The 57,671-nt window shown below is 64.5% G+C and carries 46 protein-coding genes, 1 tRNA gene and 1 pseudogene (1 of these 48 running past the window's edge); 32 read left to right on the top strand and 16 right to left on the bottom strand.

What is annotated here, in order from left to right; translation table 11 throughout:
• A protein-coding gene (locus ACE103_RS25405; RefSeq protein WP_375775320.1) for a purine-cytosine permease family protein crosses the window boundary here: on the top strand, positions 1 to 1,032 show its 3' portion. The gene continues 426 nt to the left of window position 1, outside the view; only the last 1,032 of its 1,458 coding nucleotides appear in the window; its start codon lies beyond the left edge, outside the window; the stop codon is at positions 1,030 to 1,032.
• A 22-nt stretch (positions 1,033 to 1,054) separates the two neighbouring features.
• Here ACE103_RS25405 and ACE103_RS25400 read toward each other — a convergent pair whose 3' ends face one another.
• Positions 1,055 to 1,981: a LysR family transcriptional regulator gene (locus ACE103_RS25400; protein ID WP_375775319.1), complete on the bottom strand. Its 927-nt coding sequence runs from the start codon at positions 1,979 to 1,981 to the stop codon at positions 1,055 to 1,057.
• Between the two features lie 124 nt (positions 1,982 to 2,105).
• Between ACE103_RS25400 and ACE103_RS25395 the strand changes: the two genes are divergently transcribed.
• Complete coding sequence (locus ACE103_RS25395; protein ID WP_375775318.1) at positions 2,106 to 3,461, top strand: MFS transporter; 1,356 nt, start codon at positions 2,106 to 2,108, stop codon at positions 3,459 to 3,461.
• A gap of 32 nt (positions 3,462 to 3,493) precedes the next feature.
• Positions 3,494 to 4,738, top strand: coding sequence for an amidohydrolase family protein (locus tag ACE103_RS25390; protein ID WP_375775317.1), 1,245 nt, complete (start codon positions 3,494 to 3,496; stop codon positions 4,736 to 4,738).
• Positions 4,739 to 4,911: 173 nt separating this feature from the next.
• On the opposite strand, the gene ACE103_RS25385 is transcribed toward ACE103_RS25390, so the two are convergent.
• Complete coding sequence (locus ACE103_RS25385; protein WP_223976625.1) at positions 4,912 to 5,076, bottom strand: hypothetical protein; 165 nt, start codon at positions 5,074 to 5,076, stop codon at positions 4,912 to 4,914.
• On the opposite strand from ACE103_RS25385, the gene ACE103_RS25380 reads away from it, so the two are divergent.
• A complete protein-coding gene (locus ACE103_RS25380) occupies positions 5,075 to 6,271 on the top strand; it encodes an adenylate/guanylate cyclase domain-containing protein (RefSeq protein WP_375775316.1) in 1,197 nt (398 codons plus the stop codon). The two genes, ACE103_RS25385 and ACE103_RS25380, sit on opposite strands and share 2 nt — an antisense overlap.
• Positions 6,272 to 6,277: 6 nt before the next feature.
• On the opposite strand, the gene ACE103_RS25375 is transcribed toward ACE103_RS25380, so the two are convergent.
• Together ACE103_RS25375 and ACE103_RS25370 are read right to left on the bottom strand one after the other, a co-directional pair.
• Positions 6,278 to 7,591, bottom strand: coding sequence for a chloride channel protein (locus tag ACE103_RS25375; RefSeq protein ID WP_375775315.1), 1,314 nt, complete (start codon positions 7,589 to 7,591; stop codon positions 6,278 to 6,280).
• Positions 7,592 to 7,757: 166 nt separating this feature from the next.
• Positions 7,758 to 8,153 (bottom strand): NUDIX hydrolase, encoded by a 396-nt coding sequence (locus tag ACE103_RS25370; protein ID WP_163159328.1) that lies wholly within the window; start codon positions 8,151 to 8,153, stop codon positions 7,758 to 7,760.
• A gap of 451 nt (positions 8,154 to 8,604) precedes the next feature.
• Here ACE103_RS25370 and ACE103_RS25365 point away from each other — a divergent pair, with 451 nt between their 5' ends.
• Complete coding sequence (locus ACE103_RS25365; RefSeq protein ID WP_375775314.1) at positions 8,605 to 8,901, top strand: hypothetical protein; 297 nt, start codon at positions 8,605 to 8,607, stop codon at positions 8,899 to 8,901.
• A 155-nt stretch (positions 8,902 to 9,056) separates the two neighbouring features.
• The gene (locus ACE103_RS25360) at positions 9,057 to 9,284 is read left to right on the top strand and encodes a hypothetical protein (RefSeq protein ID WP_021081740.1); all 228 of its coding nucleotides are present in this window, start codon (positions 9,057 to 9,059) and stop codon (positions 9,282 to 9,284) included.
• 68 nt (positions 9,285 to 9,352) lie between these two features.
• Here ACE103_RS25360 and ACE103_RS25355 read toward each other — a convergent pair whose 3' ends face one another.
• Complete coding sequence (locus ACE103_RS25355; RefSeq protein ID WP_375775313.1) at positions 9,353 to 9,679, bottom strand: VOC family protein; 327 nt, start codon at positions 9,677 to 9,679, stop codon at positions 9,353 to 9,355.
• Positions 9,615 to 10,115: a MerR family transcriptional regulator gene (locus ACE103_RS25350; RefSeq protein ID WP_375775312.1), complete on the bottom strand. Its 501-nt coding sequence runs from the start codon at positions 10,113 to 10,115 to the stop codon at positions 9,615 to 9,617. The genes ACE103_RS25355 and ACE103_RS25350 overlap by 65 nt, the downstream gene beginning before the upstream one ends.
• A 299-nt stretch (positions 10,116 to 10,414) precedes the next feature.
• Here ACE103_RS25350 and ACE103_RS25345 point away from each other — a divergent pair, with 299 nt between their 5' ends.
• The gene (locus ACE103_RS25345; protein WP_375775311.1) at positions 10,415 to 11,215 is read left to right on the top strand and encodes a lytic transglycosylase domain-containing protein; all 801 of its coding nucleotides are present in this window, start codon (positions 10,415 to 10,417) and stop codon (positions 11,213 to 11,215) included.
• 100 nt (positions 11,216 to 11,315) lie between these two features.
• Positions 11,316 to 11,723: a hypothetical protein gene (locus ACE103_RS25340; protein WP_375775310.1), complete on the top strand. Its 408-nt coding sequence runs from the start codon at positions 11,316 to 11,318 to the stop codon at positions 11,721 to 11,723.
• Between the two features lie 21 nt (positions 11,724 to 11,744).
• Here the strand turns inward: ACE103_RS25340 and ACE103_RS25335 are convergent, their stop codons facing one another.
• Positions 11,745 to 12,131 (bottom strand): YciI family protein, encoded by a 387-nt coding sequence (locus ACE103_RS25335; protein WP_375775309.1) that lies wholly within the window; start codon positions 12,129 to 12,131, stop codon positions 11,745 to 11,747.
• Positions 12,132 to 12,635: 504 nt separating this feature from the next.
• Here ACE103_RS25335 and ACE103_RS25330 point away from each other — a divergent pair.
• The 5 genes from ACE103_RS25330 (at position 12,636) to ACE103_RS25310 (ending at position 23,281) form a co-directional block, all read left to right on the top strand.
• A tRNA-Gly gene (locus ACE103_RS25330) sits at positions 12,636 to 12,709 on the top strand.
• Positions 12,710 to 13,032: 323 nt separating this feature from the next.
• Positions 13,033 to 13,638: a hypothetical protein gene (locus ACE103_RS25325; protein WP_375775308.1), complete on the top strand. Its 606-nt coding sequence runs from the start codon at positions 13,033 to 13,035 to the stop codon at positions 13,636 to 13,638.
• An 87-nt stretch (positions 13,639 to 13,725) separates the two neighbouring features.
• A complete protein-coding gene (locus ACE103_RS25320; RefSeq protein WP_375775307.1) occupies positions 13,726 to 14,508 on the top strand; it encodes an alpha/beta fold hydrolase in 783 nt (260 codons plus the stop codon).
• Positions 14,509 to 15,230: 722 nt separating this feature from the next.
• The gene (locus ACE103_RS25315) at positions 15,231 to 16,553 is read left to right on the top strand and encodes an autotransporter strand-loop-strand O-heptosyltransferase (RefSeq protein ID WP_375775306.1); all 1,323 of its coding nucleotides are present in this window, start codon (positions 15,231 to 15,233) and stop codon (positions 16,551 to 16,553) included.
• Positions 16,554 to 16,633: 80 nt separating this feature from the next.
• A complete protein-coding gene (locus ACE103_RS25310; RefSeq protein WP_375775305.1) occupies positions 16,634 to 23,281 on the top strand; it encodes a hypothetical protein in 6,648 nt (2,215 codons plus the stop codon).
• Between the two features lie 433 nt (positions 23,282 to 23,714).
• On the opposite strand, the pseudogene pyk reads toward ACE103_RS25310, so the two are convergent.
• From pyk to ACE103_RS25280, 6 genes and pseudogenes are all read right to left on the bottom strand, one after another.
• Positions 23,715 to 25,131, bottom strand: a pseudogene (pyk, locus tag ACE103_RS25305) (pyruvate kinase).
• Between the two features lie 3 nt (positions 25,132 to 25,134).
• Entirely contained in the window at positions 25,135 to 26,430 is a 1,296-nt protein-coding gene (locus ACE103_RS25300; protein ID WP_375775304.1) for a glycerate kinase, read from the bottom strand.
• Positions 26,420 to 27,739 (bottom strand): oxalate/formate MFS antiporter, encoded by a 1,320-nt coding sequence (gene oxlT / locus ACE103_RS25295; protein ID WP_375775303.1) that lies wholly within the window; start codon positions 27,737 to 27,739, stop codon positions 26,420 to 26,422. Before oxlT ends, ACE103_RS25300 begins: the two co-directional genes overlap by 11 nt.
• 63 nt (positions 27,740 to 27,802) lie before the next feature.
• Entirely contained in the window at positions 27,803 to 28,585 is a 783-nt protein-coding gene (locus ACE103_RS25290) for a fumarylacetoacetate hydrolase family protein (RefSeq protein WP_375775302.1), read from the bottom strand.
• Between the two features lie 5 nt (positions 28,586 to 28,590).
• Entirely contained in the window at positions 28,591 to 29,607 is a 1,017-nt protein-coding gene (locus tag ACE103_RS25285; protein ID WP_375775301.1) for a 2-dehydropantoate 2-reductase, read from the bottom strand.
• Between the two features lie 85 nt (positions 29,608 to 29,692).
• Positions 29,693 to 30,106 carry a CBS domain-containing protein gene (locus ACE103_RS25280; RefSeq protein WP_375775300.1) on the bottom strand — a complete coding sequence of 138 codons (414 nt, stop codon included), beginning with the start codon at positions 30,104 to 30,106 and terminating at the stop codon, positions 29,693 to 29,695.
• 248 nt (positions 30,107 to 30,354) lie between these two features.
• Here ACE103_RS25280 and ACE103_RS25275 point away from each other — a divergent pair, with 248 nt between their 5' ends.
• From ACE103_RS25275 to ACE103_RS25255, 5 genes are all read left to right on the top strand, one after another.
• Positions 30,355 to 31,197 carry an IclR family transcriptional regulator gene (locus ACE103_RS25275; RefSeq protein WP_375775299.1) on the top strand — a complete coding sequence of 281 codons (843 nt, stop codon included), beginning with the start codon at positions 30,355 to 30,357 and terminating at the stop codon, positions 31,195 to 31,197.
• A gap of 191 nt (positions 31,198 to 31,388) precedes the next feature.
• On the top strand, positions 31,389 to 33,176 hold the full coding sequence (gene gcl, locus ACE103_RS25270) for a glyoxylate carboligase (RefSeq protein WP_375775298.1): 1,788 nt from the start codon (positions 31,389 to 31,391) through the stop codon (positions 33,174 to 33,176).
• Positions 33,177 to 33,214: 38 nt separating this feature from the next.
• Positions 33,215 to 34,000: a hydroxypyruvate isomerase gene (gene hyi, locus ACE103_RS25265; protein ID WP_375775297.1), complete on the top strand. Its 786-nt coding sequence runs from the start codon at positions 33,215 to 33,217 to the stop codon at positions 33,998 to 34,000.
• Positions 34,001 to 34,126: 126 nt separating this feature from the next.
• On the top strand, positions 34,127 to 35,014 hold the full coding sequence (locus tag ACE103_RS25260) for a 2-hydroxy-3-oxopropionate reductase (RefSeq protein ID WP_375775296.1): 888 nt from the start codon (positions 34,127 to 34,129) through the stop codon (positions 35,012 to 35,014).
• A 151-nt stretch (positions 35,015 to 35,165) separates the two neighbouring features.
• The gene (locus tag ACE103_RS25255; RefSeq protein WP_375775295.1) at positions 35,166 to 36,758 is read left to right on the top strand and encodes a gamma-glutamyltransferase family protein; all 1,593 of its coding nucleotides are present in this window, start codon (positions 35,166 to 35,168) and stop codon (positions 36,756 to 36,758) included.
• Positions 36,759 to 36,810: 52 nt separating this feature from the next.
• On the opposite strand, the gene ACE103_RS25250 is transcribed toward ACE103_RS25255, so the two are convergent.
• From ACE103_RS25250 to ACE103_RS25240, 3 genes are all read right to left on the bottom strand, one after another.
• Positions 36,811 to 37,548, bottom strand: coding sequence for a TetR/AcrR family transcriptional regulator (locus ACE103_RS25250; RefSeq protein WP_375775294.1), 738 nt, complete (start codon positions 37,546 to 37,548; stop codon positions 36,811 to 36,813).
• Positions 37,549 to 37,690: 142 nt separating this feature from the next.
• Complete coding sequence (locus ACE103_RS25245; RefSeq protein ID WP_375775293.1) at positions 37,691 to 38,911, bottom strand: amidohydrolase family protein; 1,221 nt, start codon at positions 38,909 to 38,911, stop codon at positions 37,691 to 37,693.
• A gap of 17 nt (positions 38,912 to 38,928) precedes the next feature.
• Positions 38,929 to 39,912, bottom strand: coding sequence for a polysaccharide deacetylase family protein (locus ACE103_RS25240; protein WP_375775292.1), 984 nt, complete (start codon positions 39,910 to 39,912; stop codon positions 38,929 to 38,931).
• 142 nt (positions 39,913 to 40,054) lie between these two features.
• Here ACE103_RS25240 and ACE103_RS25235 point away from each other — a divergent pair, with 142 nt between their 5' ends.
• The 14 genes from ACE103_RS25235 (at position 40,055) to ACE103_RS25170 (ending at position 57,660) form a co-directional block, all read left to right on the top strand.
• Positions 40,055 to 41,257: an ABC transporter substrate-binding protein gene (locus ACE103_RS25235; protein ID WP_375775291.1), complete on the top strand. Its 1,203-nt coding sequence runs from the start codon at positions 40,055 to 40,057 to the stop codon at positions 41,255 to 41,257.
• A gap of 40 nt (positions 41,258 to 41,297) precedes the next feature.
• Positions 41,298 to 42,173, top strand: coding sequence for a branched-chain amino acid ABC transporter permease (locus ACE103_RS25230; RefSeq protein WP_375775290.1), 876 nt, complete (start codon positions 41,298 to 41,300; stop codon positions 42,171 to 42,173).
• A complete protein-coding gene (locus ACE103_RS25225) occupies positions 42,170 to 44,704 on the top strand; it encodes an ATP-binding cassette domain-containing protein (RefSeq protein WP_375775289.1) in 2,535 nt (844 codons plus the stop codon). The genes ACE103_RS25230 and ACE103_RS25225 overlap by 4 nt, the downstream gene beginning before the upstream one ends.
• A 120-nt stretch (positions 44,705 to 44,824) precedes the next feature.
• Positions 44,825 to 45,661: a DUF2877 domain-containing protein gene (locus tag ACE103_RS25220; protein ID WP_375775288.1), complete on the top strand. Its 837-nt coding sequence runs from the start codon at positions 44,825 to 44,827 to the stop codon at positions 45,659 to 45,661.
• Between the two features lie 204 nt (positions 45,662 to 45,865).
• Entirely contained in the window at positions 45,866 to 46,054 is a 189-nt protein-coding gene (locus tag ACE103_RS25215) for a hypothetical protein (protein ID WP_050404632.1), read from the top strand.
• Between the two features lie 10 nt (positions 46,055 to 46,064).
• Positions 46,065 to 47,315, top strand: a complete 1,251-nt coding sequence (locus tag ACE103_RS25210; RefSeq protein ID WP_375775287.1) for a DUF1116 domain-containing protein — start codon at positions 46,065 to 46,067, stop codon at positions 47,313 to 47,315.
• A complete protein-coding gene (gene fdrA / locus ACE103_RS25205) occupies positions 47,312 to 48,820 on the top strand; it encodes an acyl-CoA synthetase FdrA (protein ID WP_375775286.1) in 1,509 nt (502 codons plus the stop codon). The genes ACE103_RS25210 and fdrA (ACE103_RS25205) overlap by 4 nt, the downstream gene beginning before the upstream one ends.
• A 4-nt stretch (positions 48,821 to 48,824) precedes the next feature.
• Positions 48,825 to 49,784, top strand: a complete 960-nt coding sequence (arcC, locus tag ACE103_RS25200; RefSeq protein ID WP_223966235.1) for a carbamate kinase — start codon at positions 48,825 to 48,827, stop codon at positions 49,782 to 49,784.
• 162 nt (positions 49,785 to 49,946) lie between these two features.
• The gene (gene fdrA, locus ACE103_RS25195; protein ID WP_375775285.1) at positions 49,947 to 51,545 is read left to right on the top strand and encodes an acyl-CoA synthetase FdrA; all 1,599 of its coding nucleotides are present in this window, start codon (positions 49,947 to 49,949) and stop codon (positions 51,543 to 51,545) included.
• Entirely contained in the window at positions 51,545 to 52,990 is a 1,446-nt protein-coding gene (locus ACE103_RS25190; protein WP_223966233.1) for a DUF1116 domain-containing protein, read from the top strand. Before fdrA (ACE103_RS25195) ends, ACE103_RS25190 begins: the two co-directional genes overlap by 1 nt.
• A gap of 102 nt (positions 52,991 to 53,092) precedes the next feature.
• Positions 53,093 to 54,079 (top strand): BMP family protein, encoded by a 987-nt coding sequence (locus ACE103_RS25185; RefSeq protein WP_375775284.1) that lies wholly within the window; start codon positions 53,093 to 53,095, stop codon positions 54,077 to 54,079.
• A gap of 2 nt (positions 54,080 to 54,081) precedes the next feature.
• On the top strand, positions 54,082 to 55,638 hold the full coding sequence (locus ACE103_RS25180) for an ABC transporter ATP-binding protein (RefSeq protein ID WP_375775283.1): 1,557 nt from the start codon (positions 54,082 to 54,084) through the stop codon (positions 55,636 to 55,638).
• A gap of 13 nt (positions 55,639 to 55,651) precedes the next feature.
• On the top strand, positions 55,652 to 56,740 hold the full coding sequence (locus ACE103_RS25175; RefSeq protein WP_375775282.1) for an ABC transporter permease: 1,089 nt from the start codon (positions 55,652 to 55,654) through the stop codon (positions 56,738 to 56,740).
• Positions 56,737 to 57,660: an ABC transporter permease gene (locus ACE103_RS25170; RefSeq protein ID WP_223966226.1), complete on the top strand. Its 924-nt coding sequence runs from the start codon at positions 56,737 to 56,739 to the stop codon at positions 57,658 to 57,660. Before ACE103_RS25175 ends, ACE103_RS25170 begins: the two co-directional genes overlap by 4 nt.
• Positions 57,661 to 57,671 lie beyond the last annotated feature (11 nt).

Below are 57,671 nucleotides of genomic sequence, written 5' to 3'. Positions count from 1 at the left end.
ATTGGCGGCGGCATCGAACTCAAATACGCGATCGCGGTGCTGGTGATGCTGCTCCAGATCGGCATCGCGGCCTGGGGCTTCAACGCCATCAAGGTGTTCGAGCGCTACACCATGCCGTTCATTCTGCTGATCATGGCGGTCATGACCGCGCTCGCTTTCCTGCGCGTCGACATCAAGTGGCAGTCCGCTGCTGTCACCGGCATGCCGGCATTCGCCGCGGCGACGCAACTGATGACGGCGATCGGCATCGGCTGGGGCATTTCGTGGCTCACCTATGCCTCCGACTATACGCGCTTCACCAGGCCCTCGCTCGGTGCCGCCAAGGTGTTCCGGGCGACCTTCCTCGGCATGTTCCTGCCGACGGTCTGGCTCGCTTTTCTCGGTGCGGCCATTGCATCGGCCGGCGCCGGTTCCGATCCGTCGAAGCTGATCATCGCAGCGTTCGGTGCGATGGCGCTGCCGGTGCTGCTGGTGCTGGTGCATGGCCCGATCGCGACCAACATCGTCGTGATCTATTCGGCGGCGCTGTCGTCGCTGGCGCTCGACCTGCGGCGGCCGCGCTGGGTGATCTCGGTGCTGTCCGGCCTGATCGCCTCCGCGATCCTGTACGCCTTCCTGCAGTCGGGCGATTTTGCCCATGCTTTCGACAATTTCATGGTCGCTCTGATCGTCTGGATCAGCCCGTGGGCCGGCGTCACGCTCGCGGACTTCTATTTGGTACGACGCGGCCGGATCGATGTCGCCTCGCTCTACGAGACGCCGGGGCGGGATCGTGACTTCAACTGGGCCGGGCTTATCGCCTTTGCGGCCGGCTTCGTGGCGGCGTGGGCGTTCCAGATGGGCACGATCAAGGCGATGCAGGGCCCGCTTGCGCTCGCGACCGACGGGGTAGACCTGTCGTGGCTCACCGGCATCGGCGTTGCGATGGCGAGCTATCTTGCGCTGCATCGTCTGTTTGGACGTCCGCTGGCGCGGAGCGCGCCGTCGCCCGCGGACGCCGCGTCGATCGAACCCGCGCCGACATCGAGCTGACAGGGGCACGCTTTGCGCCGGTTCACTCCATCCTCGCGAACATCTCGACCAGTGTCTCGCGCAGCCAGCGCTGCGCGGGGACGGTGTCGTTGCGCTGATGCCAGAACAGGCTGACGATGCGCGGCGGCGCGGGCAGCGGCACCGGCACCGCATGCAGATGGGGCGCGTGGCGGGACTGTGCGCTGAGGTCGCGCGGCAGCACCGCGATCAGGTCGGACTGGCGGACGATCTCGTAGGCGGCGTTGTAATGATTGACGGTCGTGACCAGATTGCGTGACAGCCCGCGCGAGGCGAGGAACTGGTCGTAGGTCGGCAGCGTCTTGCCGGCGAGGCTGACATCGACATGCTTGGCGTTGAGGAAGCTGCGGGCGTTGAGCCGCTTCCTGTTCGCCAGCGGATGATCCCGACGCATCATGCAGGCATATTCGACGGTCCACAGCGAGCGTGAGCGGATCGCCGCCGGCGGCTGCTGCGCCTCGTTGACATAGACGCTCAGCACGCAATCGACCCGGTTGTCCTCGAGCCGGTCGCCGATCTCCAGGATGGTGTTGGGCAAGGTGTGGATGCGCGCGGAAGGCGCGATCTCGCTGAAGCGGTTGATGAGCCGCGGCATCACCAGCGAGGACACGTAGTCCGACATCGACAGGCTGAACTCGGCCTCGGTGCGCCGCGGATCGAAGGCGTCCTCGTCGAGTGCGTGGCGGACGTGCTCCAGCGCATCGCCGATCGGCTGCCACAGCGCCACCGCGCGCTGCGTCGGGCGGATGCCGCTGGCCGTGCGCACGAACAGGGGATCGCCGAGCGCGTCGCGTAACCTCGCCAGCGCGTTGCTGACGGCAGGCTGGGTCATCGTCAGCGCGCTCGCGGCGCGGGTGACGCTGCCCTCGGTCATCAGCGCCTCGAAGACTTTCAGCAGGTTGAGGTCGAGCGTTCGGAAGGACACGAGCAATATTCACAATGGTGATGTGCCAGATAACAATTATAAATTATTCCCATAATATTGATTTGTCTATCATTCCCCCGGACTGACCTCGCGGCGCGTGCCGACCGCGGGGCGGAGGGGGGGCTATTTCATGTCGATGATTTCGGCGCGCATCGAGCGCCTGCCGTTCGCGCGTTTCCATGTGCACCTGCTGCTGATGGGCGGCCTGGGCTATCTGTTCGACGCGATGGATGCCGCCGTATTGGCGTTCATCCTGCCGGTGCTGCGCACCGCCTGGGGGCTCAGCAATGTCGAAACCGGCGTGCTCGGCAGCAGCACTTTCGTCGGCTATCTGTTCGGCGCGCTGCTCGCGGGGACGCTGGGTGACCTGATCGGCCGCCGTGCGGTGATGATGTCGGCGCTGGCGCTCTACAGCGTGGCCTCGCTGGTGAGTGCGACAGTGGATAGCTGGCCCGCGTTCTTCGCCGCGCGCGTCGTCGCCGGCATGGGCACCGGTGCGGAAAGCGCGATCATCGCGCCATATCTCGCGGAATTCGTGGCGCGGCGTTACCGCGGCGCCTTCACCGGCGCGCTCGCCGGCTTCTTCTCGTTCGGCTTCGTCGCCGCCGCCTTGCTCGGCTATTTCATCGTGCCTGCCTACGAGAACGGCTGGCGCATCGTGCTCGTCATCACCGCCATCCCTGTCGTGATGCTGCTGTGGTGGCGGAGGTCGCTGCCGGAATCGCCACGCTGGCTGGAAAGCCGCGGCAGGGTGCAGGAAGCCGAAGCGGTGCTCGACAAGGTCGAGGCGAGCTTCGCGCGCGAGGGCCGCGTGCTGCCGGCTCCGGTCGCCGAGCCCGCTGCGCCTGCCGTATCGTCGGGAACGCTGCTGAGCAATTTTGCGGCGCTGCTGGCCGGCCGCCAGGCGCGGATCACCACCATGACCTGGATCATGTGGCTGTCGATCACGTTCAGCTATTATTCGTTCTTCGTCTGGATTCCCGGCCTGCTGGTCCAGAACGGCATGAGCATCACCAAAAGCTTCGGCTATTCGCTCGCGATGTATTGCGCGCAGGTGCCCGGCTATTTCACCGCCGCGTTTTTCAACGAGCGGATCGGCCGGCAGTCCACGATCGCGACCTACATGATCCTCGGCGGCGCCAGCGCGCTCGGGCTCGCCTTTGCCGCGAGCGACGGGCAGATCATGACGGCGGGCCTGCTGCTGTCGTTCTTCATGAACGGCACCTATGCCGGCGTCTATGCCTACACGGCCGAAGTGTTTCCGACGGCGATCAGGACCACGGGGGCGGGGCTCGCGTCCGCCATCGGCCGCATCGGCGCGATCATTGCGCCCATCCTGGTCGGCTACCTCTATCCGAATTTTGGTTTCGCCGGCGTGTTCGGCGTCACCACGTCCGTGCTGTTGATCGGCGCCGTCACCGTCCTCTTGATGGGCGTGCCGACACGCGGCCGATCGCTGGAAGACATCGCAAGCGAAGCCGCATGATCGCGTCCGCTGTATCTCGACAGGAGACCCTTATGTCCAGAACTCTCTTCAAGAATGCCGCGCTGCTCGATCCGCTGCGGTCCGATCTGCTCGAAGGTCACCACGTGCTGGTCGAGGATCGCCTGATCAAGGAGGTGTCCGACCGGCCGATCGAGGCCTCGGCCGATCGCGTCATCGACCTCAAGGGCAAGACCCTGATGCCCGGCCTGATCGACCTGCATGTGCACGCGGTCGCGGTCGAGCTCGACCTGTCGCAGCAGGCGCGGATGGCCAACGTGCTCGTGACGCTGCGCTCGACCATGCTGCTGCGGGGCATGCTGAAGCGCGGCTTCACCACCGTCCGCGATGCCGGCGGCGCCGGCTATGCGCTCAAGCAGGCGATCGACACCGGCCTGACCGACGGTCCGAGGCTGTTTGTGTCCGGCCGCGCGCTGAGCCAGACCGGCGGGCATGGCGACGGACGCGCACGCTCGGACTATCTGGCCGACCCGACCTGCTCCTGCTGCGTGCGGGTCGGCGCGATCGCGCGCGTCGTCGACGGCGTCGATGCGGTGCGCAAGGCGGTGCGCGAGGAGCTGCAGATGGGCGCCGACCAGATCAAGATCATGGCGTCGGGCGGCGTCGCATCACCCACCGATCCGATCGGTGCATTCGGCTATTCCGAGGACGAGATCCGCGCCATCGTCGCGGAGGCACGGGCGCGCCACACCTATGTGCTGGCTCATGCCTATACCGCCGAGGCGATCGAGCGCGCGGTGCGCTGCGGCGTGCGCACCATCGAGCACGGCAATCTGGTCGATCTTCCGACCGCGCGCCTGATGGCGGAGCAGGGCGCCTATGTGGTGCCGACGCTCGTCACCTATGAGGCGCTGGCCACCGAAGGCGCCAAATACGGCCTGCCGGCGGCGAGTGTCGCCAAGGTCGCCGACGTGCGCGACGCCGGCTTGCGCTCGCTCGCGATCTACCGCGAGGCCGGCGTCAAGATGGGGTACGGCAGCGATCTGCTCGGACCGTCGCAGCGCTTGCAGAGCGACGAGTTCCGGATCCGCACCGAATTGTTGGGCCCGCAGGCGGTGATTGCGAGCGCGACCATTATCGGCGCCGAGGTGCTCGGCATGGAAGGCAAGCTCGGCCGCATCGCGCCGGAGGCTTTCGCCGACCTGCTGGTAGTAGAGGGCAATCCGCTGCGCGATGTCACCTGCCTGCTTGGGCAGGGCGAGCACATCCCGCTGGTCATGAAGGCCGGCAAGGCTGAGGTCGACCGGCTGGGCGGATAGGCTCCACTTGACCTCGCCCCGCGTGCGGGGAGGGTGAGCGTGCGTCTGAATGATTTCGGAATTTTGGAAATCTATTCGTGAGTTGCCCGACGTGTCAAGTAGCCTGGTCGAGCGCTGGCCACCGCCGGCTACTTTGCATGGGGTTGTTTTCGATATTTTGGCAACCCGTTCCTTTACGCTCTCGCCGTCACCACACCACGCGGAGGCCCGCGGTGCCCTTCGAGCGGCTCGGGCAGCCCGACTAGCTCGATCACGATACCGCTGGCGGCGTTGACGTGGCCGGGCGGAAGCACGACATACCGGTTGCCGACCCCACCCGCCGCTCCGGAGCCAGCCATGAACGCGCCCAACATCGATTCCGTCCCGTCGCAGTCCGACGGCGACGTTGTGAGCTGGTTGACCAACCAGACGCGCGACCAGCGCTTCATCGACAACATCTTCGCCGAGCTCTGCATCCGGCTGCAGGGCGCGGGCATTCCGCTGAAGCGGGCGACGATGAATCTCCTGATCCAGCATCCGCAGTGGCTCGGCGCCCGGATCATCTGGGCCGATGGCAAGCGCGAGGCCGAGATCACGCGGGTCGACTACGATGTCCAGCAGCGCTCGGAATATATCGGCAGTCCGGTCTACGAAATCCATCAGGGTGCCGACGAGGTGCGCGAGAAGCTCGAACGTGACCCGTCACAGGGCCGCAAGCACGCGCTCTATGACGACATGCGCGCGCAGGGCTTGACCGACTATGTGGCCTGGGCGCTGCTGCACACGCTCGGCAAGCGGCACGTCGTGACCTTCGCGACCGACCGTGCCTGCGGTTTCGATGACGTCCACATCGCCGAGCTCCGGAAGGTGCTGCCGGTGCTGGCGCTGGTCAGCGAGATCCGGATGAAGAACCGCCTGGCGCGGACGCTGCTCGAGACCTATGTCGGGTCGCATGCCGGCGAGATGATCCTGGCCGGCGCGACGCGCCGCGGCAGTGGCACGACGGTCCGTGCCGCAATCATGATCTGCGACTTGCGGGATTTCACCCGGATCTCGGATAGCTGGCCGCGCGATGACGTCATCGATCTCCTGAACGACTATTTCGACGCGATGTCGGAGCCGATTACGCGGCATGGTGGGGAAATCCTGAAATTCATCGGCGACGGCCTGCTCGCGATTTTCCCGCTCAGCGATCCCAAGGCCTGCGCCAACCTGCTGCACGCGGTGTCCGAGGCGCGCGAGGCGATGGCGGCGCTCAGCGAACGGAACGGTATGATGGGCCGGGCGCCGATGAATTACGGTATCGGCGTCCATGTCGGCGACGTCATGTACGGCAATATCGGATCGCGCACCCGGCTCGACTTCACCGTGATCGGCCCCGCCGTGAACATGGCGTCGCGCCTCGAAGCCCTCACCAAGCAGCTGAAGAAGACCGTGCTGCTGTCCCGCGCCTTCGCGGATCTGGTCGAGCACGATTTCGCGCTCGAGCATGTCGGCGAGCATGCGGTGCGCGGCTTCAGCGAGCCGATCGAGCTGTTTGCCTATGGCGGCTGAAGAATCTCAGGCCGGCGTCGTCGTCTGCGCAGGAGTGGCCCGATCGATGAATCCTTTGGCGAGGGCGTGATAGACGCCTTCCTTGCAGATCAGGCGCGAACTCGCATGCGCGATCAGGGCGGCGGCCATCAGCGGCACCACCATCGCGTGATTGTCGGTCATCTCGGTGACGATCACGAAGGCCGTAATCGGCGCCTGAACCACGCCGGCGAAGTAAGAGACCATACCGAGCAGCATAATGGCCGGCAGCGGCGCGCCGTGAAACAGCGGCGCGATGTTGGAGCCGAGCCCGGCGCCGACCGCGAGCGAGGGTGCGAAGATGCCGCCCGGCATGCCGCTGATCGAGGCAAAGGTGGTGGCGAGGAATTTCCACACGCTGAAGCTCGCGGGCAATTGTGATCCGGCTTCGAGCGCGGATTTGACCTGCTGATATCCCGTGCCGTAGATCGCGCCGTCGGAAGCGATCCCGCAAATCGCCGCGGCGAATCCGCAGATCGCGGCGAAGCCGACCGGATAGCGCTTGATCGTGCGTCCGACCGGATTGGCAAATCCGCGCGCCATTGCGATCAGGATGCGGCTGAACAGGCCGCCTGCGAGGCCTCCGGCCACGCCGCAGAGCGGCACTGCGAGCCAGTCGGCGCCGTTGCGCAGCGCCGTCGCGCTGGTGCCGAAATAAGTGTAGTTGCCCATCAGGGCGAGCGAGGTCAGGCCGGCGGCGATCACTGCGCCGATGATCAGGCTGGAGGTCCGCGTCTCGAAGGCGCGGCTCATTTCCTCGATGCCGAACACGATCCCGGCCAGCGGGGTGTTGAAGGCTGCCGCGACGCCCGCCGCCGCACCGGCGAGGATCAAGCCGGGTTGGCGCCGGGGCGAGAAGCGGCCGAGCGCAAACATGATCGACGCGCCGATCTGCACCGTCGGTCCCTCGCGCCCGACCGACGCGCCGCACAGCAGGCCAAACAACGTCAGCAGGATCTTGCCGGCGGCAATGCGCAGCGAAACCAGGCTTTCGCGCGCGGTCTGGTCGGTGAGATGGCGTGCTGCGATGGCCTGCGGGATGCCGCTTCCCTGCGCGTTCTGGAAGAAGCGGTTGGTCAGGAAGACGGACAGCGCGAAGCCTGCGGGCGTCACCACCAGCGAGGCGTAGCGGAGATGCGACACCAGTGCGGAGAAGGCGATCTGCGCCAGATCCGCGAGCTGTGCGAGCGCGACGGCCGCTGCACCGACCGCAATACCGCCCAGCAGGAAGATGGCCCGGCGCTGCCAACGCGCGGAAACGATTCTGAACAGCCGCCTCTGGCGGTTGGAGGGGAAGCCCATTCTGACGCAATTCCGGCTGATGTCGTGTCCGGTCCGGACGGATCACATCATTCCTAGCACGCGTCGATGGTGTGCGAAGCTCAACAAATCAGCAAGGCATGCCCGCGCAGCCGCCAAATGCCAAAGATGAAATCTGTGATTTTCCGCGCAGCAGATATTCCGCCGCCTATCGTCGGCGCCGCTGCTTCCTCGGAAACAGCCGATCGCGGATGTAGCGCGAGGTCGCCGTCAGGCGAAGTCCTCGCGGCTTCTGCCAGGCGGCGCGGTCGATCTCCTTCTTGTCGCCGATCGCCAGCCGTCCCTTGGCGTTCTTGGCGATGAAGATCGCATCGCTCATCTTGCGGCCGGAACGCTTGTTCTTGGCCGTCACTTCCTTCCACAGGCTGAGCCTGCCGAGCTTGAGCTTCGGCAGCTCTTCCTTGATCTCACGCTTCAGGCAGTCCTTGCCGGTCTCGCGCGCACGCCTGCGCCCGCCGGGGAACATCCACAGCCCGTCAGATCGACGTCGGACCAGAAGGACCTTGCCGCGCTTGGCGGCAACCAGTTTGGAAGACTTCGTCATGTACTGCGCAATGATCGAAACAGAATCGACCCCATTCTAATTTGTCTATTTGAGTAGACAAGTTCCAAGGGCGAATTGTTCCACAGTCATGTGTCGGCGGTTTGTCTGCCGCGGAAGGCATGAGCACTGAGGAAATCCTGACGATGCGCATCCTCGTGAGTGGGCCGCAGAAGAAGGGGCCGCCAGCTGTGACGGTCTGCCGCGGCTTCACTGCGGACGCCGGCACACATTCGCCGTGACCCCGGCCGGGTACGTTCGTCCGTGGTTCTCTGGTCTCGCTTCATCGAACATCCTCACGTTGAGCTCGTGAAAAAAGTGATCCTCCCGGTTCCCGCAGCAGGAACCCGGGCATCGCTTTCGATGACAAAAATCCACGACAGGCAGGCTCCGCCGCTTGACTGTATGTTCTTGTTTTGTTCTAATTGTCCTCCACCGTGAATAGGAGGCCGACATGGACAACCGCATCAACGAAATTCGCAGGCAGATCAGGGCGCTGCGCGTCAGCATGCTCGAGGCTGAGGCGATCATGCGACAGCAGATCGACCGGGATGAGGACTGCGCCTTCGTTGCCGGGGACCTGCTGAAGATGCGTCTGGTGATGAGCCGTCTGGTCGAAGAGCGGGGCACACTGGGCGACCGCGAGCCGATCATCGTGCATGCGAGCGTCGCTCCGCGCCGCCGCGCCGCGACGCCGGTCTTTCTTCGCGTGGCGAAGCAGAAGCTGGTCGCCGGCGAAGCGCGTGGGTGATGACGTACCCAGGATGCAGCGGCTGCGCGCCGAGTTGCGCGATCTCGATGCATCCGTGAACCGGCTCAGGCGGGCCGGACGCGATAGTGCGTCGGCGCAGCTTCTGCTGTCGCGCAAGCGCGCCGAGCTGGAGGACGTGATCTGCCGGAGGAAAGATGAGAGAGCCGCTTCGGTATTTCCACGACAGCGATGATCATGCGCCCTGGATCAAGGCGCTGGCCGAGGTCCGGCACATGGCGACGCGGGAAGGCTGGTGCTTTCACCACGTGCAGGCGATCATCGTGGCGATCGACCAGTATGCGGAGGCCGCGCTCGGCAACCGCGAATTCTTCCTCAACCGCCCGCAGACCGTTGGCCCGCTGCGGCGAGGCGAGGTGCCGTAGCGGGCGACATCGCGTGCGGCATTTCGCGAGCCGGCGCTGCCGTCATCACGGCCGTGCGGTTGACATGCTCAAGGCAATATATCGGCGGGATTCTTGTCGCGATGCTCGACATATTCGACGCGGGTCTGGTCCGGATGCAGTACCAGCATGTTGCGGCCGGTCGGGACCTGTTTGGGGGCCTCGAGTATCGTAGCGCCGACGCCGGGGAGATGGGCGGCGAATGCGTCGATGTCATCGACCAGAAACGTCAGATGCGTCGCCGTGAACGGCTTCAGGCTCTGTTCCGTCCCTGCAATGAACAGGATCGAGGCGACCTGCGCCAGCCTGAGATCATATTCGCGATAGTCGAAGCGAAGGCGCGCCGTCTGGCCGATCAGGGCTTCGTGGAAGGCCACGGCCTCGTCGAGGCCCTCGAGCGGCAGGTAACGTCTCGCCAGGATATTGAGTATCTTCATCGCCAGGTCCCGATGTTCTGATGTTGCTGGGACCGCCATCCTGTCCAGCCAGACGACGCGACAAGGCGCGCCGCCGCTTGCGCAGCGCCGCGATCGCCCGATCGATCTGATCGAGCTTCTCCTGCATCACTGCGGAGCAGTTCACGCGCGCGCCGCGCCGGCCGTCTGTAAGCGCGGTCAGAAGATTGCGAAGCTCGCGGGTCGAGAAGCCCGCGGCGATGAGGTCTCTCACCCACGCAGCCCGCTCGATCTCCAACGCGGCGTAGCTTCGATAGCCGTTCGAATTCCGGCGCGGCACGATCAGGCCAGCCGCCTCATAGTGCCGAAGCGCCCGTGCACTCACGCTAAGATGGTGTGCCGCCTCCTGAATCCGCATCGCGATCTCCTGTCGAGGGTCGGCCTAGCACCTTCTCATTAGCGTCAATGTCAAGCGTCGTGTTGCGGCGCTCGCGGGCGCCGCTGCTGAACTCCGTCGATCCGCTGGGACGGACGCAGGGGCCAAATGTCCCGGCCTGCCTGATGTGGCCGGGATGGCCAATCCGCCGCCGGCGACATATCGTGACGGTCCGCGGCCGAATCTGCGGCGGATCGTTCATCGCCGGGTCATCTACATCAGGCCATCGTCAGCGCTGCGCCCGCGAGGGGCGGCGGCACATTTTTCGGAGGAGGATTCGGATGATCAGGGGCTGGCAGATTGCGACGTCGGCGCTCGCCATCGTCGTGATGGTTGCAACGCTGGGCGCAGAAGCGAACGCGGCGCAGTGCGGCAACGGACCCGGCGGATTCGAAGCCTGGAAGGAGCAGTTTGCCGGCGAGGCGAGGGCCAAGGGCGTCGGCGCCACCGCGATCGATGCGTTGATGCAGGCACATTACGCCAGCGCGACGATCGCCGCGGATCGCGGCCAGCGCAGCTTTGGCCTGTCGCTCGAGCAGTTCATGGCCAAGCGGGGATCTGCGACCATCGTGGCGCGCGGCCGTTCGCTGAAGCAGTCGCAGGCGGCGCTGTTCGCCTCGATCCAGCAGCGCTATGGCGTGCCGCCGGGACCGCTGATCGCGATCTGGGGCATGGAGAGCGGCTTCGGCAGCCAGCGCGGCAACCAGAACATGCTGTCGTCGATCGCGACGCTTGCCTATGACTGCCGCCGTCCGGAGTTCTTCACCGATCAGCTCTATGCCGCATTGAAGCTGATCGACCGCGGCAGTTTGTCCGGCAGCACGCGCGGCTCGATGCATGGCGAAATCGGCCAGACCCAGTTCATGCCGAAGAACGTCCTCGCCTATGGCACCGGCAATCTCGACGTCGCCGCCAACGCGCTGAACTCGACGGCGAACTTCCTGCGCGCCAATGGCTGGCGCGCCGGCGCCGGCTATCAGCCCGGGGAACCCAATTTCGCGGCGATCGAGGCGTGGAACGCGGCGGGGGTCTATCAGAAGGCGATCGCTATCATGGGACGGCAGATCGACGGCGGCCAATGAGCGCAGGGCCAAGTTCCTTCACTCCAGGTTCCTTCACCGCCTGTTAACGCAACGGTGCCCAGATCGTTGCGGTGAAACGGAGCGAGTGGAGACAGGCTCCATGCTCAAGAACGGCACCTATGCGGCGTGGTTTCGAACGTCGCTCGCTGACGGCACCGGCATCGTGCACGTGGCCGATGGCAGGCTGTGGGGCAGCGATGCCATCATGCTCTACAGCGGCACCTATGAGGTGGATGGCGAGCGCTTTTCAGCCGTTCTCACCACTAGGCGGCATTCCGATAGTCATGCGACCGTGTTCGGCACCGACGATCTCGTGGTGCGGCTCGAGGGTATCTTCAGCGGCGCGATCGCGACCTGCACGGGCAGGGCCGATGCCGTGCCCGATCTCGCCTTCGAGGTGACGCTGATGCCGAGCCACGAGGTGACACCCGAGCCGCCGCCGGATCTGCAGCTGCCAAAATTCGATCCGAGCAAGCTGCCGAAATTGCCGAAACGTTCGAGCCGTTGAGCAGCGCTCTAGGCGCGCTCTTTAGGCGTCGCTTGGGCCAGCGGTTTCCGGAAACGGTGCGCCGGGGGTGTAGCGCTTCAGCGCGCGGATCTCGTAGACCGCCGACGGGTTGATACTGCGCAGGTCGCGCGCCGCGGCAATCGCTTCCGCTTCATCGGCGCAATCGATCACGTAGAAGCCGAGCAGCTGCTCCTTGGTCTCCGAGAACGGGCCGTCGACCACCATGCCGTGGCCGGGCCCGCGCAGGGTGCTGGCGTTGCGGGTTTCGCCGAGCCGTGCAGCCGGTCCGAGCCGCCCCTTCAGCCGTTGATGGACCTCGCGCAGACCCGCCATGACGGCTGCGTCCTCATCGGCGCTCCACGACTTGACCTCGGCTTCGACGTGATAGGCCAGGATGGCATAAAGCATCTAGTCAGCTCCTCATTTCTGATGCGGCAGGCCCAAGGACGGCCCAGAGCCGGCCACGCCGACATTTCATGTGTAGCGGACCGGCCGGTTTTTGTGCTGCGACAAGGTATCCCGCCGGCGGCATGGCGGCGGCGAGTAGCGCGGCCCGAACAGCCAAAAAAGGCGCGGCGGAATCGCTTCCGCCGCGCCCCCGGATTTGTTGTCTCGCTGGTCCAGGGCTGAGAGCGCCCCGATGCCAGGCTGATTACTCAGCGCCTAGCGGGCGATCCCAGCGAGGTGACAGCGCTTGAGACAAGACACTAGATCACCTCCTTTCTTTGTTGATGGGACCAGCAATATAGGTGGCGAATCTGCCGCTGTTAAGGCCGCCGTCCGTCTCATTCCGGCCCATTCCAGCCAGGAACCGACCCGATCGCGCGGACATAGTCTCGTTTACCGGCGCAATAAGGACGCCCGCCGAGGCAGTTGAGACGGCCGTCCGGCCGTGTTAGGTGATCGCTCGATGCGGGTGTAGCTCAATGGTAGAGCAGCAGCCTTCCAAGCTGAATACGAGGGTTCGATTCCCTTCACCCGCTCCAGCCTCTCCACTGCCATCGAGTATGAGCGGATCGCCTCGCCACCGACATACGCGGCGCAGACGCCGCAGCCGTACCCCGGCCCCGCGACGCGCAGTTCGTCCCGCAGCAGCAGCGAAGCAGCGGGCTCTCGGCTACGAACTTGCACTGTTCCCAAATCGGCTATACAGCTCATGAAGGTGTCGAAGGGGCGCCTTCCCGCGCAAGAGGCTCTCACCCTTCAGTAGTTCGTTTCCCGTTGCTTCGAATGGCATCGGGGCTACGACAATGACTCGACCCTTTGTTCGGCCACAGCGGGAAGGCCGAAGTCTCTACGGAGGGTTGTTGTGCCTTTATCTCCATCAAAAGAAATTGCGCTTGCGTCGTCTCAAGTCGCCGCGAGCGAACTCCTGCGCGAAGTCAAGATCCGCGCGCGACTCCGCCTGAATGATCTGGCCAATCAAGTACCAGATGCGATGTTCTATGCGCGCTGGATCTCGAGGAAGCGACGTTGGGTTTTGCCAGTATCCTGGAAGCTCGCGCACGCCCTGAATATCGTTTCCACGGAACTTGGATTTCAGAATTGGGCGCACGCTCGCCGTGTGCTTGAGGGGCGAGCCCAACTATCCGACGACCTCGGCGGCCTCTGGTACGATCTTCGTTGTCAATTCCTGCTCAACAGCTGGTTTTCAACCTATGCTGACGCCCGCGCGTTCTGCCGACAAGGTGGCAAGCGGTTTCTATTCCCGTTCGCAAAGCAGGTCGTCGTTGGCGACGAAAATTTCGTACGAATGCTAGGGCTGGATCCCACGTCATCGCTCTGGAAGGAGACGGGGAACGATCTGGTCGCAAGTTATGGCACCCACGCCTGGCGCGCTCTTTGCGCGGTTCGCCTCGCAGCGACCCGAGGTCGTTTGCCGATTGGTCGTACGCCGACAGCGCGCAATCTTTGACCTGAGCGAGACGACTGCCGCCGACACGGCTTGAGACGCCTACGCGCTCAGCCCGAGATCAACCATATCTGAAAGAAACGAAGAAACATGCCTGCACATTTCGCTACGTCGGACGGCGGAACTCGCATTGCCTATGAAAAGACTGGCTCAGGCCCAGCTGTGGTGCTTTTGCACGGTGGGGCTCAGTCTCGCCAAACGTGGCAAGATGCTGGCTACGTGGATAGGTTGAGTTCGGACTTCACCGTCGTGGCTATGGACCTTCGAGGTCACGGTGAAAGCGACAAGCCGACTAGAGTTGAGGCATACGGCATCGACCGCCACTGCCAAGACATCCTGTCTGTTGCCGATCACGTGGGTATCGAACGATTCGCGCTTTGGGGGTACTCTTTCGGAGCAAATACTGGCCGCTATCTTGCGGCCAAATCGGAGCGCGTAACACGGTTCGTCATGGTCGGTGTGCCGTTTGGTCCCGGCGCTTCCGGCGACTTCCGCCGCACGGTGACGGGTGTTCGGGATCGCTGGATACCGCTTCTGCGCGCGCAAAGCGAAGGGACACTCGATTTGGAGTCGCTTACTCACCCCGAGCGCGCTTATCTTCAGAGCGCCCGTGCGCAGCACGAAGTTCCGTGGCTTACCGCCATACTCGACTGGGACGAAATCGTTCCGGCGCAACTGCTCTGTCCAACGCTTTGGATCGTCGGCGGGAAAAATCCGGTTGCACTGGAAAGTGCCCGGAGCATCGAGCCCGCCTTGGCGAACTCCAAGGTGTTGTTATGCACGATCGACGGACTGACACATGACATGGAAATGAGCGACATCGATAATGTCTTGCCGCGCATCCAGGGTTTCATCAGAAATACCCGCGGGTGAGGGGCGCATGTCGCACAAAAATGCGGGGGCGCACTGATGCCAAATTCGGATGACCTCGTCAGCAACCAGAAGCCTTGGGTATGCGTCCTGTCGCTGTTTTTCGTCGGCGCCAGCGTGTTGGGTGGAAGTGTCTGTTTGGCCTCGTCGTCGTGATGGAGGTAGTGCGCCATCGACTTGGTCGATGACCATTGGCCCTTCTTCATCAGCCGCGTTTCGGTGAGGCCGGACGTGCTCGCCTCGGTGGTCCCGCCATGCCGGCCAAACGACGTCAGCTCGGGACGCAAACCGGCGGCCAGAATGACCTTCTTCGAAATGCGCTCGACTTGAGTCAGCATCTCGCGCTTGCTGCTCCAGGGCGCTGGCTCGGATCGCGCGAACGCAATCACACGCGCCTCTCCTTCCTAGGGAACCCTAAATTGGTTCCCCGGAGCCAGCTTCTCTCGTGTGAATGATCAGAAGCTTGTGTGCATCCAAATCGGGACGAAATTTGCGTATTGGCCTTTACCAACTGGCCGCGATCGTGATCGCCAGGTTCGTTGTCACGGACAGGGCAGACTTCGCCCGAGGCAAGCTTGAGCGGCGCTGGAATTGCAGCTCATGGTTGAATGTGGTCCTGCTTCTGCGATTCCGGAGCAGCCCCGAGGAGGTACTCGCCAAGGTTTCGTGACGAGGTTATCAATCTCGCATACCTTTTCTGTGTATTTCAGTGCAGGGGTCTTTTCGTGAATGCGATTACCGTTGCGCCGGCGATCGCGCTGAAACGCCCGGCGGACCATTTGCCGGAACAACCCAACGTCATCGTTGATCGTTCGATCGACGCCGCGCCGGTCAAACCGGAGGTTGTTTCGTCGAATGCCGAGGCCCCGAAATCCGCCTATCCTTCGGCCGCCAAATTGCCCACCCAGGTCGGTCCAAGAGGACTGCAATTCGACTTCAATGACGGCGCGCGAATTGTTTGCCCTCATGGCGAGCAGCCCTGGAAGGTGAGGATTCGGGATCTCGACACAGGCAACGTGTTGTTCGAAACGGAATTCGCCGGCGGCTATGTCAACAGCAGCAAGCGCTACTACATCCGTTTCGGAATGGAAGTTTCCCAGCAGGGCGAATCCGTCCTTTATCATGAATACTCGGCGAAAGATCGCGCTGTCCTGATCCAGTTTCCGGTCGGGACGCTCGGCGATACAATTGGATGGTTTCCCTATGCCGTGAAATTCAAGGACAAGCACGGTTGCAAGCTGAGCTGCGCCATGGGGGCGCCGCTGATCGAACTGTTCCGCGACGCCTATCCCGACATCGAGTTCATCACGCACGAAGAAGTAAAGCCGGAGCGATATTACGCGACCTACAGCGTCGGACTGTTTTTCGACGACAAGGATTGCGTCTATCAGCCGACCGATTTTCGCCATGTCGGGCTACATCGGACCGCGGGTTACATTCTGGGCGTCGATCCGACAGAGCAACCACCGCGCATCGCCGTCAAGGATGACAACAGGCCGATTGCCGAGCCCTATGTGTGCATCGCGGTTCAGAGCACCACGCAAAGCAAATATTGGAATAATCCCCATGGTTGGCGCGAGATCGTCAATTTCCTGAAGGCGGCCGGCTACCGGGTGGTCTGTATCGACCAGAAGGCCACTCACGGCACTCAGTTGATCTGGAACCACATTCCGAACGGTGCCGAGGATGAGACCGGCGACAAGCCGCTCGCCGAGCGATTTCGTTACCTCAAGCATGCTGACTTTTTCATTGGTCTGTCGAGCGGCCTGTCGTGGCTTGCATGGGCATCGGGAACGCCGGTCATCATGATCAGCGGGTTCACCCATCCGACCAACGAATTTGAAACGCCTTACCGCATTGTCAATTTTCACGCGTGCAACAGTTGCTGGAACGATCCGCGGGTGCGTTTCGACCACAAGGATTTTCTGTGGTGTCCGCGGCATGCAAATTCACCGCGACAATTTGAATGCACGCGGCTGATTACGGCCGATCACGTAAAGCAGGTTATTCAGCGCATACCGGGATTTCCGGTCGGCGCCAGAGCGTAGTCCGTAAAGCATATCGACGCGGACGGGCATCGATGCCCGAAACCGGCAAATGAATTTTATTCTGGCCTAGAGGCAAAGCCATGCAGACGATTTCCAGCGGCGTTACCGTTACAGTGTCTTCTGGCACAGAATCCGACGATACCGTCCTGGCTGGCGGCACGCTCATCATTGAGTCCGCGGGCAGCGCCACTGGAACGACTGTGTCCGGCGGCTCCGAGGTGATTTCGAGCGGTGGTGTCGACAGCGGCGCCACTATTCTGTCCGGCGGCAGCCAGACTATCTCCAGCGGCGGTCTCGGCGTCTCGGCCACCGTGTATGGAGGCGGCACGATCAACGTTTCCTCAGGCGGTGCAGCGTCGTTCCTTACCGTGTCGTCAGGCGGCACGCTGAACGTTGCCGGAACGGTGACAAGCCACGTTGAGGTCTTTTCGAACGGCCTTGTTGTGATTGCTTCCGGCGGCATCGAGACGGGGACTCCGGGCAGCGACGAGACGATTGTGTCGGGTGGCACGGTCAGCGTGACCTCGGGCGGCCAGCTCTCCTTCTTCACGGTCAGGAGTGGCGGCCTCGTCACGGCCGACTTTGGCGCGACGATCCACGACTTCGGCGTCAGCAGTGGCGGCATCCTCAATCTCGCAGGTTCTCAGACCAGCAACTCGGAGGTCTTCGCCGGCGGCACCGAGAATGTCTTTTCGGGAGGCAACGCGCAGAACTTCGATGTGTCGGGGGGCACGCTGAACGTGCTCTCCGGCGGCAATGCGCAGTCCTTTACGGTGTCGGGAGGCTCGCTCAATGTCCTCTCCGGAGGCCAGTCCGAGTTCTTCACCCTGTCGTCCGGAGCCTCGGCCAGCGTCGCAACCGGCGGCACCGTTCACGATCTGACCATATCGAACGGAGCAACGCTCAGCCTTCTGGGTACGGCGACGAACTTCGTGTTCGTTGGGGGCGGCGCCACGTTGAACGTCTCTGCCGGCGGTGCCCTCAGCGGATCATTGGATCCATCCGCCCAACCAACGGTCACTGTCGTCGGCACGGTGAATGCATCCGCGGGCGCCTCCGTCAGCTATGTTGCCGTGAACAGCGGCGGCGACCTGAACTTGCAGGCCGGCGCGTCCGCGCATGACATCAATGTGAATAGCGGTGGCCAATTCAATCTCGCGGGGAGCACGACCAGTAACATCAACATCCACGACGGTGGCCTGGAAACCGTTTCCTCCGGAGGAGCCGAGAACGGCGCCAATGTCTTCGGCGGCGGTGAGCTCGATGTCCTTTCCGGCGGATCGGCAAACGGCACGATGGTCAATGGTGGTCTGCTGAAGCTGTTCTCAGGCGGGACCCTCAGTGGCGTTTCGGTCAATTTCGGCGCCGTAGAACTGGTTAGCGGAGCGTCCGTTTCGCAGCTTTCCAACACCACTTTTGGTAGCGGTACCGAGCTTGAGGTGGGGCCTGGCGCTATCGTGAGCGGCTATTCGGTGGGTAGTGGCCCGATCCTCGAGGTTCTGTCGGGCGGCTCAACCTCCGCCATCACCGTCAGCGCGAATGGAACGGAGATCGTGCTTGCGGGCGGCACGGCCCTGGGCACCATCGTCGGCAGTGGCGGCTTCATGCAAGTCGGCATTCCGTCGTTCCAGGGATCGGGTGGTTCGGCGGGTGGAACCGCGAGCAATGCGACCGTGGCGGGCGGTCAGCTCGATGTGAACTCCGGTGGCCTTGCGGTGTCCACCACGATTTCCGACAACGGCGGCGCACAAGTCACCTCGGGCGGTGCAGTATCCGGAACGACGATCTCCAACTCCGGCGGCATGACCGTCCTGAGCGGCGGCACGGCGGCCGACACGACGGTGCTGAGCGGCGGCTACTTCCAGCTCGGATCGTTCAACGGTAGTGCCGTTTCGGCCGGTGGCAGCGCGACGGGCACGATCCTGTCTGGCGGCTTCGAGGCCGTCTTCAGTGGTGGCGTCGATTCCGGCGCCACGATTCTGTCGGGTGGCAATCAGGTGGTTTCCTCTGGTGGCGTCACCATTGGCGCCACGATCTCAAGCGGCGGCGTGTTGAATGTGTCGGCCGGCGGTTCGGCCGCGGCGCAAGTTTCAAGCGGAGGTGTTGAGGATGTTTCGTCTGGCGGCCTGACGTTCAACACTGCGGTCTTCGGCGGCGGCGCCTTGAATGTTTCCGCCGGCGCGACGGCGCACGACGTCACCCTGTCGGGTGGAACGCTCAATCTTGGCGGCACCGTCACCAGCAACGTTTTCATCTCGAGCGGCGGCATAGAAAACGTGCTGGTGGGAGGATTGGTCTCGGCATCCTCCAACGGTGTAGGGACGACGGTTTCGGCCGGCGGCATCCTTAACGTGATGGGGACCACGTCCAACATGGTGGTGGTGTCCAGCGGCGGCGTCGAGAACGTCTCGTCCGGTGGCGTCATCCAGGGCACCATCAGCGGTGCGGCCAGTGCGGGAACCTTCATCGCGGCCGGCGGAACGCTCAACCTCCTGGCCGGAGGCTCGGCTAGCATGATCAACGTGGCCGGCACGCTTAACGTGCAGGGCAAGATCACCAGCAATGTCACCATTCAGAGCGGCGGCCACGAAATTGTCTCTGCAGGTGGCTCCGTCACCGGCGTCACCGGTTCGGGGACCGTCATTTCCGGACTCGTCGACGTTCTCTCCGGCGCGTCGTTCGAATATGCGACAGTCTTCAATGGTGGTGACCTGAATGTCTCGTCCGGTGCGACGGCGGACCATATCTCCGTCTCGAGCGGCGGCATCTTCAACGTTGGCGGCACGGTTCTGAGCAATGTCTCGGTCTTTGCCGGCGGCATCGAGAACGTACTCTCCGGAGGCGTGGTTACCGGTGTGACCGGCTCCGGAACCGGGATTTCGGGCGGCACGGTCAACGTGTCGTCGGGAGGCGCGATCGACCACACGACCGTCATCAGCGGTGGCGTGCTGAACATTAAATCTGGAGCCGCGGCGCACGACATCGCGGTGTCGAGCGGTGGTGCGCTCAACGTTGCCGGCGCGGTGACGAGCAACGTCGCGGTCTTTGCCGGAGGCACGGAAGTCGTTTCCTCGGGCGGCTCCACGGGGCCGGTCACGATCTCCGGCGGCGTGGTCGAACTGCGGGCCGGCAGCATCGCGAACGGCGGCATCACCTTCAGCGGTTCCGGCGGTCAGCTCAAGATCGATGGCACCTCCCTGGCCGGCACGACGATCAGCAGTCTGGTGCTGGGCGACAGCATCGATCTGGCAGGCCTCAATTTCGTATCGGGTGGGTCGGCGATCTTGCAGGCCGGCAACATCCTGCACGTCACCGAGGGGGCATCCACCTTCAATCTGCAGCTTGATGCGATACCCGGCGTGCGGTTCAGCGTCAGCGCGGATTCCGGCACCGGAACGCTGGTCACGACGCGTGCCGATATTGCGCCGGTCACGTCAGCGTCCAACATCCATGCAGGCTCTGGCCAGACCTCCGTGCTGGCTTCCAGCCTCTTTACGGTGTCGGACGCCGATGGCGATCCGATCACCCAATACGCGTTCTGGGACACCGGCGGCAACGGCCACTGGGTGGTGAATGGTGTCGCCCAGGCGGCCAACGCCGAGATCGATGTTGCCGCGGCGAACCTGTCGCAGGTGAGCTACGTGTTCGGTGCAAACGGCTCGACTGATACCCTTCGCGTTCGAGCCAATGACGGCACGGTTTGGGGCGACTGGACTCAATTTACGGCCAAGGCATTTGGCGACAACGCGCCAACCGTGAACGCAGTCAACGTGACTGCGGCGCACGGCCAGACGTCGATTGCTGCATCGAGCCTGTTCACGGTGAGCGATCTGGACGGCGACACGATGACCCAGTACGCGTTCTGGGACACACAAGGTAACGGACATTGGGCCATCAACGGCGTCGTGCAGGCCACCAATGCCGAGATCGATGTTTCAGCGGCGAACCTGTCGCAGGTGAGCTACGTGTTCGGCCCCGGCGGTTCGACGCCGGATATGCTCTGGGTGAAGGCCAATGACGGTATCTTGTGGAGCGCCTGGCAGAGCTTCACGGCGTCGCCGGGCCCCGACACGGCTCCGGTGGTGACGGCACCGAACGTAACCGCCAATCACGGGCAGTTCTCGGCTCTCGCCTCGAGCCTGTTCTCGGTCAGCGATGCCGAGCACGACACGATCACCCAGTACGCGTTGTGGGACACCCAAGGTAACGGACATTGGGCCATCAACGGCGTCGTGCAGGCCACCAACGCCGAGATCGATGTTTCGGCGGCGAACCTGTCGCAGGTGAGCTACGTGTTCGGCCCCGGCGGTTCGGCATCAGATACGCTCTGGGTGAGGGCCAATGACGGCAGCATGTGGGGCGCCTGGCAGAGCTTCACGGCAACACCGGGCCCCGACACGGCCCCGGTGGTGACGGCACCGAACGTGGCCGCGGTTCACGGGCAGTTCTCGGCTCTCGCCTCGAGCCTGTTCTCGGTCAGCGATGCCGAGCACGACACGATCACCCAGTACGCGTTGTGGGACACCCAAGGTAACGGACATTGGGCCATCAACGGCGTCGTCCAGGCCACCAACGCCGAGATCGATGTTTCGGCGGCGAACCTGTCGCAGGTGAGCTACGTGTTCGGCCCGACCGGCTCGACGCCCGATACGCTCTGGGTGAGGGCCAATGACGGCAGCATGTGGGGCGCCTGGCAGAGCTTCACGGCAACACCGGGCCCCGACACGGCCCCGGTGGTGACGGCACCGAACGTGGCCGCGGTTCACGGGCAGTTCTCGGCTCTCGCCTCGAGCCTGTTCTCGGTCAGCGATGCCGAGCACGACACGATCACCCAGTACGCGTTGTGGGACACGCAAGGTAACGGACATTGGGCCATCAACGGCGTCGTGCAGGCCACCAACGCCGAGATCGATGTTTCGGCGGCGAACCTGTCGCAGGTGAGCTACGTGTTCGGCCCCGGCGGTTCGACATCAGATACGCTCTGGGTGAGGGCCAATGACGGCAGCATGTGGGGCGCCTGGCAGAGCTTCACGGCAACACCGGGCCCCGACACCGCCCCGGTGGTGACGGCACCGAACGTGGTCGCGGTTCACGGGCAGACGTCGGCGCTCGCCTCGAGCCTGTTCTCAGTCAGCGATGCCGAGCACGACACGATCACCCAGTACGCGTTGTGGGACACGCAAGGTAACGGGCATTGGGCCATCAACGGCGTCGTGCAGGCCACCAACGCCGAGATCGATGTTTCGGCGGCGAACCTGTCGCAGGTGAGCTACGTGTTCGGCCCCGGCGGTTCGGCATCAGATACGCTCTGGGTGAGGGCCAATGACGGCAGCATGTGGGGCGCCTGGCAGAGCTTCACGGCAACACCGGGCCCCGACACGGCCCCGGTGGTGACGGCACCGAACGTAACCGCCAATCACGGGCAGTTCTCGGCTCTCGCCTCGAGCCTGTTCTCGGTCAGCGATGCCGAGCACGACACGATCACCCAATACGCGCTCTGGGACACGCAAGGTAACGGACATTGGGCCATCAACGGCGTCGTCCAGGCCACCAACGCCGAGATCGATGTTTCGGCGGCGAACCTGTCGCAGGTGAGCTACGTGTTCGGCCCCGGCGGTTCGACGCCCGATACGCTCTGGGTGAGGGCCAATGACGGCAGCATGTGGGGCGCCTGGCAGAGCTTTACGGCAACACCGGGCCCCGACACGGCCCCGGTGGTGACGGCACCGAACGTGGCCGCGGTTCACGGGCAGACGTCGGCGCTCGCCTCGAGCCTGTTCTCGGTCAGCGATGCCGAGCACGACACGATGACCCAGTACGCGTTGTGGGACACGCAAGGTAACGGACATTGGGCCATCAACGGCGTCGTGCAGGCCACCAACGCCGAGATCGATGTTTCGGCGGCGAACCTGTCGCAGGTGAGCTACGTGTTCGGCCCGACCGGCTCGACGCCCGATACGCTCTGGGTGAGGGCCAATGACGGCAGCATGTGGAGCGCCTGGCAGAGCTTCACGGCAACACCGGGCCCCGACCACCTTCCGGTCGTTTCGGCCTCGAACGTGGTGACGGTCTCCGGGCAGACGTTCGCCGCATCGAGCCTGTTCAGCGTCACGGACGCCGACGGCGATACCATCAGGAAATATGCGCTGTGGGATTCCAACTCGAACGGGCACTGGAGCATCAACGGCGCATCGCAGCCCGTGAATACCGAGATCGACATCACTGCGGCGCAACTTTCCCAGACGACCTATCAGGCCGGCTCGGGCACGGATCAACTCTGGATCCGGGCCAATGACGGCATTGCGTGGGGAGCCTGGCAGCCCTTCAACGTGACGGGCGAGAGCTCCACCAATGCCACCATCGCATCGGGCAGCACCCTGGAATTGACCGGAACGTCGAATGCCACCGTGGCGTTCCAGGGTTCGACGGGGACGCTCAAGCTGGACAATTCCGCGAGCTTTGCCGGAACGGTCGCCGGGATGACCGGTTCGGATGCGATCGATTTCGCGAACATCAGTTTCGCGAACGTTCACGCCCCGAGCTTCAGCGGAAACGCATCGGGCGGAACGCTCACGGTGACCGACGGCACCGTCACGGCGAGCATTGCGCTGCTGGGCAACTACATGGCCTCGACATTCGCGACCTCGAGTGACGGCCATGGCGGGACCCTGGTTGTCGATCCGCCGGCGACGCAGGTCAGCCAGCTGGCGCAGCCACAGCATGCGTGAGGCTGCGACGGTGAGGCATGTGGAGAGATCGCTGAGATAGGATGATCGTGGGGACCTGTTGCGGGTCCCCACAAAGCGTTTGTCGGAGCCGGATTGGAGAGCAACGGGCGGGCGTCAGCGGCGTCCTTCGCGGTCCTACGGTCGCCATTTTTCCCTCATGGAGGGTGCCGATCGTCACGTGAACCTTTTACCCAGATGTGTAGACGTAATGGCTACCGGGATTTTGCATTTCCTTCCTGGGGCTAGAGCCCACGCCGTCCGCATGCATTTTAAGCGGGCGATGTTGTGCTGATCTGAACCACCGCCCCGTCGCAGTATCCCGCTCCCGCGCGGAGGCGGCCTATGAAGCGTATGCCCACGAGCGAAGCGATCATCACCGTCGCCTTGTTGGTGATATTCGCGCTCGTGATCTGGTTTGGCGCAATGCCGTGACTCAGGGAAGCGACACGACTCGCAGGTTGTTTGTGCTTCCCGCCTGTCCAAAGGGAATGCCGGCGACGACGACCAACAGGTCGCGGCTTGATGCAAACTGCTCGGCATGCGCGAGAGCCGTCGCGCGCTCCACCATCTCCTCATAACTCCCGACGTCATCGGAAAGGACGCTGTGCGCGCCCCAGAGCAGGCACAGGCGGCGCGATACTTCGCGGCTCGGGGTGATGGCGAGGATCGGCAGGCTTGGCCGCTTGCGCGCCACGCGTGCGGCGGTGGTGCCGCTCGACGTGTAGGCCACGATGGCTACGGCGTGAATGACGGAAGCAAGGTCGGCGGCGGCCGTTGCAACCGCATGCGGCGGCGTCTGCTCTTTCGCCAGGCTGGGTTGCCTCGACGATGGAGCGGTACATCTTGTGCTGTTCCGTGCTGCGGATGATGCGATCCATCATCTCGACGGCCTCGCGCGGATAGCGCCCCGTCGCGGATTCCGCCGACAGCATCACTGCGTCAGCACCATCATAGATCGCGGTCGCAACGTCGGAGACTTCCGCACGGGTCGGTGTCGGCGCGGCGACCATCGAGTCCAGCATTTGCGTGGCGACGATCACGGGCTTCACCGCGAGACGGCACGCCCGCACCAGCTCCTTCTGACGCCCCGGCACGTCCTCATGCGGAATTTCGACGCCGAGGTCACCCCGCGCCACCATGATGGCGTCGCACAACTGGATGATGTCGTCGATCCGCTCGAGCGCCGCCGGCTTCTCGATCTTGGCCATCAGACCGGCGCGGTCGCCGACCAGACTTCTCGCCTCGATGATATCGGAGGGCTTCTGCACGAACGACAGGGCGACCCAATCGACGCCGAGGTTCAGGCCGAACTCCAGATCGAGGCGGTCCTTGGCGGTGAGCGGCGACAGATCGAGCACCGTTCCCGGCAGATTGACGCCCTTGTGGTTCGAGATCGTGCCGCCGACGATCACCTTGGCTTCGATGAAATCGTCACCGAGCCCGGCAACGCGAACCCGGACCCTGCCGTCGTCGATCAGAAGGTCGTGGCCGGGAGCCACGGCGGCGAAGATTTCCCGATGCGGCAGCGGAATCGACGTTCGCTCGCCCTCCGATCCGGACAGCACGAACCGGATGGTCTCGCCGGCCGCCACCACAATCTTGCCATCGCGCAAGGTGCCGACGCGGATTTTCGGACCCTGGAGGTCCATCAGAATGCCGATCGGCCGGTTGACTTCCTGTTCCAGCTTTCGGATCGCGGCATGGATGCTTGCGTGGTCGCTCTGGGTTCCGTGGCTGAAGTTGAGACGGAACGTATCGACGCCGGCCAGCAGCAGCGCCTTGAGCGTCTCGGGGGAACTGCTGGCGGGGCCGACGGTCGCGACGATCTTGGCCCGTCGATGACGACGCATGGGTTACCTCATGGCTGGCTTGCCGGCCGCAATCAGCACGGCGCGGATATCGTTGACATTGGTAAGCGTTGGCCCGGTGCGCACGAGGTCTCCAAGGTGGTCGAAGAAGGTGTAGCTGTCATGGGCTGCCAGATAGGCCCGCGCGTCGAGGCGATTGGCGGCGGCGCGCCGCAGGGTATCTGGACTGATCAAAGCTCCAGCCGCATCTTCCGTTCCATCTATACCATCGCTGTCTCCCGCAATCGCCCAGATATCGGACGTACCGGACAAAGCGATGACAAGCCCCAGCAGGAATTCGGTGTTGCGGCCGCCGCGGCCCGCCGGCCCGCGTCCGATCGTCACCGTCGTCTCGCCGCCGGAGAGTAGTACGGCAGGGGCCGGGCCGGGTTGCCCATGCCCCGCGACCGAGCGGGCGATGCCCGCCATCACGGTTCCGAGTTCGCGCGCCTCGCCTTCGATCGCGTCGCCAAGGATTATCGGGGTCAGGCCTTCATCCCGCGCTACCTTTGCCGCAGCGTCAAGCGCGTGGATCGGCGCGGCAAGGATGCGGACATCGGCGTCGATCTCGCCGGGTTTCGGGGTCTCGTCGGCTCGCGCAAGCAAAAGCCGCGCCGCGTCCGGCAGGTCGATCGCAAACCGGCTCACGATCTCCTGCGCGTCGGCTCTTGTGCTGCTGTCCGGCAGCGAGGGACCTGAGCCGATCGCTGTGGGATCGTCGCCGGGAATATCCGAGATCACAAGCGTCGTGACGTGGGCGGGGCGGGCGGCGAGCGCCAGCCGTCCACCCTTGATCGCGGACAGATGTTTGCGGACGACGTTCATCTCGGCAATCGTCGCGCCGCTCGCAAGCAGGGCCCGGTTGACCGCCTGCTTGTCGGCGAGGGTCATCGGGGATGCGGGAAGGGTCATCAGCGCCGAGCCTCCGCCGGACATCAGGGCGATGACGAGATCATCCGCTGAAAGCCCCTGAACGGCGCTGAGCATGCGAAGGGCGGCCGTCTTGCTCGTGTCGTCGGGCACGGGGTGAGACGCCTCGAGCACTTCGATGCGGCCCGCGGGAACTGAATGGCCGTGGCGCGTGACCACGACACCCGAAAGGTCGACGTCAGGCCAGGCCGCGTCGAGGCCTGCGGCCATCGCGGCCGATGCCTTGCCGGCGCCGACGACAATGCATCTGCCCTTCGGCTTTGCCGGCAGGGCGCGCGCGATGGTCAGCCTCGGATCGCAGCTGGCGATGGCAGCATCGAAGATCTTCCGCAGCGCCGTCCGCGCCCGCAGGTCCGTCCAATCAGTGTTCAATCGCCGCGCTCCGGCCAGGTGCAGGCGCGATCGCGGCCTTTACCGTCGTCTCACTGCCGAGAATGAAGGCGCGCCGCATCGGCTTGATCACCAGCAAGGCGGTCAGGGCTGCGGTGGCATTGAGCGCAACCGCGACGATGAACACGGCCTGCCAGCCGAGCTGCGTGGAGATGATGCTCGCGAGCGGCACGAGCAGCGCCGCCGTGCCCTTCGCTGTGTAGAGCATGCCGTTGTTGGTGGTCGCGTATTTGGCGCCGAACGTGTCGCCCGAAGTCGCCGGAAACAGGCTGTAGATTTCGCCGAAGACGCCGAAATAGACCGCTGTGGCCAGCACGAAGACAACCGGAATGTGGCCGTAGGTGGAGAGTGTCAGCAACATCAGCGCCGCAGTCGCGAACGCAATGAACATCGTGTGCTCGCGGCCGATCGTGTCGGAGACCCAGCCGAAGAACGGACGGCCGAAACCGTCGAACACACGATCGAGCGAGATGGCAAAGGTCAGCGCCGCCATCTGGAAGCCCGCCAGGGTAACCGGCGTGTCCGCGATCTTGAAGTCGTGGGCGATCGGCCCGATTTGCGCGGCGGTCATCAACCCGCCGGAAGCCACCATGACGAACACCAGGTACATGACCCAAAAGATCGGCGTGCGCAGGACCTGCGGCGGCGTGTAGTCGATCGCGCTCTGCGGCAGATTGAGCTGCTTTTTCCTGGGGGCCTCGACGCCATGCGGCGGGCGGACGAACCAGGCCAGCAGGAGAACGATCAGGCCTTGCCCGATACCGAACGTCAGGAACGTGCTTTGGTAGCCGCTGGTGGCAATCATGTTGGCGATCGGCACGACGGTGAGGGCTGCGCCGGCGCCGAATCCCGCGGCGGTCGCGCCTGCGGCGAGGCCGCGCCGGTCCGGAAACCATTTCAGCGCGTTGCCCACGCATGTGCCGTAGACGGCACCGGCACCGATGCCCGCGACAATAGCCGCCGCATAGAGCATGACGAGCGAAGAGGCGTATGAGTTCAGCACCCAGGCCAATCCGATCATCAGCCCGCCGAACGTGATGACGATGCGCGGGCCGTATTTGTCGACGAACCAGGCTTCGACCGGCACGAGCCATGTCTCCGTCATCACGAAGATCGTGAAGGCGAGCTGGATGGCCGGACGACCCCAGTGATATTTCGCGTCAATCGGATCGACGAACAGCGTCCAACCGTATTGCAGGTTGGCGATCATCGCCATGCAGACGATGCCGATCGCGAGCTGGAACCAGCGGAAGCCGCCGGGCGACGATACCGGTTTCGTGCTGCAGATCATGTGCGCTCCCAAGAGAGGTTGGTCGGTTGGTCCGACTGCGTCGGGCTGTCGTCCTGACGCTGCCTACTGACGAAATTCGTTGGTCAACTCACCGATTCCGTCGATCGCGACGGTGACGGTATTGACCGGCTCCTTCATCACTCCGACGCCGATCGATGTCCCGCAGCAGATCAGGTCGCCCGGCAACAGCGTCATGTCGTGCGAGATCTTGCTGACCAGCGCCTGCGCGCTGAAGATCATGTCGGCGATCGGGTAGTTCTGGCGCTCCACGCCGTTGAGGATGGTGCGCACCACCAGGCGTGCGGGGTCGACGCCCGAGGCGATCACGGGACCGAAGGGGCCATATCCGTCAAAACCCTTGGCCCGCGCCCATTGCGGGAAGGTCGGGTCGCGATTGAGGATGTCGGCGGCGGTGACGTCGTTGGTGCAGGTATAGCCGAAGATGAAGCCGTCGGCCTGTTCGGGTGTGACGGCCGTGCAGCTCTTGCCGATGACGATGCCGAGTTCGCCTTCGTAGGTCGTCTTCCCATCGTAGCCGGGGGGGCGCGTGATGACGGCGCCAGGCGCGGTCACGCTGGTCTGCGCCTTCAACAAATACAGCGGTTCGGCCGGCTCAGGCGATTTCAGCTTCGCCGCCAGCGCGTGGAAATTATTCCAGAGCGCGACGATCTTGCTCGGCTCGGTGGGCGCGAGCAGCTCGACATCGTCAAGCGCCAGCATCTGTCCGGTCGGTCGTGTCTCGCCGAACATCTCGCCCGTGTGGACGGAGATGCCGGACGGGGTGAGTTGCCCGAAGCCGATTTCGGCATGGTGGCGGAAGCGGACCCAGCGCGTCACATTGGCCATCGTGATCACGCCACCGCAAGCGATTGGGCTTCGACGCCGGCCGCCCCGTCATAGAGGCCTGCCAGTCTGGTGCGCTGCGCGACCAGCGCCAGCACCGCATCGAGCGCGGGCGTCGCAATTCCCGTCATCCGGCCCATCTCCTGCACCACGGTGATCAGCGGATCGATCTCGACGGGACGTCCGCGCTCGAGATCCTGCAGCATCGAGGTCTTGTGCGCGCCGACCTTGCGTGCGCCCTCGATGCGGCGTTCGACATCGACCCGAAACTTGACGCCGAGGCTTTCCGCGATCGCCTGGGCCTCCAGCATGATCGCCCTGGACAGCGCGCGCGTGCCGGGATTGGTGCAGATGACGTCGAGGGTCGCGTGGGTGAGGGCGCTGATCGGGTTGAAGCAGACATTGCCCCACAGCTTGAGCCAGATCTCGTCGCGAATGCGGTCGAGAACCGGCGCCTTCATGCCCGCCGCCGTGAACAGGGCGGCAAGCCGCTCGACGTCAGGCGTGATCTCGCCGGAGGGTTCGCCGAGCGGAAAGCTGTTGCCGTAGACGTGGCGGATCACGCCGGGCGCCTCGATTTCGGTGGCGGGATAGACCACGCAGCCGATGGCGCGCGCGGGGTCGAGCTCGTTCCACTGCCGACCGCCGGGATCGATGCTCTCCAGCGCCGATCCTTCGTGCCGTCCGCCGTGCTTGTAGAAATACCAGTAGGGAATGCCGTTGACGGCGGTGACGATGCGGGTCCGCTCACCGAGCAGCGGCCGCATCGGTTCGATGACGCCGGTGATCGAATGCGCCTTGAGGCAGATGATGACGAAATCCTGCTCGCCGAGTTCGGCCGGGTTGTCGGTACAGCGCGGATGCACCACGCGCTCCTCGTCGCCGATCAGGAGCTTCAGGCCGTTCTGCCGCATCGCGGCGAGGTGCGCGCCCCGCGCCACCAGGCTGACATCGGCGCCAGCGCGCATAAATTCGACACCGAGATAGCCGCCGATGGCGCCGGCGCCGTAGATGCAGACCTTCATGAAATCCTCGCGAGCAGAGTGGGGGCACAGCATGAGCCGCAACGGCTCGAACCGGGTTGCGTGACAATGACCTTGGGAAAATCCGTCAGGCCGCGCAGGCGGCTTCCTCCAGGGCAAAGCCGATGTCCCGCATGCTCACGACGCCGACCAGCCGGCCGTTGTCGATGACGGGGATATGGCGGATGTCGTGACGGACCATCAGACGCTCGACATCGGCGAGCGCATCCTGCGAAGTGCAGGACACCAGCGGCCGCGGCGAAATGAACTGCGCGACTTTCGCGGCGAGGCCACCCGTGCCGCGCTCGGCGATCACGGCAACCACATCGCGCTCGCTGAACATCCCGACCACGGCGGCGTCGACGCTGCGCGAGCCGTTCCTGACCACCAGTGCGCCGACATTGCTCGCGTACATCAGGTTCGCGGCAATGCTTACGGTTTCGCTCGAGCCGATCGTCACCACGTGCGCACTGTTGGTGCGAAGGATGTCCCCGACATACATGGTATGGTCCTCCCGGTTGCATCATTGGATCGTTAAGAAACAATCGTGGTATACATTATCCCAGAAGTCAAACAAAAGAATCGGCGTGTTCTGCAAGAAAAATGGCAAAAATGCTTACCTATTCTTGCTTATTCTCGAATTCTGCAACCTTGACTCTGGGGTCTTTTGGTATGCCATATGCCAATTGTGACGCTCGTTGTCGGCGAGCAATTTCGTTCTGAACCGCAACCGGTTAGGGGCAGGTCGTGATGAAAAGAGAGCCGATCCGGCGCAAGCCGTCCGATCCCGATCTTCGCGCTCCGTCGGATCAGGACGCGCGAGACGGCGGCGTTCAATCTGTCGATCGCGCGATGCAAATCATCGAAGCGCTCGCAGAGGATGACGAAGGCTATCGGCTGACTGATCTTGCGATCCGCATCGGCTTGCCGCCGTCCACCGCTCACCGGCTGCTGACGACGCTGGAGAATCGCAGGTTCGTGCAGTTCGACCGCGAGGAGTCCAAGTGGCACATCGGCGCGCAAAGCTTCGTGGTCGGCTCGACCTTCATGCGCCGGCGCAATTTTTCCGCGCGGGCATTGCCCTATCTGCGCAAGCTGCGCGACCAGACCAGGGAAACGGCCAATCTTGCCGTCGTCGATGACGACTCCATCATCGTCGTATCCCGTATCGAGAGCCGGGAGATCATGCGCTCGCTGACCAAGGTCGGCGGACGTGTGGCGTTGATCGCGTCGGGCGTGGGGAAGGCGGTGCTGGCCGCGTATTCCGATGCGGACATCAACGCGATCATCCGCCGTCGCGGCATGCCGCGCCTCACGGAAAAGTCGATCATTCGGCCGGGCGAGCTGTTCAGGGAATTGGAGACCGTGCGACGCCAAGGCTATGCGGTGGACGATGAAGAGGCGCGGCTCGGCCTGCGCTGCGTGGCTGCGGTCGTCTTCAACGATTGCAGCGAGCCGTTCGCCGCGGTTTCCGTATCGGGGATGGCGGATCGGCTGACGGACGAGCGCTTACCGGAGATCGGAGCCATCGTGCACCAGATCGCAGCTGAGCTCTCGGCAGAGCTTCGCGGCAGCAGCCGCACGCAACCGTAGCAGGCGCAAGGCCTGCTGCTGTTCTCGGTTTTGCCGGTTTCCATTGTTTCGCAGGCGCTAATCTCTTGGAGAGATGCAAGAAATCGCAAGCGCTGCCACTGTGCGGAAAATCCAATCGATTGCGTTGAGATCGATGATCGCGGGCCTGATGATCATACTCAGGCCAACTCATAGCGAAGCGGGATCATCAGATGAAGATGCGAGCAATCGATGCAGCAGTGCGCATTCTCGAACGCGAGGGGATCACTTGTGCGTTCGGCGTTCCCGGCGCCGCGATCAACCCGCTTTACTCCGCGCTGAAGCGCAACGGCTCGATCCGGCACATTCTGGCGCGCCATGTCGAAGGCGCCTCGCATATGGCGGAAGGCTATACCAGGGCGAAGGCGGGCAATATCGGCGTTTGCATCGGCACCTCGGGCCCGGCCGGAACCGACATGATCACGGGCCTCTATTCGGCGATCGCGGATTCGATTCCGATCCTCTGCATCACCGGGCAGGCGCCGCGGGCGCGGCTCTACAAGGAAGATTTCCAGGCCGTCGACATCGAGGCGATCGCAAAGCCGGTGACGAAATGGGCCGTCACCGTGCGCGAGCCGGCGCTGGTGCCGCGCGTGTTCAGCCAGGCTTTCCATGTCATGCGGTCCGGGCGGCCGGGACCGGTGCTGATCGATCTTCCCCTTGATGTGCAACTGGCCGAGATCGAGTTCGACGACGAGACCTATTCGCCGCTGCCGGTCTACAAGCCTGTGGCGACACGCAAGCAGATCGAGAAGGCGCTCGAGATGCTCAACGCCGCAGAGCGGCCGCTGATCGTGGCCGGTGGCGGCGTGATCAACGCTGATGCATCCGAGCTGCTGGTGGCCTTCGCCGAAGCGGTCAACGTTCCGGTCGTCCCGACGCTGATGGCGTGGGGCGCCATTCCGGACGATCACGCGCTGATGGCCGGCATGGTCGGCTTGCAGACCAGCCATCGCTACGCCAACGCCACGATGCTCGAATCCGATTTCGTGCTCGGCATCGGAAACCGCTGGGCCAATCGGCATACCGGCTCGATCGAGACCTACACCAAGGGCCGCAAGTTCGTTCATGTCGACATCGAGCCGACCCAGATCGGACGGGTTTTCAATCCGGACCTCGGTATCGTGTCGGACGCCAAGGCCGCGCTGGAAATGTTCGTGACCGTCGCCCGGGAGTGGCGGAAGTCCGGCAAGCTGCGCGATCGGCAGGCCTGGCCTGCAGCCTGTCGCGACCGCAAGCGCTCGATGCTGCGCAAGAGCCATTTCGACAACATCCCGATCAAGCCGCAGCGCGTCTACGAGGAAATGAACAAGGCGTTCGGCCGCGACACCTGCTACGTGACCGTGATCGGATTGTCGCAGATCGCGGGTGCCCAGTTCCTCAACGTCTATCAGCCGCGCAATTGGATCAACGCCGGGCAGGCCGGTCCGCTTGGCTGGACGCTGCCCGCCGCGCTCGGCGTGCGCGCCGCCGATCCCGGCCGCGACATCGTCGCGCTGTCGGGTGACTACGACTTCCAGTTCCTGATCGAGGAGCTCGCCGTCGGGGCGCAGTTCAATCTGCCCTACATCCACGTCGTCGTGAACAATTCATATCTCGGGCTGATCCGGCAGGCGCAGCGCGGCTTCGACATGGACTATCACGTCCAGCTCTCGTTCGAGAACATCAACGCGCCCGAGATCGGCGTCTACGGTGTCGACCACGTGACCGTCGCGGAGGGGCTCGGCTGCAAGGCGATCCGTGTGACGGATCCGAACGAGGCACAGGCCGCGTTCGCGACCGCGCGCGAGCTGATGGCCAAGCACCGGGTGCCCGTGGTGGTGGAGTTCATTCTCGAGCGGGTCACCAACATCGCGATGGGAACGGAGATCGACAACATCGTCGAATTCGAGGAGGTGCTCGATCTCCCGCTCGATGACGTGCCGAGCGCACAACGATCCGGCACGCTGTTGCCGGCCTGACGACATCATCCAGCGCTGCCCCAAGCGGAGATAGACCCGTGCCTCAATTTGCCGCCAATCTTACCATGCTCTTCAACGAGCTGCCGTTCCTCGATCGGTTCGCCGCCGCCAAGGCCGCCGGCTTCAACGCCGTCGAGTATCTCTTTCCATACGACTTCGAAAAGGGCGCGTTGCGCGAGGAGTTGGCGCGCTGTGGGCTGACCCAGGTGCTGCACAATCTTCCGGCGGGCAATTGGGCCGCCGGCGAGCGGGGCATTGCGATCCTGCGCAACCGTGTCGATGAATTTCGCGACGGCGTGGTGCGCGCGATCGACTACGCGAAGGCGCTGGATTGCCGGCAGCTGAACTGCCTGGTCGGCATCGCTCCCGCCGGTGCGGACGCGGCAGACCTGCGCGAGACCCTGGTGTCCAATCTGCGCTTCGCCGCCGCTGCGCTCGGCCAGCACGGCATCAAGCTCCTGATCGAGCCGATCAACACAATCGATATTCCCGGCTTCTTCCTGAGCGGGACGGAACAGGCGGTGCAGCTCATTTCCGACGTGGGCTCATCCAACCTGTTCATCCAGTACGACATCTATCACATGCAGATCATGGAAGGCGATCTGGCGCGGACCCTGCAAAAGCATCTCGACCGGATCGCGCATGTCCAGCTCGCCGACAATCCTGGCCGGAACGAGCCGGGGACCGGCGAGATCAACTATCCCCATTTGTTCAAGCATCTCGACAGCATCGGATATCGCGGCTGGATCGGATGCGAGTACAAGCCGCGGACGACCACGCTCGAGAGCCTCGCCTGGCATGCCGCGGAGATTTTCGTGACCTAGAGCCGTTGCGTTCCGATCGAACCGGAACGGAGCTCTGGATTTTTGTTTTTGACGCGTTTTCCTCACGCGAAGCGGTATCCGCTTCGCTGGAAGACATTCCAATCCGCCTGACAGGAGCGACGACAAATGAAAGACATCGGATTTATCGGGCTCGGCACCATGGGACGTCCGATGGCGAGCCACCTCCTGGCTGCCGGCTATCGCCTGTTCCTGCACGACGTCGCGCCGCTTCCGCCCGACCTTATTGCAGCCGGCGCCGTCGCTTGCGAGTCCGCGAGGCAAGTGGCGCAGGAAGCCGACGCCGTGATCATCATGGTGCCGGATACGCCGCATGTCGAAGCCGTGCTGTTCGGTCGCGGCGGCGTCGCGGAGGGGGTGTCCAAGGGCATGATCGTGGTCGATATGAGCTCGATCTCGCCGCTGGCGACGAAGGAGTTTGCACGTAAGATCGATGCGCTCGGAGCCGACTATCTCGACGCGCCGGTTTCCGGCGGCGAGGTCGGCGCAAAGGCGGCAAGCCTGACCATCATGGTCGGCGGGCGGGAGCGGGCGTTCAACGCGATGAAGCCCCTGTTCGACGCGATGGGGAAGAATGTCACGCATGTCGGCGGCAATGGCGATGGCCAGACCACCAAGGTTGCGAACCAGATCATCGTGGCGCTGACCATCGAGGCGGTGAGCGAGGCGCTGCTGTTCGCGTCCAAGGCGGGTGCCGATCCTGCGCTGGTGCGCAAGGCGCTGATGGGCGGCTTTGCCTCGTCCCGGATCCTTGAAGTGCACGGCGAGCGCATGCTGAAGCGCAATTTCGATCCGGGATTTCGCATCGAGCTGCATCAAAAGGATCTCAACCTCGCGCTGGAAGGCGCACGGGCACTCGGGTTGTCGCTGCCGGGCACAGCAGCCGCCCAGCAATTGTTCAACGCCTGTACTGCGCTCGGCGGCAAGGCCTGGGACCATTCCGCTATTCTGCGAGCGCTGGAGGTGATGGCTAGCCACGAGGTGGCGGCTGCCTGAGCTTCGTGCAATGATCGCGGTGCCGAACTGCAATGGCCAGTCCTGGTGAAGAGCTCGACGGTTCGGCACCCGTATATTAAAGACCGATCTCTGGCTCCTTGACACGGTAAGTAAAAATATTATTACATGCCGTGCTTGGGAGATACGGCTGATGTTGCAGACAAAACGAAGCTATGGCGGCATGGTGACCGCGCCGCACCACCTGGCGGCGCAGGCGGGACTCGCCGTCCTGTCAGAAGGTGGCAATGCCATTGAGGCGATGATCGCCGCGGCCGCGACGATTGCCGTGGCCTATCCGCATATGAACGGCCTCGGCGGCGACAGCTTCTGGCTGGTCGGCCGCGCCGGTTCGAAGCCGGTCGGGATTCAGGCTTGCGGACGCGCCGCGATGGCAGCGGATCGCAGCTGGTATCGCGAGCGTGGCTGCAGCAGCATTCCCGGTCGCGGCCCGCTCGCCGCGCTCACCGTCGCCGGTACCGTCGACGGTTGGCAGAAGGCCTATGAATTCAGCCGCGATCGTCATGACGGGCGGCTGCCGATGGCGCGGCTGCTCGAACCGGCAATCCGGCATGCCGAGGAGGGCGTGGCCGTCACCAGCACGCTGCATGAGAACATCCGAAAGAAGCGGCCTGAGCTCGAAAACGTGCCCGGCTATGCCGAGGTCTATCTGCCGCAAGGCGCCCCGCTCGCGTTCGGTGCGCGGCTGCGGCAGCCGCGTGTCGCCGCGACGCTGCGGCGTCTGGCCAAGGCCGGGCTGTCTGATTTCTATCGCGGCGAACTGGCACGCTCGATGGCGGCCGACCTCGAGCGGGCAGGGAGCCCGCTGCGATTGGCTGATCTCGAGCGGCATCAGGCATCGCTGGTGACGCCGCTCTCGGTCGAGGTGTCCGGCCACAAGGTCTTCAACATGCCTCCGCCGACGCAGGGGCTGGCCTCGCTCCTGATCCTGGCGCTTTATGCCCGGCGCATCGCCGGTGAAGCCGATGGCGTCGATCATCTGCATAGGCTCGTCGAATGCACGAAGGCTGCGTTCCGTATTCGCAACGGCCACGTGACCGATCCCGACTACATGAAGCGGCCGGCCGCCGAATTCCTGTCTGAACAGTCGCTGGCCGCGCTTCACGAAACAATATCCGATCGCCGCGCCGCGCCGTGGCCCGATCCGTCCAAGCAGGGCGATACGGTATGGCTCGCTGCGACCGATCGCAACGGGCTCAGCGTCAGCTTCATTCAAAGCGTCTATTGGGAGTTTGGTTCGGGCGTCATCCTGCCCGAGAGCGGCGTCACCTGGCAAAATCGCGGAACGAGCTTCAGCCTCGGCGAGACCGATACCAATCGGCTGGATCCGGGACGCCTGCCGTTCCACACCATCCAGCCGGCGATGGCCGAACTCGGCGATGGGCGGCTGATATCCTTTGGCACGATGGGTGGAGAGGGGCAGCCGCAGACCCAGGCCGCGATCTTCTCCCGTTACGCCATGCACGGCCAGGAGCTGCAGTCCGCGATTACGGCGCCGCGCTGGCTGCTTGGTCGCACCTGGGGCGAGGAAAACAACAATCTGAAGATCGAATCCCGCTTCGATCCCGCAATCATCGATCGGCTCCGCGCGCTCGGCCACGACATTCAGGTGACCGGCCCGTTCGAGGAGATCATGGGACACGCCGGCGCCATCGTCTGGCATCCGGACGGCCTGATGGAAGGGGCCAGCGATCCGCGCAGCGACGGCGTCGTTGCGACCCGCTGAGGGGCATTCCCGGCGCATGATCCGCACGACACGGTGTCGTGCGGCTGACCTCTTAGCGTGACGGCTTGCCGAGGCGCGCCGTCGCCTTCGATGCTGCAGCCTTGTCCTTGCGTGCCCCGGCAGGGGCCGTCAGCCAGGTCAGGATCATGTCCTGCGCATGCTCGCGCCGCAGCTCGAGCCAGTCCGAAGCGCCGAGATCCTTGTCGAACATCGCCGACAATGTGTACCGGTTGGAAACGTGGAAATAGCTCATCGCGGTGATTGAGACATAGAGCTGGATGGGATCGACATCACCGCGAAACAGGCCCGCCGCCACGCCGCGCCGCAGAATGCTTTCGATGCTTGCGACCAGGGGCAAAGTGAGATCGGCAATCTTGCGCGACTTGCGCATATTGCGCCCGCGCTGAAGGTTCTCGGTGTTGATCAGCGCGATGTAGTTCTGGTGCTGTCCGAAGAAGGTGAATGTGAAATCGATCAACCCGCTCATTGCGGCGATCGGCTCGAGATCATCCAGGTTCAGCCGCTGTTCGGCCGCGCGAATTTCGGTGTAGACGTCCTCGAGGACGGCTATGTAGAGCCCGTTCTTGTCGCCGAAATAGGCGTAGAGCAGGCGCATATTGGCCTTGGCGCGCTGCGCGATGGCCTCGACGCGTGCGCCGCCGAGGCCATTGTGGCAGAACTCGAACGTTGCCGCGCGCAGGATCGCTTCCTTGGTGAGCGCGGAATCGCGAGGCCGCTTTCCGCGTGTGGTACTGCGGGTGGGGCTGGTCGGTGCTGTCGTTTCTGTCACGGCGTCAACCTTGCCTGGGCTCGGGTGGTCACGCAGGGCAGGTCCGCATCAGGCCACATCGGGCAGCGGACCGGTTCCCGGCGCAAGCAGCTGGGATTGAGATCGGCATTGCGACTGTTCGTCAAGTGCGATTCCTCCATGTTCACTGCTTCCGGGCGTCGGGTGCCACCATCACGCCACTCTGCGCGACGAGTCGGCCGGCCTTGTAGACATCGCGTGGCTTGGGACGAGCAACCACGGCTTCCTGGACATGCCGGGCGTCGAGCACGACGAAATCCGCCGTCCCGCCGACAGTCAGGCCGTAATCCTTGAGGCCAAGCGCGCGCGCTGCGTTGGTCGTCACCATGTCAAAGGCCACGGCCAACTGATCGTCCGTGTTGAAGCCGGAGCGATAGCCGACCATCATTGCGCGTTCCAGCAGGTCGCCGTCGCCGTAGGGCCACCAGGAATCGCGGATGTTGTCATTACCTGAGAACACGGTGACGCCGGCATCGCGAAGCAGCAACACGGGCGGAAATGCGTGCGCGCCGGGGGCATTGGTGAAAATGGCGACGCCGGCTTCGGCAAGCCGCTGCGCGGTACGCTGAGCCACGTCAACAGCCACTTCGCCGAGCGCGTAGGCATGGCTGATCGTGACCTTGCCGCCAAGGCCCGACGCTTTGGTGCGTCGCGCGATCTCCTCGATCTCCGAGATGCCCTGCAGGCCGCCGTCATGCAGGTGAATATCGATGCCGACGCCATGCCGCTCGGCGATCCCGAAGACGACGTCAAGATGCCCGGCAACGTCGCCATCATGGCCTGCGGGATCGAGTCCGCCGATCAGATCGGCGCCGGCGCGAACGGCCTCCTCAAGCAATGTGGCCGTTCCGGGCGATGTCACGATGCCGCTCTGGGGAAACGCGACGATCTGGATCGAAAGCTTCTCCCGATGCGCCTCCCGTGCAGCGGCGATCGGTTCGAAATGCCGCAGACCGACCTCGGCGTCGACATCCACATGGCTGCGCATGTGAGTCGTGCCCTGCGAGACGCAAAGATCGATCAGGGCCGCGGCCCGAACCGGGATCGGCTTGGCAGCGGCGAGGGCTTCCTTCTCGAATTTGACGCGCTCGCGCACATTGAAGCCCGCGGTACAGGGCCGGTGCGGCTTCCAGTCGTCGCCGATGAAGCATTTGTCGAGGTGGATGTGACCTTCGACCATGCCGGGCAGCACCAGCCGCCGGCCAAGATCGCGCCTTTCGCCGACTGCGCCGTAGCTTTGCGGGGACGACGCGATCGCCACGATCTTGCCGCCGCGGACGGCGATTTCGACCAGCTGGCCGTCGGTGAGCCGCGCGTTCTGAAAGAGTGTGTCGATGGCTGTCACTTCAAGTCTCCAGTTTCTTATGTCGGCACGATGCCGTCGGGCAGGGCGCGCGAAAATGCCGCGATCTCGCCGGCGGTGGTGATCCAGATGTCGTCGCGCCGTGCGACGATCGCCTGCAGGGCGCGTCGCAGCGGCCGCAGCCGGTGGGGCTGGCCGACCAGATATGGATGCAGCGCGATCCCCATCACCAGCGACTGCTTGGCGGATTGCGCGAGCATCTCCTCGAATGTGTCCGTGATCATGGTCGCAAACTGTTCGCCGCTGTCCTTGCGCCCGACGATCGAGGGGATGTCGTTCAGTTCCTGTGGATAGGGGACGGATAGGATCCGCCCGCCATCCCTTGTCGAGAACCACACCGGCTGATCGTCCATGCACCAGTCGAGCAGGTATTGGTAGCCCGCTTCGGCGAGAAGATCCGGCGTCACGGCGGATTGCGAGATCCATGGACCGAGCCAGCCGAGCGGCCGTCGTCCCTCGGCCCGCGCGATGACATCCGTTGCTTCCGCAATCAGTTGCTGCTCGTCGGCAGGTGAGAGCACGCCCTGCCGTTCGGAATTGGTCCGTCCATGGCCGACGACCTCGTCGCCGCGCGCACGAAATGCGTCCATGACTTCCGGGCAGTAGTGATAGATGCTGCTGTTCGCAAGCACGGAGACCGGCTGTTTCAGCTCGTCGAACAGGTCGATGAGCCGCCAGACGCCGACCCGGTTGCCATAGTCGCGCCAGGCGTAGTTGAGGACGTCCGGATGTGGACCGCCCGAGCAGAGTTCGGCGCCGAGTCCGTCGCCGAAAGCGAAATGCTCGAGGTTGAGCGCGACGTAAACCGCGAGGCGCTTTCCGTTGGGCCACACGAAGTCGGGCCGGCGCGTGATCGCACTGTAGCGGTAGCGGTCGTGAGAGCGGAGACCGCGTGCCGGATCCGGCGTTTGCGCGGATGTTGCACCGCCGAGAACGCCACGCGAGGTGGCCCGCTCCGGTTCCGCTCCAGTCTCCCGTTGCATTGCAATCTCCATCCGGCGCGCGATCAGCCGCTTGACATTCGTCAATTTGTGAAGAAAGTTTTTACTTCCGTCAAGGCCGCGGAGACAGCGGCAGCGGACCAGAGGCGGCTTGGGAGCCGTCGGAGCGGGAGGAATTGCAGAAATGAGCTACGCTTGTACCCCCATCACCGGGTTGTGCCGCCGCGTTGTCTTGCAGGGCGCGCTCGCCATTCTCATCGGCTCTGTGCCGCTCGCGGAGCGGGCACGGGCCGCCGAGCCGATCAAGATCGGCCTGGTCACCGCGCTGTCGGGGCAGTCGGCGCGCGCCGGCGAAGCGTTGACCCGCGGCGCCACGATCGCGATCGAGGAGATCAACGCCAAAGGGGGCGTGCTCGGCCGTCCGCTGGAGCTGGTGCGCCGTGACGATGAAAGCAATCCCGCGAAGGGACTGACCGCCGCGCGCGAACTGATCCAGCGCGAGAAGGTCGCGGTGCTGCTCGGCGGTCTCGATACGCCGGTCCAGCTTGCGATCGTGCCGTTCGTCAACAACGTCAAGATGCCGTTCGTCGTGCCATGGGCGGCCGGAACCAACATCACGCAGAACGGCGCCGCGTCCAACTACGTATTCCGCGTCTCTGCGATGGACGACGAGGTCGACAAGGCGATCGTCGCGTTCGCCGGCAAGACCTTCGCAGCCAAGAAGCCGGGCCTCATCCTCGTCAACAATCCCTGGGGCGAATCGAACGAGCACGGCCTGCGCGCGGCGCTGAAGGCGGCCGGGATCGAACCGGCGGGTGTCGAGAAGTTCGAGGGGAACGACGTCGACGTGGTCGCGCAATTGTCCCGGCTCAAGCAGGCCGGCGCCGACTCCCTGTTCCTGGTCGGCAATGTCGGTCCATCCTCGCAGGTCGTGAAATCGCTCGACCGGATGGGCTGGGCGCCGCCGATCGTGTCGCATTGGGGACCGGCCGGCGGCCGCTTCACCGAGCTCGCCGGGCCGAGCGCCGAGAGCGTCGTCTTCGTGCAGACCTACAGCTTCTTCGGCAACCTCTCGCCGGTCGGCAAGCGCGTGCTCGCCGAGCTGCAGGCGAAGTATCCGGACATCAAGGGTCCGGCGGACGTGACGCCCGCGGTCGGCTTCGCCAACGCCTATGACAGCGTCCTGGTGATCGCCGGCGCGATCCAGAAGGCCGGCAGCACGGATCCGACCGCCATTCGTGACGGCTTCTACGGAATCGACCGGCTGGAAGGCCTGATCAAGACCTATGAGAAGCCGTTCGCCCAGGACAAGCACGATGCGCTGACGGCGCAGGACTACATCTGGGCCCACTTCGAAGACAATCACATCCTGCCGTTCAAGAACTGACGGCAGCGGTCGTCCAGCAAGCAGATCGGGGTGATCATCGATGTCGTTTCTTTCGGCGATAATAACCGGAATGGCGCTGGGGAGCATGTACGGTCTGCTCGCGCTGGGCTTTCACGTCACGTACGCCGTATCAGGCACGGTCAACTTCTCGCAGGGCAGCTCGATGACCCTGGGAGCCGTTGCCGGATACTTCTTCCTCATCGTGTGGGGCTGGCCGGCCGCGATCGGCATCCCCGCGGTGTTGCTGGTCTGCGCGGTCTACGGCGTTCTGATCGAGCGCTTCGCGGTGCGTCCGTTCGTGCTGCGCGGGTCGGAGAACTGGCTGATGGCGACCGTTGCGGTCGGCATCATCGTCGACAATGTGATGCTGTTCGTGTTCGGCAAGGAGCCGCGCAGCTTCCCGTCGATGCTCGCGGCCAAGCCGATCCAGATCGTGGAGGGGGCAGGGGTCTATCCGCTGCAGCTCCTGATTCCCGTGGTCGGCCTCCTGCTTGCGCTGGCGCTGCATCTGATCACCCGCCGCACGCGGCATGGCGTCGCGATGCTTGCGGTGGTGCAGAATCCAAATGCCGCGCGGCTGATGGGCATCAATGTCAGCGGCGCCATTGCCGCAAGCTACGCGGTGTCGGCGATGCTTGCGGGCGTCGCCGCGCTGCTGATCGCGCCGCTGTTCAACGTCTCGTCTGAGATGGGCACGCTGTTCGGCATCAAGGCGTTCGCCGCCGCGATCATCGGCGGCCTTGCCAGCGCCTGGGGCGTCATGCTGGCCGGATTGTGCCTCGGCCTGATCGAGGTGTTCGCAACCAACTATCTCGGATCGGTCTACACCCAGATCATCACGTTCGCTTCCGTCATCGTCATCCTCGTCGTCATGCCGCACGGGCTGCTCGGCCGAGCTGGAGTTAAGAAGGTATGACCTCGCGCGCCTCCCTTCTCGTCGCGGTCGCGGCGTTCGCGATTGCCATCGGCTACGCCGCGGTCGCGGACAGCTATTCGGTGTTCCTGATCGCGACGATTTCGCTGACGGCGATCGGCTGCATCGGCCTCAACGTCCTGCTCGGCCTCGCGGGGCAGATCTCGCTCGGCCATATCGGCTTCATGGCGATCGGTGCGTACACCACCGTGCTGCTGATGGAGAAGGCCGGCTGGCCCTACCTCGCCGCGACGGCAGGGGCCATCGTGCTGGTCAGCATCGTCGGCGGGCTGCTCGCGATGCCGGCGCTGCGGGTGCGCGGGCCGTATCTCGCGATGGTGACGATTGCCTTTGGCTTTATCGTCGAGCACGTCACGATCGAGTGGCGCGATCTCACCGGCGGCGGCAACGGCCTGATGCTGAGTGCGCCGCCGAGCGTGTTCGGCTATACGCTGTCCGAGCGTTCGCTGGCCATCGCCGGCGTCGTGCTGGTGTTTGCCGGCCTCATCCTGTTCGAGCGCCTGAAGCGAGGCGGCTGGGGCTATGCCATGCGTGCCGCTCGCGATACCGAGGTCGCGACGCGCTCGCTCGGCATCGATCTGGTGCAGGTCCGCGCCGTGGCCTTCGTGATCTCGGCGGCCGCGATGGCGCTGGCCGGCGCGCTGTTCGCACCGTTGCAGGGCTATATCAGCCCGAGCTCGTTTCCGTTCCTGCAATCGGTGCTGCTGTTGTTCGCGGTGATGGTCGGCGGCGCCGGCTCGGTGCTCGGTCCGGTGATCGGCGCAGCGCTCGTGGTGCTGCTGCCGGAAGCGCTGTCGGATCTCGCGGAGTATCGCCTGCTGGCCTTCGGCGTGCTGCTGTTCGTCGTGCTGCGCGCCGCGCCCTCCGGCATCGTCGGGCTCGTGGAGCAACTTGCCGCAAGATTCCTGCCGGCGCGCAAGCCGGTGGCAGAGCCCGCGATCGCTGCGGCGGAAACCGATGCTGCGATCCTCGAGACGCACAACGCGGCGGGACTCGACGTGACGGATCTCTCGATCTCGTTCGGCGGCGTGCGCGCCGTCCAGAGCGTCTCGTTCAAGGCGGCGCCCGGGGCCGTCACCAGCATCATCGGTCCCAACGGCGCGGGCAAGACCAGCGCGCTCAATCTGCTCTGCGGCTTCTACCGGCCGCAGGCGGGGACGGTGAAGCTCGGCGATCGCGATGTCACGGGCATGACGTCGCATTTGCTGGCGCGGGTCGGCGTGGCGCGCACGTTCCAGACCACGCAGCTGTTCGGCTCGCTCACCATCCTGGAGAACATCCTGCTGGCCGAGCGGGTCGGCCGTCTCGGCGGCGTCGTCTCCGCGCTGCGCAACTCGGAGACCGAGGGTTTTGCCCGGTTCCTGCTGCGCTTTGCCGGTGTCGATGGCGATGTCGATCGTCTCGCGGACTCGCTGTCCCATGGTGAGAAACGGCTGGTCGAGATCGCGCGCGCGCTCGCGTTGCGGCCCCACATCCTGCTGCTCGACGAGCCCGCGGCGGGCCTCTCGAAGGGCGACAAGCAGCGCCTGACCGCGCTGTTGCGCCGGATCGCCGATCTCGGGATCGCCGTCATCATCGTCGAGCACGACATGCCGATGATCATGTCGCTGAGCGATCTCATCGTCGTGCTCGACGGCGGCAAGCGCATCGCGATCGGCGATGCGGCGGCGATCCGCAACGATCCGCTGGTCCGCAAGGCCTATCTCGGCGACGCCACGCCCGGTGAGAAGAGCCGCGCGCCGCGGCCGGCGCGGCAGGGCACTGCACTCGAGGTCAAGACGCTCGATTCGTTCTACGGGTTGTCGCGCGCCTTGAACGGGATCGATCTGGTGGTCGCTCCCGGCGAGGCGGTCGCCGTGCTCGGCGCCAACGGCGCCGGCAAGACCACCCTGATGCGGTCGATCGCCGGTCTCGAGCCACCACGCTCGACGGGCGAAGTGCGGCTCGCCGAGACGCGCATCGACCGGATGCCCGCGCATGTTCGTGCCCGCAATGGCGTCGTGCTGGTGCCGGAAGGGCGGCAGGTGTTTCCGGAGCTGACGGTGAAGCAGAACCTCCAGCTCGGCGCCTATGCCCGCAAGGGAATAGACCTCGACGCCGAGATCGAGGCGATGTTCGTGCGCTTCCCGCGGCTGAAGGAGCGCATCGATCAGCGCGCCGGCCTGCTGTCCGGAGGCGAGCAGCAGATGCTCGCGGTGGCACGCGGGCTTCTGACCGGGCCGAAGATCTACATGCTGGATGAGCCGTCGCTCGGTTTGGCGCCGCTGGTGGTCGATGAACTGTTCGCGTCCTTCGAGCGGCTGCGCGGCGAGGGCATGACCATCATCGTGGTCGATCAGATGGCAGGCCACGCGCTCGCGCTGGCCGACCGGGCCTATCTTTTGGAAACGGGTGCGATCCTGAAGAGCGGCGCCGCCGACATCATCGCCGAGGATCCGCTGCTCGAGGCGGCCTATCTGGGTGGTGAGGCCCAAGCCGGCGCGCCGCAACGTTTCGCGGCCCAGGCACACTGAGGGAGACGAGGGCAGATGTTGGTCGGAGGCCGCGAAACTGATGGAAGGCAGCCAGGTCGCGTAAGCGCACCGGGCGAGCGGCGTCCCGAGCCCGCTGCGACGATCTGCGCCGATGTGGAAGTGGGGCTCCTTGCCGACAAGGCGCTTCGCGATCGCGCCGCGGGCCATGTCGTCGCCGTGTTCGAACGTTCGTTCTACGCCGTGATCGACGGGATCTGGATCTGCGTTGGGCGGATCGGGATCGGATCGGGTCCGTTGCACGTGGTCGGCGACTTCCGATGGCCGGGCCTTGTGGTCGGCGATCCCGTGCGGGTCGCGGACTCCATTCTGTGGATCGGAGCGACGCCGCTCGCGAATCTGGCCGCTCGGTCCGTCTGGGCGCCGCCCGCTGCACCACACTGGTCGATGAGCAGCGTCATGCGCGGCCTTGATGCCGTCGATGAGGTGTGGGGCGGTGAACTGACTTCGGAGGGCCTCGCCACGCTCGGGGCCGGACATGTTCCGAGCGACGCTTCTCCGCTTGTTCGAGCCGCCATGCCTGGTCTCGCTGCACTGGAGCTGATCCTTGCAGCCTCGGATGACGATTCGGATCGAGAGTCCGGGCTTGGCGGCCTGGTCGGTCTCGGGCCGGGGCTGACGCCGTCCGGCGACGATCTGATCGGCGGAGCGCTGATTGCGTTGGCTGCGCTCGGACGCATCGAAGCTCGCGACGCATTGTGGGACCATTGCCGCGTGCTGCTCGACGGCACCAACGACATCAGCCGAATCCATCTGCGCGCCGCGGCGCTGGGTTACGGCGCGGCGGCGCTGCACGCCGCCATCCATGCAACGATGAGCGGGGAGGCCGCCGAGTTTCGTCGCGCCCTCACGGCTCTGACGGCGATCGGACATACATCCGGACTGGATGCATTTGCCGGCAGTCTGATTGTCCTGCGCCACGCCCTTCGCGAACGGTGACGCCGTTGCAGACCGAATTTCCAGTTCTCCCAGACTGCTCCGAACGAAGTTCGGAGCACTTTTTTTAAGGCGGATTGCGCTTCGGCCGGTCCGCTGTTCGGGCGGCTACGGAAATTCGCATTCTCCGGGAATCCGGTCTTGACGAAGTAAGTGTTTTCTTATTTACTCAGGACAACGAAAACGAACTTGATTAGGGCGGAGACGATGACGGATCAGGATAGGCCGCAGTATCAGCAGTTGCTGGCGCGCAAGGTCGAAGTCGTGAATGTCGGGCTAGAGGGGTTCGTGAAGGACCTCCGCGACTGCGGCATCGACGTCGTTCACGTCGACTGGAAGCCGTCGGCGGGCGGCGATCCGCAGATGGCGGCCCTGCTCGCGAAGCTCGGTGTGTGAGGGCGCACCGATGAAACTGATCGAAGACGCAAACCAGCAGGCGCTCACCCGGATCCTCGAAGGGGAGCCGCGGCTGATCGACATCGTTCCCGCCCGCGAATTGATCCCGGACCTGCGCGAACGGATGATCCTCCACGCCGGACCGCCGATCTCCTGGGACAGGATGTGCGGCCCGATGCGCGGTGCGGTCGCCGGCGCCATCGTGTTCGAAGGGTGGGCGAAGGATCTGCCGACTGCGACCAAGCTCGCTGCCAATGGCGAGATCGAGTTTCACCCGAACCACCACTTCGGCGCGGTCGGCCCGATGACCGGCATGACCACGATGTCGATGCCGTTGTTCGTGGTCGAGAACGCGCGCTTCTCCAACCGCGCCTATTGCGCGATCAACGAGGGGCTCGGCAAGGTGATGCGCTTCGGCGGCAACGACGCCAGCGTGCTGAATCGTCTCGCCTGGCTGCGCGACGTGTTCGGGCCGACGCTCGGCAAGGCGATCCGTGCCGCCGGCGGCATCGACCTGAAATCGATCGTCGCGCGGGGCCTGTCAATGGGCGACGAGCTGCATCAGCGCAATCTGGCATGCTCGAGCGTCTTCCTTCGCGAGATCGCGCCCTGGATGGCGCGAAGCTCGACCGACAACGCCGTTCTCGCCGAATGCCTCGCATTCATCGGGCAGAACGATCAGTTCTTCCTCAACATCGCGATGGCGATGGGCAAGGCGATCACCGATCCCGCCAACGGCATCCGGGGCTCGACCATCGTCACCACCATGTGCCGCAACGGCACCGATTTCGGGATCCGCGTCAGCGGGCTCGGCGAGCAATGGTTCACCGCGCCGGTCGAAATGCCGGAAGGGCTGTATTTCGCCGGCTATTCCGAGAAGGACGCCAATCCGGACATGGGCGATTCCGCCATCGTCGAGACGATCGGTCTCGGCGGATTCGCGATGGCCGCGGCGCCGGCAGTCGCGGGCTTCGTCGGTGCCGGGGCGCCGTCCGAGGCCGGCAACTTCACACGCTCGATGGGCGAGATCACGGTTGCCCAGAATCCGGAATGGACCATCGCCGCGATGGACTTCGCGGGCGTGCCGACCGGCATCGATATCCGCCTCGTCGTCGATTCCGGCGTGGTGCCGGTCATCAACACGGGCATCGCGCATCGCGAGCCCGGCATCGGCCAGGTCGGTGCAGGCGTGGTCAAGGCGCCGTTGGCGTGCTTCCAGCAGGCGATCGTCGCGATCGCCAAGGATTTGGGTGTGTCATGAACGTCGTTGTCCTGAACGAGGTCCGCAAGGGATTCTATCTCGACTCGGTCGCGCTGATGCGGCTGTCGCGCGAGGTGGCCGGCTCGCCCGGCGTGATCGAGGCGGCGCTGATGATGGGAACGCCGTCGAACGCCGCGATCATGCGCAACGCGGGGCTGCTGGAGGAGGGCACTGCCGTGAAGGGCAATGACCTCGTGATCGCGGTCAAGGCCGAGTCCGAGTCCGCTGCCCGCGAAGCCCTCGACAATGCGATCAAGTCGCTCGACAAGCCGAAGACCCAGGGCGAAGCGCAGTCCGCCTGGCAGCCGCACTCGATCGCCGCGGCCGTGAAGGTCAGGCCGGAGATCAATCTTGCGCTGATCTCCGTGCCCGGCGAGTTCGCCGCCGCCGAGGCCCGCAAGGCGCTCAATCGCGGCCTGCATGTCCTGATGTTCAGCGACAACGTGTCCCTCGAGGACGAATTGTCGCTCAAGCAGCAGGCGCGGACGGCCGGCCTCCTGATGATGGGACCGGATTGCGGAACGGCCGTGATCGGCGGTGCGCCGCTGGCGTTCGCCAACAAGATCAGGCGCGGCAGGATCGGCATCATCGGGGCGTCCGGGACCGGCACGCAGGAGGTCTCGTGCCTGATCTCGGAAGCCGGCGCGGGAATCTCCCACGCCATCGGGGTCGGCGGGCGCGATCTGAAGAAGGATATCGGCGGCATCACCACGTTGATGGCAATCGATGCATTCGAGTCAGATCCGGAAACCGATCACGTGGTGCTGATCTCGAAGCCGCCGCATCCCGATGTCGCCAAATCCGTGCTTGAGCGGATCGGCAGAAGCAGGAAGTCGTACACGGTGTGCTTCATCGGTGCTTCGGAGATCGAGCTGCCGCCGAACGCCCGTTTCTCGCCGACGCTGAAGGGCGCCGCGGAGCTGGCCCTGGGAGACAAGAAGATCGGCGCAGGCTTCGACGCGAAAGGTGTCGCGTCACGGCTTCCGCGCAGCGGCCGAGGCGGGATCGAGGGCTTGTTCGCCGGCGGAACGCTGTGTGCCGAAGCTCAGGTGATCCTCGCTGCCGCAGGCCGGAAGGTGGCGTCGAACGCCGCAATCCCCGGCGTGGTCAAGCTCGGCGTGGAACCGAATGCCGGACGGGACCGGCTGATCGACCTCGGCGACGACGAATATACCCGTGGCCGGCCGCACCCGATGATCGACCCATCCGTGCGCGACGATGCGTTGCGTGCTGCGCTCAGGAATCGCGATCTTTCGGTGGTGCTGCTCGACCTCGTGCTCGGCTATGGCGCGCATGCCGATCCTGCCGAGCATCTGACGAAGATCGTCGCCGATCGCGGGCAGGATGCGCCGGCGTTGATCGCGTCGGTTGTCGGCACGGAGCAGGACCCGCAAGGGCGCTCCGCGCAGGTCAGGAAACTGGAGCAGGCCGGAATCCTCGTTGCGCCGTCGAACGCCCAGGCGTGCGAGCTAGCGGTTGCCATCGTCCAGAATGCCGGGAGGTAAGGAAATGCGTACACTCAATGACGTGCCGCGTCGCCTGGTGGTCGCGATCGGTGGCAATGCGGTTCACCCCGAGGATATCAGGGGCACCTCCCAGGAGCAGAAGTCGGTCGCGCAGATCACGGCGGAAGCGCTGCTGCCGCTTGCGCAACTCGACAATGAGCTGGTCATCACGCACGGCAACGGCCCGGTCGTCGGCAAGATCATGATGCGCCAGATGCTGACGATGAACCGAATCCCGCCAATGGACCTGGACATCTGCGTCGCGCACAGCCAGGGCGGCATCGGCTATCTCCTGATGCAGGCGATCGAGAATGCCCTGCGCGAACAGGGCAACCAGCGACATGTGGCAAGCCTGCTGACCCAGGTAGAGGTGGACAAGGACGATCCCGCGTTCAAGAATCCGACCAAGTTCGTCGGACCGTTCTTTTCCGAGGACGAGGCGAAGAAGATCAGCGCCGAGCTCAATTGGGCGATGCGCGAGGATTCCGGGCGCGGCTGGCGTCATGTCGTGCCGTCGCCGAAGCCCAAGCATGTCTGCGACATCTCGCTGGTCGACGCGTTGGTCAAGCGCGGAACGATCGTCATTGCCGGAGGCGGCGGCGGCGTTCCCGTGGTTCGTGATGCGAAGGGCGTGCGCACCGGCGTGCCGGCGGTCATCGACAAGGATCTGACGTCCGCTCATATCGCGAATGTGCTTGGTATCGAAGAGTTGCTGATCCTGACCGCGGTCCCGCGTGTCGCGGTGAATTTCGGCAAGCCGAACAAGAAGGATCTGGATCAGGTCAGTCTCGAGGAGATCAAGGCCTACCACCGTGAGGGACATTTCCCTCCGGGAAGCATGGGACCCAAGGTCGATGCGGCGATCCGGTTTCTCGAGGGCGGCGGCAAGCGCGCGATCATCAGTCACCTCGATTGCGCCATGGCGGCGCTGCGGGGCGAGACCGGGACGCACGTCGTTCAATAGCCACCGGGATTGGCGCTTCGGCGGCACATCCGCCCGCGCCTCACCGAGTTGAAGCAGTTGAGGCGCGTCGGCGCCTCATTCTGATCAGGCAATCGGGCTGGCCGATGGCTCAAGCTCAAGACAAACAAAGCAGCCTGCGGGATTCAAGGGAACGACAAGGCAATGGCCATTCAATCCAGCATAAGGGCGAACCTGTACAAGGATTCCGTGTCGTTGATGCGGATTTCCCAGGTCACGGTCGCGCGGACCGGCGTGCAGCGGGTCACGCTGCTGATGGGAACGCGCAGCAACAAGGAGTTCCTGCAGCAGGCCGGGCTGATGAGCCCGGCGCTCGAGAGCGCCAAGCCGGGCGACATCATGATCGTCGTTGCGGACGATGCGCCCGACAAGGTCGCCGCCGCGGAGCGCGAGATCCACTCCCTGATCGCCGGTGAAGAGCCGAAGGGAGGATCGAGCGAAGCGACGGCGGAAGCGCCGCCGCGCTCGATCTCCGGCGGCGTCGCGATTGCCGATCATGCTGATCTCGCGTTGATCTCGGTGCCGGGTCCCTATGCCGCGGCGGAAGCCTTGAAGGCGCTGCGCCTGGGCCTGAATGTGCTGCTGTTCAGCGACAACGTGCCGATCGAACAGGAGGTGGCCATCAAGCGCGTTGCGGCGCAGAAGGGTCTGCTGGTGATGGGACCGGATTGCGGCACGGCCATCATCAACGGCGTGCCGCTTGGATTTGCCAACGTCGTCCGGCGCGGCGCGATCGGGCTCGTCGGCGCGTCCGGCACCGGCCTGCAGGAGGTGATGTGCCAGATCCATCGCCATGGCCAGGGCATCTCGCAGGCGATCGGCACCGGCAGCCACGACGTTTCAAGCGAAGTCGGCGGCATCACCATGCTGCAGGGCCTGGAACTGCTGGCCACCGACGCGCAGACCAAAGTCGTCGCCATCGTCTCAAAACCTCCTGCACCCGATGTGCAGAAGCGCGTAATCGAGCGCGCTCGTGCGATCGGGAAACCGATCGTAATCTGCTTCCTCGGCGGCGAGCCGGCAGCATCCGCCGGCAATGTTCACCGCACGTCGTCGCTCGAGGAGACGGCGCGGCAGGCCGTCGCGCTTGCGGGAGCACGCCAACCCGGCGGCGATGAACAGTCCATTGAAGCGTTGGCAACGCGGGTCTGTGCGTCGCTGGCGCCGTCGCAGCGCTACCTGCGCGGTCTCTACTCCGGTGGAACGTTCTGCTCGGAAGCCCAGACCATTTGGCGGGCGGCGGGGATTCGTGCCCGGTCGAACGCGCCGCTTGCCGCGGCAGACCGCTTGGCCGACGCGGCCGAGAGCCACGGGCACACGGCGATCGATCTCGGCAGTGACGAATTCACGGTGGGACGTCCGCATCCGATGATCGACTATGGCGTGCGGATCGAACGGCTGCTCAAGGAAGCGGACGATCCGACTGTTGCCTGCATCGTCCTGGACGTCGTGCTCGGATACGGCAGCCACCCCAATCCGGCCGAGATCCTGGCTCCGGCGATCCGCCGGGCGAAGGCCGCGGCGAGAGCGCAGGGGCGGGAGCTTCCCGTGGTCTGCTTCGTCTGCGGCACGGGTTCAGATCCGCAGCCCTACGAGACCCAGAAGGCCATGTTGGCGGACGCCGGCGCGGAGATTGTGGGCAGCAGCACCGGCGCAGCGCTTTCCGCGCAAGCCATCGCGAGCCGCATGGCAGTGGACGACAACGCCACAGCGCGTCGCGCGATGCAAGGTGGAGAACGATGATGAACGCAGCCTCTTCCGCGCTCCAGAACGAGACATCGGTGATCAGCCTCGGCGCCTCCGGCCTCGATCGCGGCGTCGAGAGCAGCGGTGCCCCGCTGGTGCGTCTGCTTTGGCAGCCGGTCGGCGACGGAAGCCCCGAGGTCGCCTGGAGCCTCGCGCAACTGGTCGGCGACGCCGGTGATGCGGACTGTCTGGGATCGCGGATCGATCGCGCCAATGCGGAAGTGCTCGAGCGCATCCTGACCGCGCAGCCGGTCTGGGTCGACGTGGCGGCGCACGCATCCGAGGTCTGGCCGGACATGGGCCGGACGCTGCTCCACGCCGGTCCGCCGATCGCCTGGAACGATATGTGTGGCCCGATGAAGGGGGCGGTCGTCGGCGCAATTCTCTACGAGAACTGGGCGACGACCCAGCAGGAGGCCGAACAACTCGTGGCGGCGGGCGGCATCCGCTTCGCACCGTGCCATGAATTCGGCGCGGTCGGACCGATGACCGGGATCATCTCGCCCTCGATGCCGCTGTTCGTGGTGGAGAACCAGACCACCGGCAATCGCGCCTATGCGCCGATGATGGAATCCGGCGGCGCCAAGACATTGCGGTTCGGGGCCTTCGCGCCCGAGGTGATCGAAGGCCTCAAGCTGATCGAGAATGTATTGGCCCCATGTCTGAAGGCCGCGGTCACCGGCATCGACGGCGGACTGCCGTTGAAACCTTTGATGTCGCAGTCGCTGCACATGGGCGACGACGTCCACAACCGCAACACGGCGGCAACCCTGCTGCTGTATCGCGCCGTCACGGAATCGCTGCTGAAATCCCCGATCTCGCGCGATCTGGTTCACGAGACGCTGCGGACGATCGGGGCGGACGACATGTTCTTCCTGAGCCTGTCGATGGCGGCGTGCAAGGCGACCATGGATGCCGCGCACGGCGTGCCGTTCAGCAGCATCGTCACGGCAATGGCGCGCAACGGCGTCAATGTCGGCATCAGGGTCAGCGGCCTGGACGGGCAATGGTTTGTCGGTCCGGCGGACATTCCTGTCGGCCTGTTCCTGCCCGGCTTCAGCGAGGCCGATGCCAATCCTGATATCGGCGACAGCGCGATCACCGAGACCGCAGGACTCGGCGCGTTCGCGATGGCCGCGGCTCCCGCGATGGTCCAGTTCGTCGGCGGCACGCCGCAGGACGCGCTGCGTTATTCGCGCGAGATGGCGCACGTCACGATCGGCCGCAATCCCGGCTTCACCTTGCCGATGCTCGACTTCATCGGAGCGCCTGTCGGCATCGACATCCGCAAGGTCGTGGACGAGAGCAGGCGGCCGGTCATCAACACCGCAACCGCGCACAAGGAGCCGGGCATGGGAATCATCGGCGCCGGCGTCGTGCAGGCGCCGATGAAGTGCTTCGTCGACGCCGTCGGCGCATTGGCGGCGACGGCCGGGAGATGACGTTGCTTCGAGTTTGAGAACGACGGCGCGGTCGCGCCGCCGATTGAAAAAAATGCCGCAACAAGCAATGCGGCGACACCGGGAACGAACAGGAGGAAACACATGAACGGTACCCGTCGTGCATTTCTGCAAACAGGCCTGCTCTCGGCAGCCTTCATCGGTTCATCAGGCCGGCTCTTCGCCGACGATGCGGCGAAGCCGCTTCGCATCGGCATTCTGATTCCGGGGTCGCGGGCCGACCATGGCTGGATGGAGTCGGCCTACAACGGCATGAAGGCGGCCGAGCAGCGCCACGGCAAGAATGTCGTGATCACGTCGATCGAGAACGTCAAGTTCGCCGACATGGAGCAGGCGCTCGTCACGCTCGCGACCAAGAACGACATGGTGATCGGCGCCGCGGGGCAGACCCAGGCATCGGTGCTCAAGGTCGCCAAGCGATTCCCGAAGGTGAAGTTCTCTATCGTCGGGCCGACCGGACAACCGACCGAGAACGTCGCGCAATACGACGTGCTGCAGGCGCAGATCGGCTTCATTGCCGGCGCGGTCGCCGCGATGATGTCGAAGAACGGTGCGGTGAGTTACGTCGGCGGCCTTGAAATTCCGGCCATCGTCAACACCGGAACGGAGTTCGCGAACGGCGCCAAGCACGTCAAGCCGGACACCAAGTGCTTCGTGACCTACACCGGCGACTTCGACGACGTCGCCAAGGCGAAGGAGGCGACCCTTGCCGCGATCGCGCAGGGCGCCGACGTCCACTACAACATCCTCAATCTCGGCGTGCGCGGAATGGAGCAGGCGGCACGCGAGAAGGGCACCAGGATGATCGGGAGCTATACCAACTACTGCTCCGACAACAACCCGCTTTACATTGCCTACACGGTCAGCGGCATCGGGTTCATGGTCGAATACGCCATCGACCAGGCCGTCGCCGGAACCTGGCACCCCGAATACAAGCAGTTCGGACTCGCCATGGGGCCGCGTTCGGCCGACCTCGAGATCTGCGCCGCGGCAACGCCGGAGATCCAGGCAAAGATCAAGGAGCTCAAGGACGACCTGCTGTCGAACAAGATCAAAGTCAAGGTGGGTTGACCGTGGCCCTTCTCGAACTGTCTGGCTTGACCAAGCGCTTCGGGGCTTTCACCGCGCTCGACGACATATCGCTGCTGATCGAGCGCGGCGAGGTGCATTGCCTGCTTGGCGAGAACGGTGCCGGCAAATCGACATTGTGCAACCTGGTGTTCGGGGTGCACCGGCCGGATGCCGGCACGATGACGCTGGGCGGCGAGCCGTTCGATCCGCGCGGTCCGGCGGAGGCGCTGCAGCGCGGCGTCGTGATGGTGCATCAGCATTTCAGTCTGGTGCCGAACATGAGCGTGGCCGAGAACCTGATGCTCGGCCGCGCCAGTGCGGTGCTGAAGCCGCAGGACATCATCGTGCGGATGGAGCAGCTCGCAGCGGAGTACGGGCTCGAGATCGACCCCGAAGCGCGGATCGATGAGCTTTCGGTCGGCGAGCGGCAGCGGGTCGAGATCATCAAATGTCTGCTCGGCGATCCGCAACTGCTCGTGCTCGACGAACCGACGGCGGTGCTGCAGCCGGACGAGATCGATGCGCTGCTGGCGATCTGCCGCCAGGTGGCGCTGCGCGGAAAGTCCGTGATCCTGGTGACGCACAAGCTCGGTGAAATCAGCCGTGTGGCCGATCGCACCACGGTGCTGCGGCAGGGCCGCATCATCGAGACCGTCGCGATGGAGGGCGCCGACATCCGATCGCTGGTGCGCTCAATGGTCGGCCGCGACGTCCAGTCGGCAGGCTCGGTGCTTGCTGCCGCGGTCGACATCGAAGGCAAGACGCCGGCGAAATCCAGTGTGGACGCGGCCGGTCCGGTGTCGCCGGGCGAGGCGGTGCTGCAGATCTCGGACCTCGTCTATCGCGACCCGCATGGCGTGCCGCGGCTCGACGGCCTGAGCCTCACGGTCGGCACCGGCGAGATCGTCGGGATCGCGGGCGTCGAAGGCAACGGCCAGACCGAGCTCGGACTGATCCTGGCCGGGCTCGCCGCGCCAAGCGCCGGCGCAATCGTGGTCGGCGGCACACCGGTCGGCGGCTGCACGCCGCAAGAGATCACCGATGCGGGTGTCGGCATCGTTCCCGAGGATCGCCATGCGGTGGCCTGCATCAAGGAATTGTCGGTGGCCGAGAACCTGTTTCTCGGCGCGATCGGAAAATACAGCCGCTTCGGCCTGCTCGACAAGTCGGCGCGGCGCAAGGCGGCGGAGGCCATGATGCGCGACTTCGACGTGCGGGCGAGCAGCCCTGATGTTTCGATGGCGAGCCTTTCCGGCGGCAATCAGCAGAAGGCGGTGCTGGCGCGCGAGCTCTCGCTCGATCCGCTGGTGTTCCTGCTCGCCGCGCAGCCGACGCGCGGCCTCGACGTCGGTGCGATCGAGGCGGTCTACAATCGGATCCGTGCCGCGCGCGATGACGGCCTCGGGGTGCTTCTGATCTCCAGCGAGCTCGAGGAGCTGATGGCGGTGTCGGATCGGATTGCGGTGATCTACCGCGGAAAGCTAGTTGGCGAGCTCGCGGCCGGGTCGTTCAGCCGCGAGGCGATCGGGGCGATGATGTCGGGGCATGCGCATGACTAGGTTGGCCATGGTTATGAAAAATCCGAAGCTCACGCGGGTCGCAAAGGGCGCAAGACTCGAGCTCGTACCGTTGCAGGTTCTGGTTCCGGTGATATCGACCATCATCGCGCTCGGGATCGGCCTGCTCATCATCGCCGCCACCGGTGCATCCGTCCTCGAGGCCATCGAGGCGTTCTGGGACGGCATGGCAGGAAGCGATTTCAACATCGGTGCCTCGATCAATCGCGCCATCAGCCTCGCGCTGGTCGGCCTCGGCTTCATCTTCGCCAGCCGTGCCAACCTGACCAATGTGGGCGGCGAGGGGCAGATCGCGATGGGCGGCATGTTCGCGACGGCAGCGGCCCTGCATGGCGCCGGCAATCTGCCGCTGGGACTGGCGTTCATCGTGCCGCTCGCGGTCGGGACCATCGCCGGAGCTGTCTGGGGCGGCCTGGCCGGCTTCCTCAAGGCTGCGCGCGGCACCAACGAGGTCATCAGCACCTTGCTGTTGAGCTTCATTGCGCTGCCGCTGGTGTACTGGTCCGTCGAGTCCTTTCATCTGCTGCGGAAGCCGATCAGCGATGTGTCGTCGTTGCCGGAATCGGCGGAGATTCCTGACTCGACCAAGTTGCCGCTGCTGTTCCCGGACAATGGATCGCCGCTCAATATCGGCTTGCTGATCGCGGCGATCGCGGTCGTCGTGGTGTGGCTGGTGCTTAAGCACAGCACGCTCGGCCTACGGCTGCGCGCTGTCGGCCTGAATGCCACGGCCTCCCGTCGTGCCGGCATGCGGACGAGCTTCTACGTGATCCTGGCCATGACGGTCTCTGGCGGCCTCGGCGGTCTCGGCGGCGCGATCATGATCCTTGGCCAGCAATTCTATCTGACGAGCGATTTCTCGTCCGGTTACGGATTTGACGGCCTGGTGGTCGGCCTGCTGTCGCGCGGCTCAGCGGTCGGCGTGGTGATCGGGGCGCTGCTGTTCGGATTCCTGCGATCGGGATCCATCAACATGGAAATCTCGGCGCACGTCCCGTCCGCCGTCGTTCTGATCTGCCAGGGCCTGATCGTCATTGTCATTGCGGGCTCCGCGATCCTCACCAACCGAAAGGTGACCCGATGATTGACGAACAAATGGCCGTGTTCATCGGTTCAGGACTTCGCCTTGCGGTTCCGATCATCTTCGCCGCAACCGGCGAGATGCTGAGCGAGCGCGCCGGCGTGCTCAATCTCAGCCTCGATGGCATGATGCTGATGTCGGCCTTCACGGCGGCGCTGGCATCGTGGGCGACCGGCTCGCCGCTTCTCGGCGTGGCGGCCGGCGTCCTGGTCGCGATGGCGGTTGCCGCAGTCCAGGCCGTGCTGAGCGTGACACTGCGCGCCAATCAATTGGTGGTGGGGATCGGGTTCAACATCCTCGCGCTGGGTACGACGACGTTCCTCTACCGCGAGATCTTCGGGCCGCTGTCGCGCGATCCGATTCCCGGCTTCGCGCAGCTCAATCTGCCGTGGCTCGCCAGCATTCCGGTGATCGGGCCGGCGTTGGCGAACCAGACCGGCCTTGCCTATGTCAGCATCCTGATGGTCGTCGTGACGTGGTTGATCCTGAAGTACACGTCGTTCGGGCTCGCGGTGCGGGCGGTCGGCGAGGATCCGCGCGCCGCGGACAAGGCCGGCATCAGCGTGGCGAAGACGCGCTATCTCGGCGTGCTCTACGCCGGCATCCTGGCGGGCCTCGGCGGCGCGTTCATGTCGGTTGCGGACAGCAATACGTTCACCGAGAACATGACCAAGGGCGCCGGCTATCTCGCGATCACGGCGGTGATCTTCGGCGGCTGGAATCCCTGGTACACGCTGGCGGCCTGCCTGCTGTTCGGCTTTGCGACAGCGCTGCAATTCCTGGTGCCGGCGTTGCAGCTCGATGTGCCGGTCGCGCTGCTGTTGCTGCTGCCATATCTGCTGGCACTGGTCGCTATCGCGGGCTTCGTCGGAAAGAGCAGGCAGCCGTCGGCCCTGACCATTCCGTTCGAACGTGGCGGCTGATCGCAACAGAC

Source organism: Bradyrhizobium sp. ma5 (genome assembly GCF_042258955.1).
In the GTDB taxonomy this organism is placed as follows: domain Bacteria; phylum Pseudomonadota; class Alphaproteobacteria; order Rhizobiales; family Xanthobacteraceae; genus Bradyrhizobium.
Note: the sequence above shows the minus strand (reverse complement) of the source record. Positions and strands in the feature narration are given on the sequence as shown.

Coding starts and splice junctions, on each gene's coding strand:
- ACE103_RS25365 (WP_375775314.1), top strand. CDS start 8,605: ATGGACAACCGCATCAACGAAATTCGCAGGCAGATCAGGGCGCTGCGC.
- ACE103_RS25340 (WP_375775310.1), top strand. CDS start 11,316: ATGCTCAAGAACGGCACCTATGCGGCGTGGTTTCGAACGTCGCTCGCT.
- ACE103_RS25275 (WP_375775299.1), top strand. CDS start 30,355: ATGAAAAGAGAGCCGATCCGGCGCAAGCCGTCCGATCCCGATCTTCGC.
- arcC (WP_223966235.1), top strand. CDS start 48,825: ATGCGTACACTCAATGACGTGCCGCGTCGCCTGGTGGTCGCGATCGGT.
- ACE103_RS25260 (WP_375775296.1), top strand. CDS start 34,127: ATGAAAGACATCGGATTTATCGGGCTCGGCACCATGGGACGTCCGATG.
- ACE103_RS25185 (WP_375775284.1), top strand. CDS start 53,093: ATGAACGGTACCCGTCGTGCATTTCTGCAAACAGGCCTGCTCTCGGCA.
- ACE103_RS25225 (WP_375775289.1), top strand. CDS start 42,170: ATGACCTCGCGCGCCTCCCTTCTCGTCGCGGTCGCGGCGTTCGCGATT.
- fdrA (WP_375775286.1), top strand. CDS start 47,312: ATGAACGTCGTTGTCCTGAACGAGGTCCGCAAGGGATTCTATCTCGAC.
- ACE103_RS25395 (WP_375775318.1), top strand. CDS start 2,106: ATGTCGATGATTTCGGCGCGCATCGAGCGCCTGCCGTTCGCGCGTTTC.
- ACE103_RS25285 (WP_375775301.1), bottom strand. CDS start 29,607: ATGAAGGTCTGCATCTACGGCGCCGGCGCCATCGGCGGCTATCTCGGT.
- ACE103_RS25335 (WP_375775309.1), bottom strand. CDS start 12,131: ATGCTTTATGCCATCCTGGCCTATCACGTCGAAGCCGAGGTCAAGTCG.
- ACE103_RS25230 (WP_375775290.1), top strand. CDS start 41,298: ATGTCGTTTCTTTCGGCGATAATAACCGGAATGGCGCTGGGGAGCATG.
- ACE103_RS25320 (WP_375775307.1), top strand. CDS start 13,726: ATGCCTGCACATTTCGCTACGTCGGACGGCGGAACTCGCATTGCCTAT.
- ACE103_RS25380 (WP_375775316.1), top strand. CDS start 5,075: ATGAACGCGCCCAACATCGATTCCGTCCCGTCGCAGTCCGACGGCGAC.
- ACE103_RS25255 (WP_375775295.1), top strand. CDS start 35,166: ATGTTGCAGACAAAACGAAGCTATGGCGGCATGGTGACCGCGCCGCAC.
- ACE103_RS25350 (WP_375775312.1), bottom strand. CDS start 10,115: ATGCGGATTCAGGAGGCGGCACACCATCTTAGCGTGAGTGCACGGGCG.
- ACE103_RS25360 (WP_021081740.1), top strand. CDS start 9,057: ATGAGAGAGCCGCTTCGGTATTTCCACGACAGCGATGATCATGCGCCC.
- ACE103_RS25290 (WP_375775302.1), bottom strand. CDS start 28,585: ATGGCCAATGTGACGCGCTGGGTCCGCTTCCGCCACCATGCCGAAATC.
- ACE103_RS25370 (WP_163159328.1), bottom strand. CDS start 8,153: ATGACGAAGTCTTCCAAACTGGTTGCCGCCAAGCGCGGCAAGGTCCTT.
- ACE103_RS25240 (WP_375775292.1), bottom strand. CDS start 39,912: ATGCAACGGGAGACTGGAGCGGAACCGGAGCGGGCCACCTCGCGTGGC.
- fdrA (WP_375775285.1), top strand. CDS start 49,947: ATGGCCATTCAATCCAGCATAAGGGCGAACCTGTACAAGGATTCCGTG.
- ACE103_RS25345 (WP_375775311.1), top strand. CDS start 10,415: ATGATCAGGGGCTGGCAGATTGCGACGTCGGCGCTCGCCATCGTCGTG.
- ACE103_RS25385 (WP_223976625.1), bottom strand. CDS start 5,076: ATGGCTGGCTCCGGAGCGGCGGGTGGGGTCGGCAACCGGTATGTCGTG.
- ACE103_RS25375 (WP_375775315.1), bottom strand. CDS start 7,591: ATGGGCTTCCCCTCCAACCGCCAGAGGCGGCTGTTCAGAATCGTTTCC.
- ACE103_RS25235 (WP_375775291.1), top strand. CDS start 40,055: ATGAGCTACGCTTGTACCCCCATCACCGGGTTGTGCCGCCGCGTTGTC.
- ACE103_RS25280 (WP_375775300.1), bottom strand. CDS start 30,106: ATGTATGTCGGGGACATCCTTCGCACCAACAGTGCGCACGTGGTGACG.
- gcl (WP_375775298.1), top strand. CDS start 31,389: ATGAAGATGCGAGCAATCGATGCAGCAGTGCGCATTCTCGAACGCGAG.
- oxlT (WP_375775303.1), bottom strand. CDS start 27,739: ATGATCTGCAGCACGAAACCGGTATCGTCGCCCGGCGGCTTCCGCTGG.
- ACE103_RS25190 (WP_223966233.1), top strand. CDS start 51,545: ATGAACGCAGCCTCTTCCGCGCTCCAGAACGAGACATCGGTGATCAGC.
- ACE103_RS25310 (WP_375775305.1), top strand. CDS start 16,634: ATGCAGACGATTTCCAGCGGCGTTACCGTTACAGTGTCTTCTGGCACA.
- ACE103_RS25170 (WP_223966226.1), top strand. CDS start 56,737: ATGATTGACGAACAAATGGCCGTGTTCATCGGTTCAGGACTTCGCCTT.
- ACE103_RS25175 (WP_375775282.1), top strand. CDS start 55,652: ATGAAAAATCCGAAGCTCACGCGGGTCGCAAAGGGCGCAAGACTCGAG.
- ACE103_RS25215 (WP_050404632.1), top strand. CDS start 45,866: ATGACGGATCAGGATAGGCCGCAGTATCAGCAGTTGCTGGCGCGCAAG.
- ACE103_RS25390 (WP_375775317.1), top strand. CDS start 3,494: ATGTCCAGAACTCTCTTCAAGAATGCCGCGCTGCTCGATCCGCTGCGG.
- ACE103_RS25210 (WP_375775287.1), top strand. CDS start 46,065: ATGAAACTGATCGAAGACGCAAACCAGCAGGCGCTCACCCGGATCCTC.